This window comes from Streptomyces sp. NPDC047130 (assembly GCF_040643475.1).
Taxonomy (GTDB): Bacteria; Actinomycetota; Actinomycetes; order Streptomycetales; family Streptomycetaceae; genus Streptomyces.
Genome location: NZ_JBEYUK010000030.1, coordinates 1 through 56762 on the forward strand (window position 1 = coordinate 1; position 56762 = coordinate 56762).

Below are 56762 nucleotides of genomic sequence, written 5' to 3' on the forward strand. Positions count from 1 at the left end.
GTCCAGGTCGTTCGTACAGTGGCGCGCTCCACCTGGACGCCAGGCACCGCGCCTGCTCCACGGAGTGTGGGTCGACGGCACACGGGATGGGAGCTGGGGGAAGTGGTGGGTTGAGGAGGATGCTCCGCCTCGATCGAAGGGGAATCGGGTCAGAAGTCTGGCTACATTTGGCCTGTGAACCACAGCCGCTCCAACGGCGGGGCGTCGCCCCACGCCCCCGACGTGCCGCCTTACCAGGTAGTCCTGGCGGAAACTGATTGGGATTCGCTCCAGACGGCTTTCGGGGGCGGTGCGGACCTTCCCAGGGTTCTGGCACGGCTGTTGGAGCCCGATCCCAAGGTTCAGGTCTCCGCCTTGTCGGAGCTGGGTGAGCTGGTCGGCCACCAGAACACCATCTACGAAGCCACCGCCCCTGTCGCCATGTATGTCGCCGGCATCCTCACCCATCCGGCGGCCATGACCCTTCGGCCCTACCGCAACATCCCCATCCGCGCGACGCTGTTGAACTGGTTGGTTTCCACGGCCTACGACGCCTCCGACGAGATCGTTGGCCGCATGCAGCAGTACGTCCCTGGTTTCCTCACCCGCGGCGGTCCTTTGGCGGCCTTCCGGGACCTGCGCCCGATGCTTTACCGGGCCGTCGCACCCTTCCTCCAGGACAGCCACGAGGACGTGCGCGAAGCCGCCGTCATCGCCGCGCTCATCCTCGCCGAACACCCCGCGCTCGCCGAGCACCGCGATCACCTCGCCGTGCACGCGCGCACCATCCTGGACACCAGCAGCGACGACCCAAACCGACGCGTTGCCTGGAAGGCACTCGAAGCATGGGGCCACGACGTCCCCGACTCTGAACCTTTCCGGGAGGAACGCTGGGATTGGGGGCCACACAGCGACGGTTGTAGCGATCTTGAACCTCCCTTCTGACCGGTACGCGCACGTCCCGCCGGCGGACCACTGCGGCAGGTGAGAGGTGTAGGAGGCGGCTAGCGAGGGTGTCCGTACGGATGTGGCCAGCGCTATCGATGTCCTGAGTTAGTTCCCGCCGGAGCACGGCTGCACAGCAGAGAAGTACAGCAACCCCGGCAACCGGCAGCGCCCCCCGCTGTCCCCCATGGGCTTCCCGACAGCCTGTATGACCTTCGATGACCGATCTCTACAGAGCTACGGATCAGAAGGTTGCAGGTTCGGATCCTGCCGAGTGCACACAGACGAGAGGCCCCGGACGAGAGTCCGGGGCCTCTCGCGTTACGCCCGGTCGGGGGCAGGGCCGGGGCAGGTGATTTCCGGCAGCCAGTTCGGGCGGTGGCAGGGTGCGAAGGACCATGTGCCGTCGGAGTACCGGTCCTCCGTGCTGTCGGTGTAGACCTCGAGAGTGCCGCGGGGGGTCAGGCGGTAGTGGTCGCGGATCGGGTCGCCCTCGACGGTGCGGTACCGCACCTCCAGTTCGGCTCCTCCGGCCCGGTCGAGGGCGCGGCGGAGGCAGCGGATCTCGGCCGTGGCGTGGGTGCGCATCTCGTCGCCGTGGGACAGGTGCACCTCGCCGCAACTGGCGTAGGCGGTCCGGGACTCCCAGCTGTTCCTGGCCGGGTCGTCGGTGAGCAGCAGCCCGGCGGTACCGCCGAGGGCGAGGAGGGTTCCCGCGATCAGCGCGGGGAGGGCGAGGGCACGTGGCGGCCGGGGCGCCGGGGCGCCGGCTGCCCGGGGGCGTAGTGCGAGGGCGCCGGAGGCGGCGAGGACCAGGCCGGCTGCCAGGAGGAGGGCGGCGAGGTACGTCGGCGGTCCGGTGACGGAGATCATCGGGTGATCGTCGCGGGCGTCCTCCGCGAGGTCAACGGTTCTCGCGCGGCCGGCCGGGGCGGGGGCCGGGCCCGCGTCATAGTGGGGAGCGGTACCGACGCAGGATTCACCGCACAGGAGGCCGAGGGGATGACCGGGACGCTGACCGTGGCCGTGCTGGGCACCGGGATCATGGGGGCCGCGATGGCCCGCAACATCGCCGGGGCCGGGCACGGGCTGACGGTGTGGAACCGCAGCCGGGAGAAGGCGGAGCCGCTGGCCGCCGCGGGGGCGCGCGTCGCCTCCACGCCGGCCGAGGCGGTGGAGGGCGCCGACGTGGTCCTCACGATGCTGTACGACGGGCCCGCCGCGCTGGAGGTGATGCGGCAGGCCGTGCCGGGGCTGCGTCCGGGCACGGTGTGGGCGCAGTGCACGACGGCCGGGCTGGAGGCGCTGCCGGAGCTGGCGGACTTCGCCGGGCAGCACGGGCTGGTGTTCTACGACGCGCCGGTGCTCGGCACCCGGCAGCCCGCGGAGGCCGGGCAGCTCACCGTGCTGGCCGCGGGACCGGCCGCCGGGCGGGAGCTGGTGGCGCCGGTGTTCGACGCCGTCGGCGCGCGCACGGTGTGGGCCGGTGAGGACGGTGCGCGGGGCGGGGCCACCCGGCTGAAGCTGGTGGCCAACAGCTGGGTGCTGGCGGTGACCGGCGCCGCCGGGGAGACGCTGGCGCTGGCGAAGGGGCTGGGCGTCGAGGCGGAGGCGTTCCTGGACGTGATCGGCGGCGGCCCGCTCGACATGGGTTACCTGCGGGCCAAGGCCGAGCTGATCCTGGAGGACCGGCTGACGCCCGCCGCGTTCGCCGTGGAGACCGCGGGCAAGGACGCGCGGCTGATCGTGGACGCGGGCCGGCGGAACGGAGTGCGGATGGACGTGGCGGCGGCGACCGCCGAGCGGTTCCGGCGGGCCGAGGAGCAGGGGCGCGGCCGGGAGGACATGGCCGCGGCGTACTGGGCGAGTTTCGACGAGGAGCGGGGGACCGGCTCCGGGGGCGGGGCGTCCTGACCGCGCGCGGCTGGCACGGCGAAGGGCTGCGCTGGACGGCGGACGGACCGCTGCTGCGGTGGCGAGGCGGCCGGGAGAGCGCGCTGCCTCCCGGGAAACGGGTGGTGCTCGCGGTGCCGGGCGACGCGGTGCGCCGCTGTGTCGGGGCGCGCGGCAACCCGTGCCCGCTGCGGGCGGAGGTGCCGGGGCGGTCGGCGTCGGCGCGGTGCGAGGAGTGCGCGCGGCTGGAGCGCGCGCACTCGGTGGCCGCCGACACGCTGGCCGACGACCCGCGGCCGTACCACGTCTACCTGGCCTGGTTCGGGCCCGGGATGACGAAGGTGGGCATCACCGCGGTGCGGCGCGGGTCCGCCCGGCTGCTGGAGCAGGGCGCGGTGGCGTTCACCTGGCTGGGGCGCGGGCCGCTGATGGCGGCGCGGCGGGCCGAGGAGGTGCTGCGGGCGGCGCTCGGGGTCCCGGACCGGATCCCGTACGACGCCAAACGGGCCGTGCGGTCCGAGCTGCCGGGGGACGCGGGGGAGCGGGGCGCGGAGGTGGCCGCGCTGCACGCGCGGGCGGCGGCGCTGCCGGGGTGGCCGGAGGCGCTGGAGCGGATGCCGCTGGAGGTGGTGGACCACGCCGGGGTGTTCGGGCTGGAAGGGCTGCCGCCGGCCGCCGGGACGGTGCGGGAACTGGTGCCCGGCGGCCTGGTCGAGGGGCGGCTGCTGGCCGCCGCGGGGCCCGACCTGCACCTGCGGACCGGCCAGGGGGTGGTGGTGCTGGACACGCGGCTGCTGCCGGGATGGCCGCTCACCGCCGCGCCGGAGGGCGGCGGGGGCCTCGCGCTGCCGCTGCGGCCGCCGGCGCGGCGGGCCTCCGACCAGCCGGGGCTGTTCTGAACGCCGTCGAAGACGACCACCGGGCTGCGGGCATCCACCCTGCCCGGCCCCGGGACCGGGCGCGGGCCGAGAGCGACCCGTCCCACGCCGGGCTCCGGGGCCGGGCGCCGACCGAGAGCGTCCCGCCTCATGCCGGGCTCCGGGAGCGGGCGCGGGCCGAGAGCGTTGCGCCTCACGCCGGGCTCCGGGAGCGGGCGCGGGCCGAGAGCGTTGCGCCTCACGCCGGGCTCCGGGAGCGGGCGCGGGCCGAGAGCGTCCCGTCCCACGCCCGGGCTCCGGGAGCGGGCGCGGGCCGAGAGCGTCCCGTCCCACGCCCGGGCTCCGGGAGCGGGCGCGGGCCGAGAGCGTTGCGCCTCACGCCCGGGCTCCGGGGCCGGGCGCGGGCCGAGAGCGTCCCGTCCCACGCCCGGGCTCCGGAACCCGGCGCCGGCTGACGACGTCCCGCCCCACGCCGGGCTCCGGAACCCGGCGCCGGCCGGCGGCGTCCCGCCCGCCCCGCCCGGGCGGGACGGAAGCGGAGGTCAGTCCTCGTCCGCCAGGCGGGCGGGGAAGCCCCCCGTGGCGACCGGCCCCCAGGTCACGGGGGTGACGCGGATCAGGGACTTGCCCTGCTCGACCATGGCGGCCCGGTACTCGTCCCAGTCGGGGTGCTCCCCGGCGATGTTCCGGTAGTACTCCACCAGCGGTTCCACCGAGTCGGGGGCGTGGACGACCTCCGCGGTGCCGTTGACCTGGACCCAGGGGCCGTTCCAGTCGTCGCTGAGGACGAGGACCGAGACCCGCTCGTCCCGCTGGGCGTTGCGGGTCTTGGCACGCTCCGGGTAGGTCGAGATCACGATGCGCCCCGCGTCGTCGACGCCGCAGGTCAGCGGCGAGGCCTGGGGGCTTCCGTCGGAGCGGCGGGTGATCAGGAGCGCGCGGTGACGGGGGCGGACGAAGTCCAGCAGCTCCTCGCGCGAGACGGCGGTGTTGGTCGCGATCTTCTTCGGTGCCATGGTCCGCAGCCTAGGGGCCGCCCCGGCCGGGCTCCAGGCGCCGCGGGGACCGCCCCCGACCGGGCTGCTCCGTGCGCCGCGTGGGGCGGCGCGGCCGGTGTGCCGTGCCGCCCACCCGAGGCGGAGGGCCGTCAGGCGGCCGGGAGTTCCGTGCCCCGGACCGCCTGGACGTCCAGCTCCACCCGGAGCGTGGTGCCGATGGCGGCGATCCCCGCCTGCACGATCTGGTTGTAGTTCATCGCGAAGTCCTCCCGCCGCAGCTCGGCGGTGGCACGGAACGCGGCACGGGTGCCGCCCCAGGGGTCGGCGCCGGTACCGAGGTAGCTGAGGAAGAGGTCCACGGGGCGGACCAGGCCCCGCATGGTCAGCTCGCCGTGCACGGTCCACCGGTCGGTTCCGGACGGCGTCAGGGCGTGCGACCGGTAGGTGATCTCCGGGTACTTGTCGACGAACAGGAAGTCCTCGGAGCGCAGGTGCTCGTCCCGGGTGCGGTTGCCGGTGTCGATCGAGTCGGCGCGGATCACCGCGTCCACCCGCGAGTGGACGACGTCGTCGGGGGCGACCTCGATGACGGCGGCGAAGTCGGTGAACCGTCCGCGCACGCTGGAGATGCCCAGGTGCTGGGCGACCGCCCCGACCGTGGAGTGCGCCGGGTCGACGGTCCAGGGGCCGGGCGGCGGAAGCTCCTCCCCGCCCTGGCGGGCCAGGGTGACGACGCCGACCTCGGCGTGCCCGGAGGCGGTGACGATGGCGCTGGCGGCCACCGGGGCGTAGCCGACGGCGGTGACGATCACCGTGTAGGCACCGGGCGCGAGGCCGGTCAGGTCACGGACCTGGCCCTCCTCGTCGGCTTCGGCGCGCAGCACCTGGACGCCGTGGGCGTCGGTCAGCGTGACGACCGCGTGCGACACGGCCCATCCGTCCCGTGTCCGGACTCGTGCGGTCAAGGCCATCCGATGTCTCCCTCGAAGGCATGGCTGGAAAAGCGGGGGAAAGAGAAAAGGGGCAAAAGGGAAAGGGGCAAAAGGGTGCGGCCCATGACGGGCTCCCGGAGGAGCCCTGCCACGGGCCGCGGCCGTCTATGCGCCGGGGTGGGCGAGTTCGACGGTGTGGTCCTCGACGTCCTGGCGGACGGTCAGGGTGGTGGCCACCGGCGGGTAGCCCGTCGCGATGACCGTGTAGTCGCCGCTGTCCAGGTCGGCGAAGGCGTACACGCCGTCCTCGCCGGTGGTGGCGGTGCCGATCACGTTGCCCGCCGCGTCCAGGAGGGTGACCCGGGCGTCCGGCAGCGGGCCGTACGGCGAGCGCACGACGCCCTTGAGCTGCGAGCCCGCCTCCAGCGCGGCCTCCACGCGGGTGACCCCGGTGGTGCCGACCCGGACCGGCAGGGCGCTCGGCCGGAAGCCGGCCGCGTTGACCGCTACGGTGACGTCGCCCGGGACCACCGCGTCGAAGGCGAACTCGCCCTGCGCGTCGGTGGCGCCGGTGGCGACCAGGTCGCCGCGCACGTCCGTGACGATCACCATGGCGCCCGCCACCGGCTCGCCGGTGGCCGCCGACCGGACCTGGCCGGTCAGGCCGCTGGTGCCGCTCAGCAGGATGTCGTACGACAGGGACCCGCCGTCGACCGTGATGGTGGAGGCCTGCGGCTGGAAGCCGTCGGCGGAGGCGATCAGCACGTACGACCCGACGCCGGGGGCGTCGACCGCGTAGGCGCCGTCGGCCTGGGCGATGGCCCGGCCGAGCTGGCGGCCCTCCAGCGAGATCAGCGTGACCGCCGCGTGCGCCAGCGGGGCGTTCTCGGCGTTCCGCACGAACCCGTGCACCGGGAGGCCGGTGCGCTCCGGGGCGGCCGTGGCGGCCACCGCGTTGGCGGCGGTCGCGGCGGTCGCGGCGACGTCGCCGGCGGACGGGGCGGCGTGCTTCGGGCCGGCCGGGGCGATGGGGGCCGTGGCCTCGCCGTCGGCGGGGACCGGGCCGGCCGCCTCCTGCAGCGCGGAGTGCGTCTTCAGCGGGACTTCCTTGATGAAGATCGTCAGGACGAACGCCATCAGGGCGATCGGCGCCGAGATCAGGAAGATGTCGGCGATGCCGTGGCCGTAGGCGCTCTCCATCAGCTGGCGCAGCGGGCCGGGCAGCGCGGAGACGTCCGGGATGCTGTCGCTGGCGTTGCCGGAGCCGAGTGCCTGCGCGTACTTCGGCGGGAGGTCGGCCGCGCCCTCCTTGACGTACTCGCTGACCCGGTTGGCCAGCACCGCGCCGAAGGCGGAGACGCCGACCGCACCGCCCAGGGAGCGGAAGAAGTTGGCCACCGAGCTGGCCGCGCCGAGGTCGCTGGGGGCGACCTGGTTCTGCGCCGCCAGCAGCAGGTTCTGCATCATCATGCCGACGCCGACGCCCATCACGGCCATGAAGACCGCGACGTGCCAGTACGGGGTGTCGTAGCGGATGGTGCCCAGCAGGCCCAGGCCCGCGGCGAGCAGGAAGCCGCCGGCCACCAGCCAGGCCTTCCACTTGCCGGTGCGGGTGATCAGGTTGCCGGAGACGGTGGAGGAGACGAACAGGCCGCCGATCATCGGGATGGTCAGCACGCCGGACATGGTCGGCGACTCACCGCGCGCCAGCTGGAAGTACTGGGCGAAGAAGATGGTGCCGGCGAACATGCCGATGCCCACGAAGAGCGAGGCGAACGCGGAGAGCGTGACGGTGCGGTTGCGGAACAGCCGCAGCGGGATGATCGGCTCCGACGCCTTGGTCTCGACCAGCAGGAAGAGCAGGGTCAGCGCGATCGAGCCGCCGACCATGGCGTAGGTCTGCCAGGACACCCACTCGTACTTGTCACCGGCGAAGGTGACCCAGAGCAGGATCAGGCAGGTCGCGGCGGCGACCAGGGTGGCGCCCAGCCAGTCGACCTTGACCTTGCGCCGGACCACGGGCAGGTGCAGCGTCTTCTGCAGCACGATCAGGGCGATCACGGCGAACGGGATGCCCACGTAGAAGCACCAGCGCCAGCCGAGCGACTCGGTGTCGGTGATGACGCCGCCCAGCAGCGGACCGCCCACGGTTGCGACCGCGAACACCGCGCCGAGGTAGCCGGCGTACTTCCCCCGCTCCCGCGGGGAGATGATCGAGGCCAGGATGACCTGTGACAGGGCGGCGAGACCGCCGCCGCCGATGCCCTGGAAGACGCGGAAGGCGATCAGCGTCTCGGGGTTCTGGGAGAAGCCCGCGCCGGCCGAGGCCACGACGAAGAGCACCAGGGCTATCTGGATCAGCAGCTTCTTGCTGTACAGGTCGGCCAGCTTGCCCCACAGCGGGGTGGAGGCCGTCATCGCCAGCAGCGAGGAGGTCACCACCCAGGTGTAGGCGGACTGGCCGCCTCCCAGGTCGGCGATGATCCGCGGCATCGCGTTGCCCACGATGGTGGACGAGATCATCGCCACGAACATGCCGAGCATCAGGCCCGACAGGGCCTCCAGGATCTGCCGGTGCGTCATCCGGACGCCGCCGGAGGTCCCTCCCCCGCTTTCGGCGTCGGCCCGCACACCGGCCGGTGTGGTGGTTGCCATGCGTTTCCTCTGTCTGGTGTGTCTGCCGGGTGGATCCGACTATTGGGTGGTCGTGGTGCGACGGCAGTCGCCGAAGCTCTGCCGGAAGCGCTTCATCAGCAGCGAGAACCGGGCGACGTCCTCGTCGCTCCAGTCGCCGAGCCGCTCGGAGAGCAGCGCGGTCGAGCGCCGGGACAGCTCCTCGAGCTGCTCCAGGCCGGTGTCGCTGAGCCGCAGGATCCGCGAGCGCCGGTCGTCCGGGTCGGGGAGGCGCTCGACCCAGCCCCGGTCCGCGACGTGCGAGACGTGCCGGCTGCACACGGACATGTCCACCGCGAGCAGCTCGGCGAGCCGGCTCAGGCGCATCTCCCCGTGCCGGTGCAGCACGGTCAGGACGGCGGCGGAGCCGGCGGGGCACTCGGGGGGCAGCTGCCGCCCCAGTTCCCGCTTGACGGCGCCGACGCCACTGAGCTGCCTCAGCAGCTCCTCGAGCTGCGCCTGCCTGGCCATCCGGCCCTCCTGGGGCTCCACGGTTCGTTGCTTAAAGCAACCGTAGGAAAAGTTGGTTGCAGTAGGCAAATGAAAACGATGTAGGGCACACCAAAACTTGGCAAAGGCAAGTATTGCGAAAGTGAAGGTTCGGTAAGAGCGCAGGTCAGCGCGGTGCGAGCCGCCGTCGCTCGGGTGGGGCGGTCCTCGCGGGCCCGGCCTTCCGCCGGGGCCCGCCCCGCGCCCCGGTGACGGACCGCACTTGGGCCGGGTCGCCAAGGTTCGCTAGGGTCCTGCCATGGCTAACACCCAGGGCCCCCAGGGCAATTACGACCCGGCCGGCAGCACCCAGATGTTCCGCGCGTTCGTCGACGAGTCGCCGCAGGCGCGTCAGCCGCAGACGGCTTCCGCGGGACCCCGGATCGGCGTGATCCTCGGCATCGTCGCCGCCGTGGTGGTCGTCGCCGCGGTGGCGTGGCTGGCGCTCGCCTAGACCCGCGCGACCCGACGAGCACGACGCCGCCCGGGGCCCCGCCCCGGAACGCATCCGGAACGCATCCGGAAACGCCAGGCCGCCGGACCCCCTGCTCGGGGGCCGGCGGCCTGGCGTTTCGCCGGCCCGGCGTGGGTGGCGTGGGCGGCGCGGGCGGACCGGTCCGGGGCCGGTCGGTCCGCGGTCGGTGCTGGACCGTTCCGCGACCGTTCCGCGATCAGTCCGCGATCAGTCCCTCCCGCAGCTGCGCCAGCGTGCGGGTGAGCAGCCGGGAGACGTGCATCTGGGAGATGCCGACCTCCTCGCCGATCTGCGACTGGGTCATGTTGGCGAAGAACCGCAGCGTGATGATCCGGCGCTCCCGCGGGGGCAGCTTGGCCAGCAGCGGCTTCAGCGACTCCCGGTACTCCACGCCCTCCAGCGCGGTGTCCTCGTAGCCGAGGCGGTCGGCCAGCGAGCCCTCGCCGCCGTCGTCCTCGGGGGCGGGGGAGTCCAGCGAGGACGCGGTGTACGCGTTGCCCACCGCGAGGCCGTCGACCACGTCCTCCTCGGAGACGCCGAGCACCGCGGCGAGCTCCGAGACGGTGGGCGAGCGGTCCAGCTTCTGGGAGAGCTCGTCACTGGCCTTGGTGAGGGCCAGCCGAAGCTCCTGGAGGCGGCGCGGGACCCGCACCGACCACGAGGTGTCGCGGAAGAAGCGCTTGATCTCGCCCACGACCGTCGGCATCGCGAAGGTCGGGAACTCCACCCCGCGCTCGCAGTCGAACCGGTCGATCGCCTTGATCAGGCCGATGGTGCCGACCTGGACGATGTCCTCCATCGGCTCGTTGCGGCTGCGGAAGCGGGCCGCCGCGTACCGGACGAGGGGGAGGTTGAGCTCGATCAGGGTGTCCCGGACGTAGGCGCGCTCCGGGCTGTTCTCGTCGAGCGAGGCGAGCCGCAGGAACAGGGAGCGGGACAGCGTGCGGGTGTCGATGGCCGCCGGGGCGGCGGGCGCCGGAACCGGCGCTTCGTCGAGGCCCGGGACATGGTCGAGCGCGTCGGGCGCGGACGCGCTCTTCGTGAGCGTGAGCACCTTCGAGCTGCCCTGGTCTGCGGACATGCCACCCCCTTTTGGGTCGCGGACGGTCGCGGCCGGCGCTCCGTCGGGGAGCGCAGCCTTCACCTGAATACCGGAGCCTGAGTCCCGGCAAACACGCTTCCCGAAGAATGTCACAAGTCGGCAACGCGCTGTAGTGACTTGTCGACATGTGACCGGTGAATAGGCGCAGCACAGAGGCCGTATGACGGCACGTCACGGCTCAACGGGGCACAGGGGGGCGCACCGTGGATTCCCTCGTGGGGATTATGCCTCGATCCTGTTTGCGGACCTCAGCCGCTGGAAGGAACGGGCGAGCAGCCGCGACACGTGCATCTGGGAGACGCCCAGTTCCGCGCTGATCTGCGACTGCGTGAGGTTGTTGTAGTAGCGGAGCAGCAGGATGCGCTGCTCGCGCTCGGGGAGCTGGACCAGCAGGTGGCGGACCAGGTCGCGGTGTTCGACGCCGTCCAGCGCGGGGTCCTCGTAGCCCAGCCGGTCCAGCAGGCCGGGCATCCCGTCGCCCTCCTGCGCGGCCTCCAGCGAGGTCGCGTGGTACGAGCGGCCGGCCTCGATGCAGGTCAGGACCTCCTCCTCGGAGATCCGCAGCCGCTCGGCGATCTCGGCGGTGGTCGGGGAGCGGCCGAAGGCGGTGGTGAGGTCCTCGGTGGCGGCGTTCACCTGCACCCACAGCTCGTGCAGGCGGCGCGGCACGTGCACGGTGCGGACGTTGTCCCGGAAGTAGCGCTTGATCTCGCCGACGACGGTGGGCATGGCGAAGGTGGGGAACTGCACGCCGCGGTCGGGGTCGAAGCGGTCGATGGCGTTGATCAGGCCGATGGTGCCGACCTGGACCACGTCCTCCATCGGCTCGTTGCGGCTGCGGAAGCGGGCGGCGGCGTAGCGGACCAGGGGGAGGTTGGCCTCGATCAGGGCGCCGCGGACGCGGTCGTGCTCGGGTGTCCCCGGCTGGAGGTGCTTGAGCCGGCCGAAGAGCATCTGGGTCAGGGCCCTGGTGTCCGCGCCGCGGGTGGTGCGGGTGCGCTCGGGGCGGTCGGGCTGCTCCGTGACGGCGGCACGGTCCGCGACGGCGGTGCGGTCCGCGGCGGGGGTCCGTTCCGCGGCGGGGGCGCGGTCGGTGTGCGTGGTCCGGTCCGTGTGCGTGGTCCGTTCCGTGAGCGCCGTGAGCTCGGGCCGTTCCCGTTCCCGTTCCCCGCGCCCGGTGCTCTCGGCGCGGGGCGCGGGCTCCTGCGAGGGCACGGGAGGCGCAGTACTGGCCGGCACGGTCAACTCCACCTCGTCATCCATCAACACATCCGTCAAAAGCGGTCATAGCATCACAAGACGGAACAGAGGGCGCAAGCACCTGCCCCCTGACGTGTTGGTCCCGCGGCGGGCGCCACCGGCTCCGCCGAGCCCTCCCGATCCCTGTCCCCGGCGCGCGAAGGAGCCCCTCGCCGTGATCGGCGAGGGGCTCCGAAAGCGATCCGGAACGGTCAGAATTCGTAGTCGGCGATCACCCAGGTGGCGAACTCGCGCCAGAGGGCGACGCCCGCCTGGTGCTCCGGGTGCTCGATGTAGGCGCGGAGCGCCTCGGCGTCCTCGACGGCGGAGTTGATGGCGAAGTCGTGGGCGATGGGGCGGTCGCTGATGTTCCAGCCGCACTCCCAGAAGCGCAGCTCCGGGATCTTCCCGCCGAGCGAGGCGAAGAGCCGCGCCCCCTCGACGACGCGCGGGTCGTCCCGTTCGACACCGTCGTTGAGCTTGAAGAGGACCAGGTGGCGGATCACGGGAACTCCCGGGTGCGCGGGGGCCGCGGGGCTGCTGCCGTCAGGCGCTGCCGCCGCCCCGGGCGACCCAGGTCATGAAGTCGCCGATGGCGGAGGCGCCCGCGGAGATGCCCTCGAAGCCCATTTCGACATAGCCGGCAGCGGTGTGGGGGTCGGTGATGATCACGTAGAGCGCGAACACCACGACGATGCCCAGTCCTATCGACTTCGCGTTCGCCGCCACCGCGGTCCCTCCCCCGTGCCGCCCGCCCACCTGCTGCCGCCGGGGAGTCTATCCGTGAGCTCCCGTGCCGACGCAACGTGTGCGCGCCCCCTCCCGGGGCCCGCCACCGCCCACGTGTCCGGGCGATCACTTTCGGCCACCGGGCGGTAACTCGACGTCACGTTCGTTGTACGGTGCGCGAGAGGATCGCGCGGCGGGGGCGCCGTGCGTGTCGAGTGCGCGTTACGAAGGGTGGAGCGTCGTGGACCAGTCCGCCGGGATGCGCCTGAACCAGCTTCCGGCCGAGCCGGGCGGGGCACCGGGTGGTCCGGATCTGGCCTCCTCGCCCGCGGAGAAGCAGGCCGCCGCGCGGGGGATCGAACAGCACATCGAGCCCGGGACGCGGAAGGCGGGGAGCCGGGCCGACGAGGACACCGAGGGCGCGGTCACGGCGTTCGGCGCCAAGGACGGCGATGGCTGGGTGACCGCGAAGGGGCTGAAGACGGCCGTGACCACCTGGGACACGCAGGTGAAGAACCTGATGGACCGGCTCGCCTCCGAGAAGGCCGCGCTGCGGGCCGGCGACAACGTCCTCACCGGCACCGACCTCTCCCGGCGACGGTGAAGACGCTGGACTGCCGCTGAGGTAGCCGGGCAAGGGCCGGCCACGCACCCCGGTCGCGGTTCGCCCGCGGCGCTCGGACCCGGGCCTCACGCCTCGATGAACAGCGCGGCCAGGCGGGGGAGCCGACGGGCCATCTCCTGGTCGTCGTCGAAGTCGAAGTCCTCCCCCATGTCCGGCTCCCCCCTATCCGTGTCCGGCCGTGCCGCCGCCTCGAAGTCGCGCCACGCGTCGTAGAAGGCGTCCTCGTCTCCGGTGATCCGCTCGTAGGCCTTGGCGGCGACGTAATGCACGGCCTCGTAAAACAGATCTTCCGGACGCTCCGGGCCACGGGGAGCCGACGCCACCAGGGGGTGCGAGGCCAGGCAGTCGGGAGCTTCGGCCACCCGTTCGTACCAGTGCCGGCCCTGGGCGATCACGCCCGCCCGGAAGTCCATGAAGCTGTCGTCCGAACAGCCGCCCCCGATAAGGTAGGCGGCCGCCCACACGTCCCAGCGGTACAGGGCGTCGTGCCACTCGTCGAACCGTTCCTGGAATTCCAGGATCTCCCGCAGCGGCTTCCCTGCCAGGTGCCGCACGAGGATGCCGTCAAGGGCTTCGCCGGTGCTCGCGGCCTCGGTCCGTGCGGCTTCGACGGTGTCCCAGAACGTGTCGGTGTCCATGGGAGCGGACTGTTCCATGCGCCTACGACAGTGCCGCGGCGGCCTGTTCGCGCACGTACGGATCACGGTCGTGGGCGAGCCGGCCGAGGACCCGTGGGCGCGACTCGGTCGACGACGCGTGACGTCAGAAGGGAGGTTCGAGATCGCCGCGACCGTCGCTGTGCGGCCCCCCGTCCCAGGCTTCTTCCTGGAGGGGTTCAGGACCGGGGTCGCAGTGGCCCCACGCTTCGAGGGCCTTCCAGGCGACGCGCCGGTCGGCATCGCGGCTGCCGGTGTCCAGGACGGCGCGCGCGTGCACGGCGAGGTGGTCGCGGTGTTCGGCGAGTGCGGGGTGCTCGGCGAGGATGAGCGCGGCGACGACGGCGGCTTCGCGCACGTCCTCGTGAGGGTCCTGGAGGAAGGGCGCGACGGCCCGGTAAAGCACCGGGCGCAGGTCTCGGAAGGCGGCCAAGGGACCGTCGGCGAGGAAGCCGGGGACGTACTGCTGGATGCGGCCGACCGTCTCGTCGGAGGCGCCGTAGGCCGTGGAAGCCAACCAGCTCAACAGCGCTGCCCGGACCGGGATCGCGCGATAGGGCCGGAGCGTCATGGCCGCCGGGTGGGCGAGGATGCCCGCCACATACACGGCGACGGGGGCGGTGGCTCCGTAGACGGTGTTCTGGTGGCCGACCAGCTCACCCAACTCCGACAAGGCGCTGACCTGCACCTCGGGGTCAAGCTCCAACAGCAGTGCCAGAACCCGGGGGAGGTCCTCACCGCTCCCGCATGCGGTCTCGAGCGAACGCCAGTCGGTCTCCGCCAGAACTGCCTGGTAGGGCGGCACGTCACACCATCGGAGCGCCCGGGCGTCGAAACGGCTGTGGTTCACAGGGCAAACGTAGACCGGACCCTTGTCCAGCACGGGCACGACGAAGGGCCCGGTCCATCGGACCGGGCCCTTCGTCTGTCAGCGGTAGCGGAGGGATTTGAACCCTCGGTGACTTGCGCCACACTCGCTTTCGAGGCGAGCTCCTTCGGCCGCTCGGACACGCTACCGAGGGAGACTTTACAGCACGGTGGGCGCTGCGAAGAAATCCGTACCCGGGACCGGTTCCGCGCCCGGTCAGCGGGCGCGGAAGAAGTCCGTGAGCAGCGCCGCGCACTCGTCGGCGAGGACCCCCTCGATCACCTCGGGCCGGTGGTTGAGGCGGCGGTCGCGGACCAGGTCCCACAGGGAGCCGGCGGCGCCCGCCTTGTCGTCGCGGGCGCCGTAGACGACCCGGTCGACGCGCGACTGGACCAGGGCCCCGGCGCACATCACGCACGGTTCCAGGGTCACCACCAGCGTGCAGCCGGGCAGCCGCCACTCCCCCCGCGCGGCGGCGGCCCGGCGCAGGGCCAGCACCTCGGCGTGGGCGGTGGGGTCGCCGGTGGCCTCGCGCTCGTTGTGGGCGGCGGAGAGCACGGTGACGCCGTCTGGGGCGAGCACGACGGCGCCCACCGGGACGTCGCCCCCGGGCAGCGCGGCCCGCGCCTGTTCCAGCGCGAGGCCCATGACGGACCGCCAGGGGTCGCGCACCGGGTCGTGCACGGCACCGGAGGGGGAGTCGGTACGGTTCCGCCCCGCGCCCGGGAGGGGGCGCGGGGCGGTCGGGTCGTTGGTCACACGGGGACGTTAGCGGACCGTCTCCAGGACCTCGGAGGCGCCGAGCGTCTCGGCGATGGCGTTGAGCGCGTCGTCCGCCTCCAGCGAGCGCAGCTCCTTCTCGGTGACGCCGAGGTCCTCGAGGATCTCGCCGTCGCCGACCGGGCCGTGCGGCACGGGGCCGCCACCGGTCACGCCGCCGTCGTCGTCATCGGATTCGTCGGCCAGGTCCTGGGGTTCTCCGTCCTCGGTGCCGTCCAGGTCCAGCGCGTCCAGGTCGGTGCTGTCGTCCTCCTCCGGCTCGCGGCCGAGCACATCGTCGGTGAGCAGGATCTCGCCGTACGAGCTGCGGCGGGCGGCCGCGGCGTTGGACACGTAGATGCGAGGGTCGTCCTCACCGTCCACGCGGACGACGCCGAACCAGGCGTCCTCCTGCTCGATCAGCACCAGCACCGTGTCGTCGTCGGGCGAGGCTTCGCGGGCCAGGTCGGCCAGGTCCGCCAGGGTCTCCACATCGTCGAGCTCCGTGTCGCTCGCTTCCCACCCGTCTTCGGTGCGCGCGAGCAGTGCGGCGAAGTACACCGTGACTCTCCCACTGGTCATAGGCGTGCCGGTTGGGGGTCCCCCCGGCGGGGTCGCGGGCGGGGAACCGATGTGTACGAGGACCCGCCCACTCGGAATCGTGGCAGAAACCTCGCGCCCAGGGGATGTCTTCGACCGGCTGTGTCTGGCTCTTTTGATCGTGACCGGCCGCGGACCCCCTTTCCGCGCCGGGCGCGTCGCGCTGCGCCTACCAGCGGAAGGTGCTCATGCGCAGGGCGTGGCGCAGGCGTGCCGCCTTGGCGCGGCGGGGCTGCACGCGGTCGCGCAGCTCGCGCGCCTCGGCCAGGTCGCGCAGGAACTGGGCCCGACGGCGGCGCCGTTCCTCGTCCGTCTCGGGGGGCCGGACCGGGCGGGGCGGGGGCAGCGGTTCCTCGCCCGCGCGGCGCGTGCCGGCCGGCGCGGTGCCGGCGCGGGGGCGGGACGGGGTGTCCGCCGGTGAGCGTGAGGCGGTGTCGGCGCGGGCCCGCGAGCGGGAGGACGACGACGACTCCGCGGCGCGCGGCTTCGGCTGCTTCGGTTCCGCGCCCCTGGCCTTGGCCTTGGCCCTGGCTTCGGTCCCGGTCCCGGGCCCGGTTCCTGCCCCGGTCCCGGTTCCTGCCCTGGTCCCGGTTCCTGCCCCGGTTCCGGCTTCGGTCCCGGTTGCGGGCTCCGGCGTCACGTCCCAGGCTTCCTGCCCCTGCCCTCCCTGCCCTTGCCCCTGCCCCTGCTTCTGCCCAGGTGCCGCTGACGGGGCCGCCTGAGCCGCCGCCGCCCCCCGGGCCGTCCGTGCGGGCGCCGACTGCCGTCGGGCCGCCTGCCGCCGGGGTTCCTGCTCTCGGGAACTGCGGTCGGGCACAGTGTCACCACCCCGGTCCGTTACGTCCGTGTTCCTTCCACCTTCCCTCGGACGGCGTATTCGATGCCGCCCCGCCCGCGGCGGGCGCCTCCCCGCGGAGGACCGGACGGGCTGGTGGGTGGGCTCCTCGTGCCCGGTTACTGTGGAGCAATGCGTCTCCACGTCGTCGACCACCCGCTGGTCGCCCACAAGCTCTCGACCCTGCGCGACCGGCGCACCGATTCCGCGACCTTCCGTCGGCTCGCCGACGAGCTCGTCACCCTGCTGGCCTACGAGGCCACCCGTGACGTGCGTACCGAGCAGGTCGAGATCGAGACCCCGGTGGCCACCACCACCGGTACCCGCCTGTCCCACCCGCGTCCCCTGGTGGTGCCGATCCTCCGGGCCGGCCTGGGCATGCTGGACGGCATGGTCCGGCTGCTGCCGACCGCCGAGGTGGGCTTCCTGGGCATGGTGCGCAACGAGGAGACGCTGACCGCCTCCACCTACGCCACCCGCATGCCGGAGGACCTCTCCGGGCGCCAGGTGTACGTCCTGGACCCGATGCTGGCCACCGGCGGCACGCTGGTCGCGGCGATCCGCGAGCTGATCGACCGCGGTGCCGACGACGTGACGGCCGTGGTGCTGCTGGCCGCGCCGGAGGGCGTGGAGGTCATGGAACGGGACCTGGCGGACGTGCCGGTCACCGTGGTCACCGCCTCCATCGACGAGCGGCTCAACGAGAACGGCTACATCGTGCCGGGCCTCGGCGACGCGGGCGACCGCATGTACGGCGCGGCCGAGTAACCCACGCCACCCGGCACAGCCCCGTCCCGCCGAGCACGGGGCCCCACCCGGCACAGCCCCGTCCCCGCCAGGCACGGCCCGCACGGCCCTGCTGCGCCCCGCACGGCCCTGCTCCGCCCCGCCGGCCCGGCACAGCCCCGTCCCCGCCAGGCACGGCCCCGCCCGCCCGGCTCCCGGCGGGACCGCCCGGACGACACCGCCCTCCCGGCGGAACACCGGCCCGACGCCGGTTCCGTCGGGAGGGCGCGCGCATGTCCTCCCGCAGTCGCCGCACGTCAGGCGGCTCCGGCGGCCCCACACCCGCCGGTGCCCGCCAGTGCCTGCCGGTGGCTCCCGGTGCCCCGCCGGTGCCCGCCGCGACGGGCTCCGACTCAGCAGGCCTGCCGGGACGCCTTCGCCTTCGCCTTCGCCTTCGGCTCCGGCTCCGGCGCGGTCAACGCGGCCAGCGCCTTCTCGGCCGCGGCGGGCGCGGCCAGGTCCTTGAACCCGTCGCCGATGATCAGATCGACCACCGGGGTCTTCGCCTTCTCGTCCGGCTCACGCGCCGCGTCCGGCTGGAGCTCCGCGCCGGCGAGCTGCGTGCCGAGCACCGGCAGCACCGTGTCGGCCGTCTCCGGGCCGCCCCGCAGCAGCCCCGCGCTCTTGACCTTCTTGTCGTACTCCTTGGGCGCGTTGCCCACCTCGCCGATCTGGAAGCCGCGCTTCTTCAGCTCGTCGGCGGTCTTCTTGGCCAGCCCGCCACGGGTGGTCGCGTTCAGCACGTTGACGGTGATGCCGTCGGGCCGGGGGTAGACCTTCGCCGGCGTGGGCGAGGGGCTCGGGCGGGTGGCGCACTGGGCCCGCGCACCGGCCGCCGACGCCTCGCCGCCTCCGGTGAAGACGTCGATCAGTTGCAGCGTGCCCCAGCCGAGCAGCCCGAGCAGGGCGACGGGGAGCGCGGTCAGCGCGACGACTCTGCGGCGCTTCTTGGGCCGACGCATACGGGGGTAGGTCTTCCCCGTCACGCGGTACCGGCCGCCCATGCCGGGTGGGGTCAGCATGCTCATGAGCGCAGCGTAGTGCGCCCGGCCGGGGATGCCTACAAGACGATCATCATCCTGGCGGGAGTCAACCCGAAAGGGGCAACAGCTGCCGCCGGTCAGTCCAGTTCGAGCACGCGGGCGTGCAGGACCTGACGCTGCTGGAGCGCGGCGCGGACCGCGCGGTGCAGGCCGTCCTCCAGGTAGAGGTCGCCCCGCCACTTCACGACGTGCGCGAAGAGGTCGCCGTAGAAGGTGGAGTCCTCGGCGAGGAGGGTCTCGAGGTCGAGCTGGCCCTTGGTCGTCACGAGCTGATCGAGGCGGACCGGGCGCGGCGCGACGTCCGCCCACTGCCGGGTGCTCTCCCGGCCGTGATCGGGGTACGGCCGGCCGTTTCCGATGCGCTTGAAGATCACACGGAAAGCCTACCGGGGATGGTGTGCTCGGCGCAGCCACTGGGGGTGAACCGTGCGCTTACGGGCGCGGGCGGCCCGATCCCGCGGGACCGGACCGCCCTGGACCCTCCGTCATGTGGCCTTGGCCGCCTTCGCGGCCTTGGCGGCGGCCTTCATCTCCTGCTTGTGGGCGCGGACCTTCGTCAGCGAGTCGGGGCCGGTGATGTCCGCCACCGAGCGGTAGGAGCCCTCCTCGCCGTACGCGCCGGCCGCTTCGCGCCAGCCTTCGGGGCGGACGCCGAGCTGCTTACCGAGCAGGGCGAGGAAGATCTGCGCCTTCTGCGCGCCGAACCCCGGCAGCTCCTTCAGCCGCTTCAGCAGGTCCTTGCCGCTCGCGACGTCCCGCCACACGCCCTCGGCGTCGCCGTCGTAGTGCTCCACCAGGTACTGGCAGAGCTGCTGGATGCGCCCGGCCATCGAGCCGGGGTAGCGGTGCACGGCCGGCTTCTCGGAGAGCAGCGCGGCGAAGGCCTCCGGGTCGTGGGCGGCGATGTCGTGGGCGTCCAGGTCGTCCGCGCCCATCCGGTCGGCGATGGTGCGCGGCCCCTTGAACGCCCACTCCATCGGGACCTGCTGGTCGAGCAGCATGCCGACCAGCGCGGCGAGGGGGCTGCGGCCGAGCAGCTCGTCGGCCGGGGGGTCCTGGGCGAGGTGGAGAGTGACGTCCATGCCCCGATGATCCCGCGCCCCACCCCGTCCCGCTCCCCGGCCCCCGCCTCCGCCGCCGTCAGACGCCGTGGGGAGCAAGGACCGGGAGGGACCTGCAGGCACCGGAAGGCGCCGGGAGGCACCGGGAGCACCGGGAGCACCGGGACGCACCGGGAGGGGCCCGGAGACCCGGCTCCCGAGACAGAGCCCCGCGGCGGCCGACGGATCAGGGACCAGGGATCAGGGCCGCTCGACGCGGTCCCCCTCGATCCGCTCCGCCTCCGGCACGTCCGCCCGCTGCTCCGGCACCGCCGCGTCCGCGGCGGCGGACCCTTCGCGGCGCCGGGCCGCGGCCCGGGACAGCGCCAGCGCCACCGGCTGGGTGTAGCGCGCGGTGAGGGGGCCGACGATCACCAGGATCAGGACGTACGCCGTGGCCAGCGGACCGAGCCGGGGCTCGATGCCGGAGGTCACCGCGAGCCCGGCGATCACGATGGAGAACTCGCCGCGCGCCACCAGCGTGCCGCCGGCCCGCCAGCGGCCGTTGACCGAGATCCCCGCGCGCCGGGCCGCCCAGTAACCGGTGGCGATCTTGGTGAGGGCGGTGACCACGGCCAGCGCCAGCGCCGGCAGCAGCACCGGCGGGATCGCGGCCGGGTCGGTGTGCAGGCCGAAGAAGACGAAGAACACCGCGGCGAACAGGTCCCGCAGCGGCGAGAGCAGGTGGTGCGCGCCCTCCGCCGCCTCGCCGGAGAGGGCGATGCCGACCAGGAACGCGCCGACCGCCGCCGACACCTGGAGCTGCTGGGCGATGCCGGCCACCAGCAGGGTCAGGCCCAGCACGACCAGCAGCAGCTTCTCCGGGTCCTGGTGCGAGACGAAGCGGGATATGTGCCGCCCGAACCGGACCGCCAGGAAGAGCACCAGTCCGGCGACGCCCAGGGCGATCGCCAGGGTCACGCTGCCCGCGGCGAGGCCGGTGCCGGCCAGCAGGGCGGTGATGATCGGCAGGTAGACGGCCATCGACAGGTCCTCGAGGACCAGGATGCTCAGGATCACCGGGGTCTCCCGGTTGCCGACCCGCCCGAGGTCGTTCAGCACCTTGGCGATGACGCCGGAGGACGAGATCCAGGTGACGCCCGCGAGCACCACCGCCGCCACCGGGCCCCAGCCCAGCAGCAGCGCCATCGCGGCGCCCGGCAGCGCGTTGAGCGCCATGTCGACCAGACCGGCCGGGTACTGCGTCTTGAGGTTGGTGACCAGGTCGGTCGCGGTGTACTCCAGGCCCAGCATCAGCAGGAGCAGGATCACCCCGATCTCCGCGCCGATCGCCACGAACTCCTCGCTCGCGCCGAGCGGCAGCAGCCCGCCCTCGCCGAAGGCGAGGCCCGCCAGAAGATAAAGGGGAATGGGGGAGAACTGGAACCGGCCGGCGAACCGGCCGAGGAGGCCCAGCCCGAGGATGATGGCGCCGAACTCGATCAGGAAGGTCGCGGTCGAGTGCACTCGATCACTCCTGCCCGAGAATCGCGGCGGCGGCTTCGACGCCCTCGCGGGTGCCGATCACGATCAGGATGTCTCCGCCCGCCAGACGGAAGTCCGGCGCCGGCGAGGGGTACGCCTGGGTGCTGCGCATCACCGCGACGATCGACGCCCCGGTGCGCGTCCGCATCTGCGTCTCGCCCAGGCACCGGCCGTTCCAGCGGGCGGTGCCGGAGAGCTCGATGCGCTCGGCGACCAGGCCGAGGTCGTTGGCGGAGAGCAGGCTGGGGCTGTGGTGGGTCGGCATGAGCGCGTCGACCAGCGCCGTGGACTCGCCCGCGGTGAGGTGGAGCGACACCTCGGCGGCGTCCGGGTCGTCCTTGCGGTAGGCGGTGAGCGTGCGGCTGCCGTCGCGCTGCGCCACGACCGAGATGCAGCGGTGCTCCCGTGTGGTCAGGTCGTACCGCACCCCGATTCCTGGGAGGGGCGTGCTGCTGAGGCGTGGAATACCCACGGCAGTCCCTTTCGCGTACGTTCGTCCGGATTCGTACCGGACGGTATGTGTAATAGGCAGGTAAAGCCTGCCCAGCAACCTTAGGTGACCGCACGCGAAAGCCCGGCTCGCGTCCGAACCGCGGCCGACCTGCCGCCTCCCCGCGGCCGGAAACCGTGGCCGGACTGCCGCCTCCCCGGCGGCCGGAACCACGCCGCCCGCGGCTGAGCCGCTCCCGCCCCGCGAACCCGGCCGCGGGGCGGGAATGCATTCCGGTCAGGCGGGTTCGACCGGCATCCACAGCTCGCAGGTCGCTGTGGAAAAGTCGTCCGCCCGATCCAGTACGGCGACGATCGACGGCCCCGGCCGCAGCCGCCACGGGTTGGAGGGGAACCACTCGGTCGCGGTCGCCGCCCAGGTGTCCTGCAGCGCCTGCGGGTGCGGGCCGGAGCTGCGGAACACCGCCCAGGTGCCGGCCGGGACGTCGATCACGTCGAGGTCGTCCGGGACGGAGGCGCCCTCGGGCACGGCGACCCCGTGCAGGTAGGTCAGCTCGCTGCCCTCCGCCGCGTCCGGGGCGATGTCGGCGGTGACCTGCAGCAGGCCCTCCGGCTCCGTGGCCCCGAGGGCCTTGAGCCGCCCGTGCTCCTCCACGGGCAACGAGGTGATGTGGCGCTGGATGTGCGGATTGACGCCCTGGTGGATCAGCGGGACCCGGGCCGCGTGGCCGATCAGGCGGAACGCGGGGCGGTCGGTGAGGCGGGTGTCCATGGGGGTGCTCCCTTCGACGGTCAGGCGGAACCTGAGGTGGGGTTGTGTCCGAAGGGGGCCTCCGTCGCGGCGGACCTCACCGGGACCGGCGCCGTGCACCGCCCGGAACGCCCTGCCGAACGCCTCGGCGGAGCCGTAGCCGTGCCGGACGGCGATGCTCAGCAGGTCGCCCTCGCCCCGGATCACGTCCGCGGCGGCGACCGTCATGCGGCGGCGCCTGACGTACTCCGACAGCGGCATGCCGGCCAGCGACGAGAACATCCGGCGCAGGTGGTACTCCGTCGTCCCGAGCTCACGGGCCGTGGCGTGCACGTCGAGGTCGTCCTCGGTGAGGTGTTCCTCGACCAGGTCGACCAGCTTGTTGAGTGCCGAGATCACGAGGCCTCCTTCCGACAGCCACCCTGCCGGTGCGCGCCCGGCCACCGCCCGATCGTTGCGGTCCGGTCCGATCAGCCTGCCGGTCCCACGCCGCCGCCGGGCGGGGAACGCCGAAGGGCCCCCTGTTTCCAGGGGGCCCTTCGACATCGTGCCCGGTGAGGCACTGGCGGAGGATACGAGATTCGAACTCGTGAGGGGTTGCCCCCAACACGCTTTCCAAGCGTGCGCCCTAGGCCTCTAGGCGAATCCTCCGGGAAGAACATTACATGACTCCCGACGGTGGTCGCGAACTCGTTCTCACCGCCCGGATCAGGTACCCTGTGTGGAGCCCCTCACGTGGCGCTATCTGACTGAACTCCCCCAGGGCCGGAAGGCAGCAAGGGTAGGTCGGCTCTGGCGGGTGCGTGGGGGGCGCTTGCGTTCGCGGGGCTCGGCGCGCGTCCCTGTGGGGCTGTCCACAGGCACTCCGGTATGTCGGTCCACGCCTATAACCTCGTAGGCGTGTCGTCTCTCGCGCTGTACCGCCGCTACCGCCCCGAGTCCTTCGCCGAGGTCATCGGGCAGGAGCATGTCACCGACCCGCTGCAGCAGGCGCTGCGGAACAACCGGGTCAATCACGCGTACCTGTTCAGCGGTCCGCGCGGCTGCGGCAAGACGACCAGCGCCCGCATCCTGGCCCGCTGCCTGAACTGCGAACAGGGCCCGACACCGACGCCGTGCGGCGAGTGCCAGTCCTGCCGCGACCTGGCGCGCAACGGCCCGGGCTCCATCGACGTCATCGAGATCGACGCCGCCTCGCACGGTGGTGTGGACGACGCCCGCGAGCTGCGCGAGAAGGCCTTCTTCGGCCCCGCGTCCAGCCGCTACAAGATCTACATCATCGACGAGGCGCACATGGTCACCCCGCAGGGCTTCAACGCCCTGCTGAAGGTGGTCGAGGAGCCCCCGGAGCACCTCAAGTTCATCTTCGCGACCACGGAGCCCGAGAAGGTCATCGGCACCATCCGCTCCCGGACGCACCACTACCCCTTCCGCCTGGTCCCGCCCGGCACGCTGCGCGAGTACCTGGGCGAGGTGTGCGGCAGGGAGGAGATCCCGGTCGAGGAGGGCGTGCTCCCGCTGGTCGTGCGCGCGGGCGCCGGTTCCGTCCGTGACTCCATGTCCGTGATGGACCAGCTGCTCGCGGGCGCCGGCGAGGACGGCGTGACGTACGCCATGGCCACCGCGCTCCTCGGGTACACCGACGGCTCGCTGCTGGACTCCGTGGTCGAGGCCTTCGCCACCGGGGACGGGGCGGCGGCCTTCGAGGTCGTCGACCGGGTCATCGAGGGCGGCAACGACCCGCGGCGCTTCGTCGCGGACCTGCTGGAGCGGCTGCGCGACCTGGTGATCCTGGCCGCGGTGCCGGACGCGGCGGACAAGGGGCTGATCGACGCCCCGGCCGACGTGCTGGAGCGGATGCAGGCCCAGGCGTCCGTCTTCGGCCCGGCCGAGCTGAGCCGTGCGGCGGACATCGTCAACGAGGGCCTCTCCGAGATGCGCGGCGCCGCCTCGCCGAGGCTGCAGCTCGAGCTGATCTGCGCGCGGGTGCTGCTGCCGGGCGCGTACGGGGACGAGCGGTCGCTGATGGCCCGCCTCGACCGGATCGAGCGCGGGGTCAACTTCTCGGCCGGAGCGGGAGCCCCGGCCATGGGGTACGCCCCGGGGCCGGACGCCCACGGGCCCGTCGCGGCCCGGGCCGCGGTCCGCCCCGGCGGTGCCGTGCCGCCGCCCGGGCAGCCGTCGGCGCCGGTCGCCGCACCGACGCCTCCGCCCGCCGCGCCCGCCCCGGCGGCTCCGGCGGCGCAGCAGCCTCCCGCCGCGGCTCCCGGCCCCGCTTCGACTCCCGCTCCGACTCCCGCTCCGGCACCGGAGCAGGCCCCGGCGGGCCCGGCCCCCGCCGCGCCCGGCGCGTGGCCGACCACGGCCCCGGCCGGAGGCGGACGCCGCCCCGGCGGCTGGCCCACGGCCGCGCCCACGGGCGGCGGCGCCCCCGCGGCGCGCCCGGCCGCCCCCTCCCCGGCGCCGGCCCACCCGCAGGCACCTGCCCAGGCCCCGGCCGCAGCCCAGGCTCCGGCCGCTCCCGCGCCGGTCCAGGCAGCTCCCTCGGGCGGGCTGGACCCGCGGAACCTGTGGCCCAACATCCTCGAGGCGGTGAAGAACCGCCGCCGGTTCACCTGGATCCTCCTCAGCCAGAACGCGCACGTGGCGGGCTTCGACGGCACCACCCTGCAGATCGGCTTCGTCAACGTCGGCGCCCGCGACAACTTCGCGAGCAGCGGCAGCGAGGACGTGCTCCGCGCGGCGCTGGCCGAGGAGTTCAACGTCCAGTGGAAGATCGACGCCGTGGTCGACCCGAGCGGCGGCTCCGCGCCCCCGTCCGGAGGCGGCGGCTTCGGCGGCGGCGGTCACAGCGGCGGCCCCGGTGGTGGCTTCGGCGGTGGCCCCAACGGCGGCGCGGGCAGCGGGGCGACGGCGTACCAGCGCCCGGCCCCCCCGCAGCAGGCGCCCGCGACGGCACCTCCGCAGCAGCAGGTCCCGGCGCCCGCCCAGCGTCAGGACCGCCCCTCCGCGCCCCCGCAGCAGCAGGCCCCGGCGCCCGCCCCGGAACCGCGGAAAATCGTGGCGCCGGAGGACGACATGCCGGCTCCGGACGACCCCGACCTCGACGAGTCGGCCCTCTCGGGGCACGAGCTCATCGTCCGGGAGCTCGGTGCGACGGTGGTCGAAGAGGTCGTCCACGACTAGGACGCAGGCCAGGGCCGAGCCTGCCAGGTGCACGCCGGGTGCACGCCGGGTCCGGTCGGGTGCACGCCGGGTCCGGTCGGGTCCGGTCGGGGTGTGCGCCGGTCCGGCCCAGGGGGCTGGAGGAAGCTCCAACGCCATGCCCCGCGTCCGCTGGGCGGGGCCTACAAGGGGCGGCCGGTTCGCCCGTTAGGCTGAGCACGTGAAGGTCCTCGTCATCGGCAGCGGTGCCCGCGAACACGCCCTGTGCCGCTCCCTGTCCCTCGATCCCGCCGTCACCGCGCTGCACTGCGCCCCCGGCAACGCAGGAATCGCCGAGGTGGCGGAGCTGCACCCGGTCGACGCCACCGACGGCGACGCCGTCACCGGGCTCGCCCGTGAGCTGGAGGCCGATCTGGTCGTCGTCGGCCAGGAGGCCCCGCTGGTCGCGGGCGTCGCCGACGCCGTGCGCGCGGCGGGCATCCCCGTCTTCGGCCCCTCCGGTGAGGCCGCCCAGCTCGAGGGCTCCAAGGCCTTCGCCAAGGACGTGATGGCCGCCGCCGGCGTGCCCACCGCCCGGTCCTACGTGTGCACCACCGCGGAGGAGGCCGCCACGGCGCTGGACGCGTTCGGCGCCCCCTACGTCGTCAAGGACGACGGCCTGGCCGCCGGCAAGGGCGTCGTCGTGACCGACGACAGGGAGGCCGCCAAGGAGCACGCCGCCGCCTGCGAGCGCGTGGTGATCGAGGAGTACCTGGACGGCCCCGAGGTCTCCCTCTTCGCCGTCACCGACGGCACCACGGTCGTCCCGCTCCAGCCCGCCCAGGACTTCAAGCGCGCGCTCAACAACGACGAGGGCCCCAACACCGGTGGCATGGGCGCCTACTCGCCGCTGCCCTGGGCCGACCCGGCGCTGGTGGACGAGGTCATGGCCTCCGTCCTGCAGCCCACCGTGGACGAGATGCGCCGCCGCGGCACCCCGTTCTCCGGCCTGCTGTACGCCGGTCTGGCGATCACCTCGCGCGGGGTGCGGGTGATCGAGTTCAACGCCCGCTTCGGCGACCCCGAGACCCAGGTGGTCCTGGCCCGCCTGCGGACCCCGCTGGCCGGCCTCCTGATGGCCGCCGCCACGGAGAACCTGGGCGACCTGGAGCCGCTGCGCTGGAGCGACGAGGCCGCGGTCACCGTGGTCGTCGCCTCGCACAACTACCCCGGCTCCCCCCGTACCGGTGACCCCGTCACCGGTCTGGACGAGGTCGCCGAGAAGGACGCCCCGCACGCCTACGTGCTGCACGCCGGCACCCGCCGCGAGGGCGACGCGGTGGTCAGCGCGGGCGGCCGGGTGCTGTCGGTCACCGCGACCGGCTCCGACCTCACCGAGGCCCGCGACCGCGCCTACACCGCGGTGGCCCGCATCAACCTCGACGGCTCCCAGCACCGTACGGACATCGCCCTGAAGGCCGCCATGGGCGCCTGACCGGCCACCTGGCGCCTCACCGGCCACCGGCACATCACCGGCCACCGGCACCTGACCCAGCACCACCGCGGTCCGCCGCCGCCCGCCGCGGCACACGACAGGCCCCGGATCTCCCGCCCCCCGAGGGCCGGAAATCCGGGGCCTGATCTTTGCGCTGCGTCATCCACCTTTCCCCAAAGCCATTCCATCGAGTGAGCGATGGCCGGTATGGCTGACTGGGGTCCGGAGCCCAACTAGTGTGCCCCGCGAGCGTTCCGGCACTTGGCCCACAGGCATTGCGATGTCCGGGCCCGGTGCCACAGTGGGGGCATGGGAAGCGGACAGACGACGGACGGACGACGGACGCGGAGGGGGTGAGGTCCGGTCGTGACCGGTACGGGCATGGAGGCCGGAGCTCTCGGCGCGCGGTCCAGGGCGCTCGCGGTGCTGCGGGTCCGGGGCTGGGCCCTGGCGGCCGCGCTGCTGCCCGCCGGGCTGGCCGTGGTGCTGCTCACGGGCGGTGCCACCGGGCGGCTGACCGGGCAGTTCTGGGACTACGCCCGTCTGGTGACCGGCGTCGTGGCCGTGCTGGTCCTGTCGGTGGCCGCGGCGGTCTCGCTGGTCGTCGCCCGCTCCCGTCCGGCCACCAGCCCCACGGTGCCGATCCCCGAGCGTTCCGCTCCCGATCTCTACCGGCTGGTCCGGGACCTCGCCGACCGGCTGGGCGTCCCGGCGCCGTCGTCCATAGAGCTGACCCCGGACTGCGACAGCTGGCTGGAGGACCGCTCGCATCCGTCCCACGGGACCGGGGCCGGCCGCCCGACGTCCCTGCTGCGGCGTCTGGCCGATCCGCACCGGCGTGACCGGACGGCTCCGGTGCTGGTGATCGGCTCCCCGTTCCTGTGGTGGATGCGGGTGGGCGAACTGCGCGCCGTGCTCGCCCCGGTGGTGGCCGGCACGGGTCCTTCCGCCCACCCGGACATAGCCGCGGCCCGGCGGTTCGTGCGCGGTCTGGACGCGGCGATGGCCGTGGCCGCCGACCCGCAGCGGCGCGGGGTGGTCCGGCTGGTGCTGGCCGGGGTGGCCAGGGTGGTGCGGCTGATGCTGCGCGGCTGCGCGCCGCACGCGGCGGAGATGGAGCGCGGGGTGGCCGCGGCGGCCGCCGAGCGCGCACAGGCTGTGGACCACGGGCTGCGGATCGTCGCCCAGGAGCAGGTCGGGCTCGCCTACGCGGGCTGGGACCGGCTGCTGACCCGGGTGGCGCTGCCCGCCTGGCGGATGCGGCGGTGGCCGTCCCGGCTGGACGTCGGCGTGGTCGCCGCGCTCACCGAGCTGTCGCGCCGCGACCGGCTGGCCGAGGGATTCGCCTCCCGGCTCGGCGAACGCCCGGCCTGCGACCTGCTGGAGGAACCGGGAGCCGTCGACGAGGCCGCCTCGCTGCTCGCCGCCCGGCTCTTCCACGGGACTCCCGCCGGGCCCGGCGGGCAGTGGGCCCCGGTGGAGTGGCAGGAGTACCCGGAGGAGGTGGTGGACCGCACCTGGCGTACCGAGGCGGACCGCCTGCACCGGGTCCTGGACGGGCTGGGCCCGCACCAGGCCCCCGGCGACCGGACCCTCGCCCGGGTCCTGGACCACCTGGCCCCCGCCGCCGACGACACGGAGGACGGCGCGGAACCCCCCTCGGCCGAGCCCCGCCCGCAGCCCACCGCACCCCACCAGGCCCCCGCCCCGAACAACCACGCGTCGGCGACCCCGGACCACCCGTCCCCGGGCCCGGACGATGCTGCCCCGAGCCCGCACCACGCCCCGGCGCCCCCGCACCACGCCCCGGCGACCCCGCACCACGCCCCGGCGACCCCGCACCACGCGTCGGCGCCCCCGGACCTCCCGTCAGCAGGCGCGGACCACGCAGCCCCGGGCCCGGACCCGGACCCGCAGAGCGACACACCACCCGCCTCCTACGACGATGCCGGCACCGAAGCCGTCACCGACCCGGCCGCCGTCACCGGCCTCGGCCCGGACCCCGTCACCGACACAGCCCTGGACCCCGACCCCGACCCGGACCCCGACCCCGACCCGGACGACGACGACCCCGACCCCGACCCCCTCCGCGACAACGCCCTCGCCGCCGCCCTCGCCGCGGGGATCACCGCCGAGCTGGCCCGCGAGGAGGCCGCGGCTGCGCGGGGGACGGACCGCGGGCCGGTCGCGGCGGCCGGGGGCCCCGGCGCCGGCTCGACCTGGTGGGACGACGGACGCCTCCCGCTGCTCCCGCCCCCGCCGCCCCGCTCCGGCCGCGACCTGCTCGCCGACCACGTCACCGCGATGGTCTGCTGCGCGGCCGTCGACACGGCGGGCGCGTCCCCGGGCCTGGACTGGCTGGACGGCCCCGCCCTCCTGGTGCGCGGCCGTCGGGTCGGCGACCTGGGCCCGAGAGTGCTGAGCCTGGTCGAGGACGGGGACCCCGTGCCCCTGCGCGCCTGGCTGCGCGACCTGGGCGTACGCGCGGAGAAACCGGTACGGCTGGGGTGACCCGGCGGGTCCGACCGTGCCGCCCCCGCCCGGGGGGACGGCCCACGCGAGGAACGGCGCCACCGGCAGGGGAACGGATGCCGGGCCACGAACAACTCGAGGGAGGGGAGCGGTACATGGGCCCTGAGCGGATCCGCCGCTGGGAGTCGGGAGCGTTGGCGCACGGCGTGTCGGATCCGTTCGGCCAGGGGCCCTTACCGTGGCTGCGCGGCGGCGAGACGTACTTCGACGACACGGGGCAGGTCGTGCCCTGGTACGTGGACGAGCCGGGACCGAGCTCCGGCGGCCCCCGCGCCGCCGACGACGTGCACCGGCAGATCAAGGGCTTCGCCTCGCCCGGCGCCGTCGCGCCCGGCGAGTCGATCGACTTCCGGATCACCGTCGAGCCGCCCCAGGAGTTCGGCGTCGACGTCTACCGGATCGGGCACTACGACGGTCACGGCGCCGCCAAGGTGACGAGCAGCCCCCGGCTGCCGGGGCTGGTCCAACTGCCGCCGCTGGTCGCCGACCGCACGGTCTCCTGCCACCACTGGTGGCTCTCCTGGCGGCTGGCCGTGCCCGCCGACTGGCAGCTCGGCGCCTACGTCGCGGTGCTCACCACCGCCGACGGCCACCGCTCGCACATCCCGTTCACCGTCCGCGACAACCGTCCCGCGGACCTGCTGCTCCTGCTGCCGGACATCACCTGGCAGGCCTACAACCTGTACCCGGAGGACGGCCGGACCGGCGCCAGCCTCTACCACGCCTGGGACGACGAGGGCCGCCTGCTCGGCGAGTCCGACGCCGCCACCACGGTCTCCTTCGACCGCCCCTACGCGGGGGCGGGACTGCCCCTGCACGTGGGCCACGCCTACGACTTCGTCCGCTGGGCCGAGCGCTACGGCTACGACCTCTCCTACGCCGACGCCCGCGACCTGCACGCCGGCCGGGTCGACCCGGGCCGCTACCGGGGCCTGGTCTTCCCCGGACACGACGAGTACTGGTCGAAGCCGATGCGCCGCACCGTGGAACTCGCCCGCGACCAGGGCACCTCGCTGGTCTTCCTCTCGGCCAACACCCTGTACTGGCAGGTGGAGCTCGGCCCCTCCGCCTCCGGTGACCCGGACCGGCTGCTGACCTGCCGGAAGCGCCAGGGGCCGGGCCGGGCCGTGCTCTGGCGGGAGGTCGACCGCCCGGAGCAGGAACTGCTCGGCATCCAGTACGGCGGGCGGGTGCCCGAACCGGGGCCGATGATCGTCCGCAACGCCGGGCACTGGCTCTGGGACGGCACCGGGGCCGTGGACGGCGAGGAGATCCCCGGCCTGGTCGCCGGCGAGGCCGACCGGTACTTTCCGCGCACCCCCCTGCCCGACCACGACGAACGGGTCCTGCTGGCCCACTCGCCGTACCGGGACTCCGCGGGCGTCAAGCGTCACCAGGAGACGTCGCTGTACCGGGCGCCGTCCGGCGCACTGGTCTTCGCCTCCGGCACGTTCGCCTGGTCCCCGGCCCTCGACCGGCCCGGCCACGTCGACCCGCGGATCCAGAAGGCGACCGCCAACCTCCTCGACCGCATCTGCAAACGCGACTGAGCGGCCCCCAGCGCCCCGGCCCGCGGTTCCCTCGACCCTTGCGGTTCCCTCGGCCCTCTGCGGATCCCTCGACCTCCCGCGGGCCCCTCGGCCCCCTGCGGATCCCTCGGCCCCCTGCGGATCCTCCGACCTCCCGCGGCCCCCTCGGCCCCCGCGCCGTCCGACCCTCCGCCCCCCCGCGAACCCCCCAACCTCCCGCGGACCCGCGCCGGTCCGCCCTGCGGACTGCGCGCCCTCGCGGTCCCCCACCGGACCTCTGCGACAATCCACCAGCTTGCCGCGACGGCCCCCGGCTTCCCGCGACGGCCCGCTGCGCGCCCTCCGCGCTCCCCCACCGGACCTCCGCGACAATCCACCGGCTTCCCACGACGGCCCCCGGCTTCCCGCGACGGCCCGCGGCTTCCCGCGACGGCAGGCGGCGGCCCGGAGCGTCCCGCGACGCCCCGCAGCGTCCCGCGATGCCCCCACGCACCCCCGGCGCCCCGAGGCGCCCCCGCACCCCCGGCCTGCCTCGGTTCTCCCGGTACGGGAGAATCGGGGCATTGGACCAACCCACGGGGAGGAACCGTGTCCGGATTCGTCGAAAAGCCCGAGCCCGTCCAGGTGCCGGGCCTGGTGCATCTGCACACCGGCAAGGTGCGCGATCTGTACCGCAACGAGGCGGGCGACCTCGTGATGGTCGCCAGCGACCGCATCTCCGCCTACGACTGGGTGCTCCCCACCGAGATCCCGGACAAGGGCCGGGTGCTCACCCAGCTCTCCCTGTGGTGGTTCGACCAGCTCGCCGACCTGGTGCCCAACCACGTCCTCGGCACCGACCTGCCCGCCGGCGCCCCCGAGGACTGGCGCGGCCGCACCCTGGTCTGCAGGAACCTCGAGATGGTCCCGGTCGAGTGCGTGGCGCGCGGCTACCTGACCGGCTCCGGCCTGGCCGAGTACCGCGAGTCCCGCACGGTCTGCGGACTCGCCCTCCCCGAGGGCCTGGTGGACGGCTCCGAACTGCCCGCCCCGATCTTCACCCCCGCCACCAAGGCCGAGGTCGGCGAGCACGACGAGAACGTCTCCTACGAGGAGGTCGCCCGCAAGGTCGGCGCCGAGGTGGCCGCCCGGCTGCGGCAGACCACCCTGGCCGTCTACGGCCGCGCCCGGGACGTCGCCCGCGACCGCGGCATCGTCCTGGCCGACACCAAGTTCGAGTTCGGCTTCGACGGCGACGATCTGATCATCGCGGACGAGGTCCTGACCCCCGACTCCTCGCGCTTTTGGCCGGCCGACGTCTGGCACCCCGGGCAGGCCCAGCCGTCGTTCGACAAGCAGTTCGTCCGCGACTGGCTGACCTCGGACGCCTCCGGCTGGGACCGCGCGAGCGAGCAGCCGCCGCCGGCCCTCCCGCAGGAGATCGTCGACGCCACCCGCGCCAAGTACGTCGAGGCCTACGAGCGTCTGACCGGCCTCGCCTGGAGCTGAGGCGGGGCGGACACGCCGAAGGCCCCGGTCGTACGACCGGGGCCTTCGGAACTGGAGCGGACGACGAGGCTCGAACTCGCGACCTCAACCTTGGCAAGGTTGCGCTCTACCAACTGAGCTACGTCCGCCTTGCGCCGTGGCGCGAGAGCAACTATACCCAACCTCGCTCGCGAGCGGTACGCGCCGCCGTATGACGGTTCTCGGCGCCCAGCTTGGAGACCGCCGAGGACAGGTAGTTCCGGACCGTCCCGGGGGAGAGCCCGGCCCGCTCCGCGATCTCCGCGACCGGGGCGCCGTCCGACGCCAGGTCCAGCACCTCGGCCTCCCGCGCGGTCAGCGGCGAGTCCCCCGCGCTGATCGCGTCGGCCGCCAACTCCGGGTCCACGTAACGGTTGCCGGCGTGCACGGTGCGGATGATCTCGGCCATGCGCCGCGCGCTGACCGTCTTGGGCACGAACCCGCGCACCCCCGCCGCCAGCGCCCGCTTGAGGTGACCGGGCTGCCCGTGGCTGGTCACCACCAGCACCCTGCACTCCGGCAGTTCGGTCCGCAGGGCTGTGGCGACCTTCACACCGTCCGCGCCCGGCATCCGCAGGTCCAGGACGGCCACGTCCGGCCGGTGCGCCCGCGCCATGGCCAGCGCCTCCGGCCCGGTGGCGGCCTCGGCGACGACCACCAGGTCGTCCTCCAGGGCGAGCAGCGCGGCCAGCGCGCCGCGGATCAGGTGCTCGTCGTCCGCGAGCAGCAGCCGTACCGGCGCGTTCACGACGTTCACGAGGCGTCCTCCGGGTAGTCCGTGCCGTCCGTGCCGTCCGGGGAGGCCAGGAAGGCGCGGGAGCCCGGCGAGCCCGGCGAGCCCGGCGGGACCGTCGCCACCAGGCGGAACGTCGCGCCGTCGCTCCCCGCGGTCAGCGTCCCGTCCACCGCGGCCAGCCTCTCCCGCAGCCCGGCCAGGCCCGAGCCACCCGTGTCCCGGACGTCCTCGACGCCGTCGTTCTCCACCACCAGCACCACCTTTCCGCCGTCCGTCCCGGCGGTCACCGCACACCACTGGGCGTTCCCGTGCCGCAGCACGTTGGTCGTCGCCTCCCGTACCACCCACGCCAGCGCCGACTGGGTCTCGTCGGGCAGGTCCATGTCCTCCACGGACACCTCGCAGTGGATGCCCGCCGCCTCCAGCACCCCGCGGGCGCCGGTGATCTCGGTGCCCAGGTCCGCCCGGCGGTAGCCGCGCACCACCGCGCGCACCTCGCGCTGCGACTCCTGCGCGATCCGTTCCACCTCGGTCATCTGGTCCACCGCCTCCGGCCGCCCGCGCCGCGCCAGCTCCACGGCCAGCTCCGCCTTGAGCGCGATCACCGCCAGGTTGCGCCCCAGCACGTCGTGCAGGTCCCGTCCGAACCGCAGCCGCTCCTCGGCGACGGCCAGCCGGGCACGGTTCTCCCGCGCCTCGTCCAGCTCGTAGACGGTCTCGAGCAGCCAGACGGTGAGGGCGGTGACGAAGCACATGAAGCCGGTGACCAGCACGGTGATCACGGCGGCCACCAGCGCGGCGGGCGGACCGGCCCCGGCGACCAGCGCCAGCGCGCCCACCGCCACACCGGCCCCGCCGACGGCCACCGGGTAGACGGTGGTGTTGCGGACGCCCAGCGCGAGGATGCCGCTCCCCACGGCCAGCACCATCGCGTACACCGAGCCGGCCGCCTGCTGGACCTGCCCGTCGGCCGACCGGTCCGCCACCAGCAGCGCCGCCGCCGCGACACCCGCGGTGAGGAGGCCGAGGGCGTACAGCAGCACCCGCGGCCGGCCACGGTTCCCCCGGGCCCAGTCCAGGGCGCGGGAGGCGGTCAGCGCGCACAGGGCCGCGTGGGCGAGGACGGCCAGGACCACCGGCACCGCCTCGGGGAACCCCAACGGCGCCAGCAGCGGCACGGTGGCCACGGCCTCGGCCACCGCGAAGCTGTGGAACGACCACCGGGTGTAGGTCTCCACCTTCGCCGTGGTGCTCTTGCGCCTCCACCACTGCCGCACGCCGCCGCCCTCCTCCGTCACCCGCCACGCCCCCGGCCGTCCGGGGCCCGTCGACCGCTTCCGCCGGTCAGTGCCGCGGCTCCCAGCGGAACCACCGTCGCACAGCGAACGCCCCGAGCACGATCCACACCAGCAGGGTGCCGACGGCGGTCAGCGTCTCACCGGCCGACAGGGTGCCGAGCCAGCCCTCGCGGATCAGGCGGATCGCCGGCGACAGCGGCAGCACGTCGAAGACCGCGGCCATCGTGTCGGGCAGCATCCCGGTCGGGAAGGCCATGCCGGACGTGATCATGGTGAGGAACAGGAACGGCAGCGAGGTGACCTGGCTGCTCTCCACCGTCCGGGTGAGCCCCGCCGTGGCCGCGCCCAGCACCGCGCACAGCAGGATGCCCAGCACCACGCCCAGCACCAGCAGGTGCGGCGAGCGCGGCATCCCGACGTCCAGCAGCACGGCACAGGCCACGCCCAGCAGCAGCGACTGGACCACGCTGACGGTCAGCACGGGGACCGCGGCGCCGCCGAGGATCTCCGTGTCGGAGGCCTCGCCGGTCCGCAGCCGCTTGAGCACCAGCTCCTCGCGGCGCGCGACGTAGGCGGAGACCAGGGTGGCGTAGACCGCGAAGAGCATCGAGAAGCCGATGCCGGCGGTCACCATCATCACGCCCACGCTGAGTCCGTAGGACGCGAGATCGATCTCCCGCATGCCCTGCTGGACGCTGACCGGCAGCAGCAGCGGAAGCACCAGGCCCGTGATCACGGCGCTGCGGTTGCGGAGCAGCAGGGTGAACTCGGCCCGGGTCAGCGACCACAGGCGGCCCGAGGGCGTGGTCGCCCCCCGGCGCGGGACACGGGTGGCGGTCGTGGGAGTGCTCATGCGGTCTTCTCCGTCTCGCGGGCGCCGCCTCGTCCGACGGCGCCCTCTCCGTTGCCGTGCCGGCCGCCCGCCTCGCGGGCGATGTCGAGGAACGCCTCCTCCAGGGAGGCGGACCGCACGTCGAGCCGGCGCATTTCCACGCCCTCCCGGGCGGCCCAGGTCAGCAGCTCGGTCGCGGTCCGCTGCAGCTCGCGGGTGTGCATCCGCAGCAGCCCGCCCTCGACGCCGTGGTCCACGACGCCCATGGGGGCCAGCGGCGGCAGGTCGGCCGGCAGGAGCCCCGGCGGAAGCTCGAAGGAGATCAGGGAGGGCCGGGCGGCGGTGACCTCGGCGGGCGTCCCGGAGGCGGCGATGACGCCGTCGTGCAGGATGGCCAGCCGGTCGGCGAGGTCCTCGGCCTCCTCGAGGTAGTGCGTCGTCAGCAGCACGGTGGTGCCCCGGTCGCGCAGCGCGCGGACCAGTTCCCAGGTCTCCCGGCGGCCCTCGGCGTCGAGGCCGGTGGTGGGCTCGTCGAGGAAGAGCACCTCGGGGTCGCCCAGCAGCGCCAGCGCCAGGTCCAGGCGCCGCCGCTCGCCCCCGGAGAGCTGCTTGACCTTCACGTCGGTCCGCCCCCGCAGGCCGACCAGCCCCAGCACCTCGGACTCCGGCCGGGCGCCGCTGGTGCAGCCGGCCCACATCCTGGCCGTCTCCGCCACGGTCAGCTCCGACGGGAACCCGCCCTCCTGGAGCATCACCCCGGTCCGCGGCCGCACCAGGGCGCGTTCGGTGTACGGGTCGTGCCCGAGGATCCGCACCCGTCCGCCGGCCGGGCGGTCCATGCCCTCCAGCAGCTCCACCGTCGAGGTCTTGCCCGCCCCGTTGGTGCCGAGCAGCGCGAAGATCTCGCCGCGGCCCACCGAGAAGGAGATCCCGCGCACCGCCTCGTAGCCGCCCCGGTAGACGCGGCGGAGGCCGGTGACCTCGATCACCTGCTCCTGCTTGCTGATGTCCATGGATTCAGCCTGTCGGCGGGCGAGGCCTTGCGGCAGTGCGCGCTGTCATCGGCTCGCATGACAAATGTCAGCCGCGGCGCGGCGCCCCCGTCGCGTTCCTTTCCGGGAAACGCCGAAGGCCCCGATCGGATGACCGGGGCCTTCGAAACTGGAGCGGACGACGAGGCTCGAACTCGCGACCTCAACCTTGGCAAGGTTGCGCTCTACCAACTGAGCTACGTCCGCATTGCCTCCGACCGGCTTTCACCGATCGGCGCGTGTCCCAGCCTACCGGATACGGAGGGATGCTCCGTACCCAGCGGACCGGTGAGAGCGGGTGACAGGGATCGCACACTGCGCCTCCCCCCTGGAAGGGGGGTGTTCTACTACTGAACTACACCCGCACGGTTCGGGGTTCCGGCCTTCCGGCCTCGCCCCTCGGCGTGCTCAGACTCTAACTGATCACCTGGGGTGCAGCGCAAGTCGGCTCCCGCCGCGGGTGCGGCGGGACGCACGGACCGTCAGGAACGGGCGGCGGCGAAGGCCTCGTAGACCCGCTTGGGGATCCGCCCGCGCGCCGGCACCTCCATGCTGTGCGCCTGGGCCCAGGCGCGGACGGCCGCCGGGTCGGGCGCGACCTCGGTCTGCCGGTAGACCTTCCCGGACCGGGCCCGCTTGCGGCCCGCCTCCACGAAGGGGGCCAGCGCGGCGCGCAGCTTCCCGGCGTTGGATTCGTTCAGGTCGATCTCGTACGTCCGGCCGTCGAGGCCGAAAGCGATCGTTTCCGCCGCCTCGGTGCCGTCGATGTCGTCGGAGAGGGTGACCAGGACACGCTGCGCCATGAATATCGGTCCTTTCCTGCGGGCCCCGTCGGGTTCCCGGATGCCGCCCGAACGGTATGACGTGCCGGAACGTCCTCCGGGACGCGAAGTGGATCATCGGGGCCGTCCGGGCCGTCGCGGCCGGCGTTTTTCCGGCCGGCAATTACTTGTACAGGGTTTCTCGGCTAAAGGGGAAGGGCGGAGAAATCCTTTCACGCACCGCTGCCCGGTATCCAGGAGATTCTTCCCGGGATTTTTCCGTGGCTTGACCATCGCTGCCGCAAAACCCGGAAGAAACCCGGAAGATCGGGGAAGAAGCGGCCCGCGAAGTGACCCGTAACACGTAGTTTCCTACTAATCTACTCGCGTAGAAATTTTGTCCGGGTAGTCTGAAGGAACCTGCTCAGCACCACACATCGGGAGTGCCAGTGGCACGCGTCGTAGTCGACGTCATGCTCAAGCCGGAGATCCTCGACCCCCAGGGCCAGGCGGTCCAGCGCGCACTGCCGCGCCTCGGTTTCGAGGGCATCTCCGACGTCCGTCAGGGAAAGCGTTTCGAGCTCGAGGTCGACGGCCCCGTCGACGACGCGGTCCTCGCCCGTATCCACGAGCTCGCCGAATCCTTCCTCGCCAACACGGTGATCGAGGACTTCACCGTCAAGGTGGAGGAAGTCGCGGAGGCGGCGAAGTGACCACCCGTATCGGCGTCGTCACTTTCCCCGGAAGCCTCGACGACCGTGACGCGCAGCGCGCGATCCGGATCGCCGGGGCCGAGCCCGTCGCCCTGTGGCACAAGGACAAGGACCTCAAGCAGGTCGACGCGGTCGTCCTGCCGGGCGGCTTCTCCTACGGCGACTACCTGCGGGCCGGCGCCATCTCCCGCTTCTCGCCGGTGATGGAGACGCTCATCGAGCAGGCCAAGGCCGGTCTCCCGGTCCTCGGCATCTGCAACGGCTTCCAGATCCTCGCCGAGACGCACCTGCTCCCCGGCGCGATGCTGCGCAACAACCACCTGCACTTCATCTGCCGTGACCAGAAGCTGCGCGTGGAGAACGCGGACACCGCCTGGACCTCGGACTACGAGGCGGGCCAGGAGATCCTGATCCCGCTGAAGAACGCCGACGGCCGCTACACCGCGGACGAGTACACGCTCGACAAGCTGGAGGCCGAGGGCCGGGTCGCGTTCCGCTACCTGACCGACGGCCCCGCCGCGGACGGCTACGGCAACCCCAACGGCTCGCTGCGGAACATCGCCGGCATCACCAACGAGGCCGGCAACGTCGTCGGCCTGATGCCGCACCCGGAGCACGCCGTCGAGTCCCTCACCGGCGGCGGCACCGACGGTCTGCCGTTCTTCACCTCGATCATCAAGAAGCTGGTCAGCGCATGAGCCGCACCCCTCTGGACACGGTCGAGCACGCGGCCGAGACCCCCGACGTGGAGCAGCCCTGGGCCGAACTCGGCCTGAGCAAGGACGAGTACGCCCGGATCCGCGAGATCCTCGGCCGCCGCCCGACCGGCGCCGAGCTCGCCATGTACTCGGTGATGTGGTCCGAGCACTGCTCCTACAAGTCCTCCAAGGTCCACCTGCGCCAGTTCGGCGAGAAGGCCCCCGAGTCCGAGGCGATGCTGGTCGGCATCGGCGAGAACGCCGGCGTCGTCGACGTCGGCCAGGGCTACGCGGTCACCTTCAAGGTCGAGTCGCACAACCACCCGTCGTACGTGGAGCCCTACCAGGGCGCCGCGACCGGCGTCGGCGGCATCGTGCGCGACATCATCGCGATGGGCGCCCGCCCGGTCGCCGTGGTCGACCCGCTGCGCTTCGGCGCCGCCGACCACCCCGACACCCGGCGCGTGCTGCCCGGCGTGGTCGCGGGCATCAGCGGCTACGGCAACTGCCTGGGCCTGCCCAACATCGGCGGCGAGGTCGTCTTCGACTCCTGCTACCAGGGCAACCCGCTGGTCAACGCCGGCGCCATCGGCGTGATGCGCCACGAGGACATCCACCTGGCCAAGGCGTCCGGCGCCGGCAACAAGGTCATCCTCTACGGCGCCCGCACCGGCGGCGACGGCATCGGCGGCGCGTCGATCCTGGCCTCCGAGACCTTCGACGACGCCAAGCCGTCGAAGCGTCCCGCCGTCCAGGTCGGCGACCCCTTCCAGGAGAAGCTCCTCATCGAGTGCACCCTGGAGGCCTTCCAGGAGAAGCTGGTCGTCGGCATCCAGGACCTCGGCGCGGCCGGTCTGTCCTGCGCCACCTCCGAGCTCGCCTCCAACGGCTCCGGCGGCATGCGCGTCGAGCTCGACGACGTGCCGCTGCGCGACTCCACGCTCTCGCCCGAGGAGATCCTCATGAGCGAGTCGCAGGAGCGCATGTGCGCGGTGGTGGAGCCGGACAAGGTCGACCGCTTCCTCGAGATCTGCGAGAAGTGGGACGTCATCGCCACCGTCATCGGTGAGGTCACCGACGGCGACCGGCTGGAGATCTACTGGCACGGCGGCAAGATCGTCGACGTCGACCCGCGGACCGTCGCCCACGAGGGCCCGGTCTACAACCGCCCCTTCGCGCGCCCCGACTGGCAGGACGCGCTGCAGGCGGACGACGCCGGCAAGCTGCCCCGCCCGGAGAGCTCCGACGAGCTGCGCGCCCAGGTCCTGCGGCTGGTCGGCTCCCCGAACCAGGCCTCCAAGGCGTGGATCACCGACCAGTACGACCACCTGGTGCAGGGCAACACGGTCCTCGCCCGCACCCAGGGCGACTCCGGCATGATCCGCGTCGACGAGGAGACCGGCCTCGGCGTCGCCATCGCCACGGACGGCAACGGCCGTTACGCCAAGCTGGACCCGTACACGGGCGCGCAGTTGGCGCTGGCCGAGGCCTACCGCAACGTGGCCGCCTCCGGCGCCAAGCCGCTGGCCGTCTCGGACTGCCTCAACTTCGGTTCCCCCGAGGACCCGGCGGTGATGTGGCAGTTCGCGGAGGCGGTGCGCGGTCTGGCGGACGGCTGCCTCCAGCTCGGCACCCCGGTCACCGGCGGCAACGTCTCGCTCTACAACCAGACGGGCACCGCCGCGATCCACCCGACGCCGGTCGTCGCCGTGCTCGGCGTGATCGACGACGTGGCCCGCCGCACCCCGGTCGCCTTCCGCGAGGAGGGCCAGCTGCTCTACCTGCTCGGCGACACGGAGCAGGAGTTCGGCGGCTCGGCCTGGTCCCAGGTCGTCCACGACCACCTCGGCGGCCTGCCGCCCAAGGTGGACCTCGAGCGGGAGCGGCTGCTGGGCGAGATCCTGATCTCCGGCTCGCGGGACGGCATGATCGACGCCGCCCACGACCTGTCCGACGGCGGCCTGATCCAGGCCGTGGTCGAGTCCTGCCTGGAGGGCGGGACCGGCGCGCGTCTGATCGTTCCGGACGGACTGGACGCCTTCACCTTCCTCTTCTCCGAGTCCGCGGGCCGCGCCGTCGTGTCCGTGCCGCGGTCGGAGGAGCTCCGCTTCACGGACATGTGCGGGGCGCGGGGGCTGCCGGCGACGCGGATCGGTGTCGTCGACGGCGACGCGGTCGAGCTCCAGGGCGAGTTCACGCTGCCGCTGGCCGAACTCCGGTCCGCGCACCAGGGCGTGATCGAGGCCCTGCTCGCCTGACCTCCACGCACCACCCGCAGGCTCCGCCCCCCCACCACCAGGGCGGAGCCTGCGGCGTTCCCCGGCCCCCGCCGCGCGCCCGGGGCGAGCGGCAGCCTCCTTGCGGCCGCACGTTGCCGTAGGCCTGCGGCGGTGCCCCTTCCCGGCCGGGGGCGGTGGTGATCGTGCGGCGCGGTCTCTCGCGGGGCGCGCGACACCGCGGGTGCGTCGCCTCCGCCTCGCCGGCCCTCACGGGCGGGTGCGGCGCCTCCGCCTCCCCGGCCCTCACGGTCCGGTCCGTGCCTGGGCCGGGCGGGTGGGCCAGCGGTCTCTCTCGGTCACACGTTGCCGTTGGCCTGCGGTGGTGCCCCGGTCGGCGTCCGGGGCGGTGGTGGTCGGCGGCAGGGGCCGGCCGGCCGGTCTCTCGTGGGTGCACGTCGTCGTTGGCCCGCCGCGGGTCCCTTCCCGGCCCGGTCCGCGTGCGAGGCGGGTGGTGGCCGGCGGCAGGTCCCTCGCGAACGCGCGACGCCCTCGGCTGCGGCGCCTCCTCCTCGCCGGCCCTGGCAGTCCGGTCCGCGTCTGGGCCGGGCGGGTCGGCCAGCGGTCTTACGCTCGGGCGCACGTTGCCGTGCCCCGGTCGGCGTCCGTGGCGGTGGTGGTCGGCGGCGGGCTTCTCGCGGGTGCGCGCCGCCGCACGTCGCCCGGGTTTCCCCGGTGCCGCCTCGCCGTGGCCCCGCCCCGCGTCCGGGGCAGCGAGAGGCGGGGCGGCAAGGGCTGCCGCCGGGGCACGGCACCGTGGGCCGGCCGGGGGAGGCATAGGCTCGGCCCATGCCTACGGAACGGAAGCGCGCGCGCAGTTACGACCCCCTCCGCACCCGCACCGCGGTCCTGGCCCAGTTCGGGAACGTCCGCCGCACGGTGGCCGACCTGACGCCGGAACAGCTCGCCGCGCCCACCCGCCTGGGCGACTGGACGGTCCGTGACCTCGCCGCCCACATCGCGTTCGCCGTCGGCAGCACCAGCCGCCTGCTCGGCCTCCCCGAGCCGCCGAAGGCCGAGTTGGTCCCCGCCACCTGGACCGGCACCGCCGCCCAGCACGCCGGGAGCGTCGCCGCGTCCGCCCGGGAGCTCGCCGAGGCCCACCCCGACCTGAACGCCCTCTACGCCGAGACCGAGGACCGCCTCGCCGAGGACCTGCGGGCCCACCCCGGGCGCCGCATCGTCGCCGGCCGGACCGGCGCCCTCTCGCTCACCGACCACCTGGTCACCCGCTGCGTCGAACTCGCCGTCCACACCGACGACCTGAACGCCGCCCTGGCCGCCGTGGACGGCCCGCAGACGCCGCAGGACCGCCAGGCCCTCGCGGCGGCCACCCGTGTCCTCGCGGACTCCCTCGCGCACGTCGCCCCGGGAGGCTCCACCGAGCTGCGCGTCCCGCCGTTCGCCGTGGTGCAGTGCGTCGAGGGCCCGCGGCACACCCGGGGAACGCCGCCCAACGTGGTGGAGACCGACCCGCTGACCTGGCTCCGACTGGCCACCGGCCGGCTCACCTGGCAGCGGGCGCGGGAGACCGCCTCGGTCACCGCCAGTGGCGAGCGCGCGGACCTCTCCGCGTGGCTCCCCGTCCTGCGCTGACCGGCCACCGAGGCGCCCGCCGGGGCCACCCCGCGTCACCGGCCGCGGACCCGCTGTCCGGTCCGTGGGACCGCCGGGTGTGCGACGCCTCACTCGCACCGTCACCGAAAAAGCCGCACCGAGCGCCGCGAGCGCCCTGCCCGGCCCACCGTCCGCCCGGCGCACAACCCCACTGACCTGGGCAAACAGCGACACAGCCACTGCCCCGTCGGTACCGTCGACGACATTCGTCCCACCACCGCCCCATTCGGCGCAACGGCGGCTCTCCCCTACACTCGGAGACGTGCCACGTGGTGACGGTCGACTCAATCACGACCTGCTTCCCGGTGAGAAGGGCCCCCAGGACGCTTGCGGCGTCTTCGGTGTCTGGGCTCCGGGTGAAGAGGTCGCAAAGCTCACGTACTTCGGGCTCTACGCCCTCCAGCATCGGGGCCAGGAATCCGCGGGTATCGCGGTCAGCAACGGCTCCCAGATCCTCGTCTTCAAGGACATGGGCCTCGTGTCCCAGGTCTTCGACGAGGGCTCCCTCAGCTCCCTCCAGGGTCACATCGCGGTCGGACACGCCCGCTACTCGACCACCGGCGCCTCCGTCTGGGAGAACGCCCAGCCGACGTTCCGGGCGACCGCACAGGGCTCCATCGCCCTCGGTCACAACGGCAACCTGGTGAACACCGCCGAGCTCGCCGAGCTCGTCGCCCGCATGCCGGAACGGAACAACGGCTCGGCGCCCGCGGCCACCAGCGACACCGACCTGGTCACGGCCCTCCTGGCCGGCCAGACGGACGACGACGGCAAGCCGCTCTCCATCGAGGCTGCCGCCGCGCGGATCCTGCCGCAGGTCCGCGGCGCCTTCTCCCTCGTCTTCATGGACGAGCACACGCTCTACGCCGCCCGCGACCCGCAGGGCATCCGCCCGCTGGTCCTGGGCCGCCTGGAGCGCGGCTGGGTGGTCGCCTCGGAGTCCGCCGCCCTGGACATCTGCGGCGCCAGCTTCGTGCGCGAGATCGAGCCGGGCGAGTTCGTCGCGATAGACGAGAACGGCCTGCGCTCCTCCCGGTTCGCCGACGCCCGCCCCAAGGGCTGCGTCTTCGAGTACGTGTACCTGGCCCGCCCGGACACCGACATCGCCGGCCGGAACGTGTACCTGTCCCGCGTGGAGATGGGCCGCCGCCTCGCCGAGGAGGCGCCCGCCGAGGCCGACCTGGTGATAGCGACGCCGGAGTCCGGCACGCCCGCCGCGATCGGCTACGCCGAGGCGTCGGGCATCCCCTTCGGCGCCGGCCTGGTCAAGAACGCCTACGTCGGCCGGACCTTCATCCAGCCCTCGCAGACCATCCGCCAGCTCGGCATCCGCCTGAAGCTGAACCCGCTCAAGGAAGTCATCAAGGGCAAGCGCCTGGTGGTGGTGGACGACTCGATCGTCCGCGGCAACACCCAGCGCGCCCTGGTCCGGATGCTCCGCGAGGCCGGCGCCGCCGAGGTCCACATCCGGATCTCCTCGCCCCCGGTGAAGTGGCCCTGCTTCTTCGGCATCGACTTCGCCACCCGCGCGGAGCTGATCGCCAACGGCATGACCATCGAGGAGATCGGCACCTCGCTGGGCGCCGACTCCCTGGCCTACATCTCCATCGACGGCATGATCGAGGCGACCACCATCGCCAAGCCGAACCTCTGCCGCGCCTGCTTCGACGGCGAGTACCCGATGGACCTGCCGGACCCCGAGCTGCTCGGCAAGCAGCTGCTCGAGACGGAGCTGGCCGCGCCGGTGGAGACCGCCGCCAGCGCCGCCATCCGGCGCCCGTAGCCCGACGACGCGCGACGCCGGGTCCTCCCGCCCCCTGCGGGCCCCGAGGACCCGGCGCCCGCCGCCCCCTCGAAGATCCCTCGCAGCGCTCCAGCTGTACCCGACAGAAAGCTCCCAGTCATGTCCACTGAGACAGGTGCCAGCTACGCGGCTGCCGGCGTCGACATCGAGGCGGGCGACCGCGCAGTCGAGCTGATGAAGGAATGGGTCAGGAAGACCCAGCGTCCCGAGGTGCTCGGCGGGCTCGGCGGCTTCGCCGGCCTCTTCGACGTCTCGGCCCTCAAGAACTACGAGCGTCCGCTGCTCGCCTCGGCCACCGACGGCGTCGGCACCAAGGTCGACATCGCCCGGCGGATGGGCGTCTACGACACCATCGGCCACGACCTGGTCGCGATGGTCATGGACGACATCGTGGTCTGCGGCGCCGAGCCGCTGTTCATGACCGACTACATCTGCGTGGGCAAGGTCCACCCGGAGCGGGTCGCCGCCATCGTCAAGGGCATCGCCGAGGGCTGCGTGCTGGCCGGCTGCGCGCTCGTCGGCGGCGAGACGGCCGAGCACCCGGGCCTGCTCGGAGCCGAGGACTTCGACGTGGCCGGCGCCGGCACCGGCGTGGTGGAGGCCGACGCGCTGCTCGGTTCGCACCTGATCCGGGAGGGCGACGCGGTGATCGCGATGGCCTCCTCCGGTCTGCACTCCAACGGGTACTCGCTGGTCCGCCACGTGCTGCTGGACCGGGCCGGCATGGCCCTGGACGCGCATGTCGAGGAGCTGGGCCGGACCCTCGGCGAGGAGCTGCTGGAGCCGACCAAGATCTATTCGCTGGACTGCCTCGCGCTGACCCGCACCTGCGAGGTGCACGCCTTCAGCCACATCACCGGTGGCGGGCTCGCCGCCAACCTGGCCCGGGTCATCCCGGACGAGCTGCACGCGGTGGTCGACCGGTCCACCTGGACCCCCGACCCGATCTTCTCCCTCGTCGGCCGCACCGGTTCGGTGGAGCGGCTGGAACTGGAGAAGACGCTCAACATGGGCGTCGGCATGATGGCCGTCGTCCCCCAGGAGTCGGTCGAGGTGGCCCTGGTCACGCTCGCCGACCGCGGTGTCGACTCCTGGGTGGCCGGCGAGATCGTCGCCCGCGGCGACCACGCCACGGGCGCGGAACTGGTCGGCGACTACGCGAACTGAACGACGGACCCCGGCGGGCGGCGTGTCCGCCGGGGACCCGGACCGACCGGAGCCGCGAGGCTGGGCAGGGAACGCCAGGTCCAGCGCGGAGCGCGCCGAAACGGCCCAGGGCCGGCAACCGGTCCAGGGCAATACGGAACCCGGTTCGGGGCCGAAGCCCCGAACCGGGTCCAGATCAGTATGAGCGGTGAACGCTGTCAGGCACCGCGACGGTGCGAGGGTTCCTCGTCCTCGTCCTCGTCGTCGGCCCCATAGAGCTCGGCGTACCGCGAATACAGGTCGTCGTCCTGCTCATCGTCCTCGAACCGCTCGCCGTTAGGCGTCGGATTCGACGTCGATGCGCCCAGCTCCTCGGCCAGGCGTGAGAGATCCGTCCCGCCGCTGTTGTACTTCAGCTGGCGGGCGACCTTCGTCTGCTTGGCCTTGGCCCGGCCGCGCCCCATGGCTCGACCCCCTCAACGACGGGGCTCGACGGCCCCAGAGTCTTGACGCGTTCATGATCCAGAACGGACTCTCCACAGAGAGACCGGTCCGTAGGGCTTCCACGGTACCTGAGCCCGCGCCCATACGGTACGTCGCCCGCACCAAGCGTGTGTGCCCAGCACCCGCGAGGTGCCCCTTCCTCGCTGGTCAATGCCGATTTTAACCACATCTGCCCGGAAGACCCGCCCGAAGAAGTGACAGTTGTCTCCCCCTGTCCGGACCTTCCACCCCCGGAACAGCGGGGCCGCAGCGCCCCACCCGAGGCGATCATTCCCCCGGAACCGGCGCGTCGCCGTCCCGTCACCGACACGTTTCTTCCCTCTGAAGGGTGAACGATCGGGTGGAACGTTGACGCGCCGGCCCTCTCCCGCGTCAGGGACCGCGTCGGGGACCGCGGCATTGGTCGCGGCAGGTGACACGCGGCAGCTGTCGCGTCAGGCCGCGGTGGTCACCGCACGGGTGCGACGGGATTCGGCCATCCTCTGCTCGGCGATCCGGTCGGCCGCCGCGGCCGGCGGGATGCCGTCCGCCTTCGCGCGCGCGAAGAGCTCCAGGGTGGTGTCGAAGATCTTCGTCGCCTTGGCCTTGGCCCGGTCGAAGTCGAAGCCCAGGAGCTCGTCGGCCACCTGGATCACGCCGCCGGCGTTCACCACGTAGTCGGGCGCGTAGAGGATGCCCCGGTCCGCCAGGTCCTTCTCGATGCCGGGGTGGGCGAGCTGGTTGTTGGCCGCGCCGCACACCACCGTCGCCGTGAGCGCCGCCACCGTGGCGTCGTCGAGCGCGCCGCCCAGGGCGCACGGGGCGTAGACGTCCAGGCCCGGCGTGCGCACCAGCTCATCGGTGTCGGCCGCGACCCGCACCGACGGGTGCTCGGCGACCAGCGCCCGCACCGCCTCCTCCCGCACGTCGGTGACGACCACCTCGGCGCCGTCCGCCAGCAGGTGCTCCACCAGGTGGCGCCCGACCTTGCCGACGCCGGCGATGCCGACCGTGCGGCCGCGCAGGGTGGGGTCGCCCCACAGGTGCTGGGCGGACGCCCGCATGCCCTGGAAGACGCCGAAGGAGGTGAGCACCGAGGAGTCGCCGGCGCCGCCGTTCTCCGGGGACCGTCCGGTGGTCCACCGGCACTCGCGGGCGACCACGTCCATGTCGGCGACGTAGGTGCCGACGTCGCAGGCGGTCACGTACCGGCCGCCCAGCGAGGCCACGAACCGGCCGTAGGCGAGCAGGAGTTCCTCGGACTTGAGCTGCCCCGGGTCGCCTATGATCACGGCCTTGCCGCCCCCGTGTTCGAGGCCGGCCATGGCGTTCTTGTACGACATCCCGCGGGCCAGGTTGAGGGCGTCGGCGACGGCCTCGGCCTCCGTGGCGTAGGGGTGGAAGCGCGTCCCGCCGAGGGCGGGGCCCAGGGCGGTGGAGTGGATGGCGATCACGGCCTTCAGTCCGCTGGCGCGGTCCTGGCAGAGCACGACCTGCTCATGCCCCCCTTGCTCCGAGTGGAACAGGGTGTGCAGGACGCCGTCGGTCACTTCGGTCACGGTGGTGACTCCTGGATGAGTAGCGGCGGTTACGGCGGTTTCCCGTACGGGTGGCGGGAAACCGTGGCACGAGAGTAGAGCCTGGGAGGCCGCCCCGGCGGCCTCCACACAGGATCATCCTCGCGAGGAGTAACCGGGGGTCCGGGCCGGCCCGTTTTCCCCTGTTTTCCGCCCGCTTCGGATACGAGTGGGACGGGTTTCGGACGGAATCCGCCGGGGAGGGTGGAGAGGTGCCCAAGGTGACCTCGGTGATCGTGCCCTACCCCGCCTATCTGCGGGTCTACGAGCCTCTGGCCGCCTTCCCCCGTGAGGAGCGCGCCCACTGGGAGCGGTACGCCCGCCGTACCGACCGGCCCACCACCTGTCAGGACGAGGTGCGGCGGGCGCTGACCGACCTGCTGGCCACTCCGCCGGCGCCCGTTCCCGTGCACGAGAGCGGGGACGCGTTCGTCACGGAGGTGGACGGCGTCGTCTGCGTGTGTCCGTGGCGCACACGGTTGCGGGGCTGGCAGGCGCTGCGGGACTTCGGGGGCGATTTTCCGCCAATCGTGCTCGACGCCGTCCTGCCGCCCGTGGTGCGGGAGGAGGCGGCCCGGGACTACGAGCACTGGCTGACCCGCAACCCGGACGCCCGGCCCTGGATCCGCAGCGCGACCTGGCACGTTCCCGGCCACTGGTTCGTGCTGGTGGCGGACGAGGAGCGCGAATGGCGGGCCGGGACGGAGGGCGAGCCGCCGGTGCTCCGCTACCGGACCCGGATGGTCGAGGCGCGGCGGCGCCTGGCCCGCGGACTGCGCACGGTCCGGGAGTCCGTGGGCGAGGGCGCGCTGACCGAGGCGCTGGTCGGGGTGGGCCGGTGGCTGGAGGAGTTCCACCCGCGCTCGCTGGTGGAGCTGGACTACGGCGGCCTGGTCCACGCCCTGCCCGCCGACGACCTCGAGGGCGATCACTCGGCGGCGGACGCGGCCGAGGCGCTCGAGGCGCTGCGCGAGGGCGACGGCGAGACGGCCGGCGAGGCGTACGAACGTCTGGTGGTCCGGTGGCGGGCGGTCCGGCAACGAGGGCTCGCGAGCTGACACCGGCGCGTACGGTGGTGCGGAGCCGGAGCGCGACCGAGCGCGTTCACGCCTGACGCGAAACGGACAGTCGGCCCTTAGCGTGACGGAGTGCACGTACCCGGCTCTTGCGTATCTTGCCACCCCTCATGCCAAAATAGGACAAGGAGCCCGGGGAGGGCTCCCGCTGTCCGTTCGGGCGGGCATCGGCGCTGAACCTTTGGGGGGTCTGATGGCCTCTGTGGAGTCTGTGACTGATCGTCACAGGTGAGTGACTGTCCGCTATGGCACGGTCCATCGGCTTCCGTCGCTGATGAACACCTGGGAGGGCAATTCCATCGGTTTGGCCGACGCGGCTGGACAGATGGTGTAGTTGTAGTGCCGAGGACAAGCCGTTCGTCCTATAACCGACTCGACTCGCGTCCGCCATTTCGGGCAACGCGGGTCAAGGTGCAGAATTTAGAGGAAAGAACCGAGAACGTCGGTTCTCCCGAGGAGGCCGCTCATGACCGCTCGCACCCCTGATGCCGAGCCGCTGCTGACCCCGGCTGAGGTCGCCACCATGTTCCGCGTCGACCCCAAGACGGTGACGCGGTGGGCGAAGGCCGGCAAGCTCACGTCGATCCGCACGCTCGGCGGGCACCGGCGCTACCGCGAGGCTGAGGTCCGCGCTCTGCTGGCGGGCATCCCCCAGCAGCGCAGCGAGGCCTGACAGCCTTTGATTTGAAGGCCCGTAACCAGATCGGTGCCCACAATTGAATAGCCGGACGGGTCAGGCGGTCCCCCAGCCGCCCGAGACGTCCGTCACACAGCTCCACACGACGCAGGTCCTGCCCCAACAGGACCTGGTCCCGGACCGCAGGGTCCGCAGGACTTCCCTTGCACGTTGACGCGTCGTCGGTCGCGCTGGACTCCGCCGGGTCCAGCGCGATCTTTTTTTGCCCCGGGACAGGGCCTGGAGGGGCCTGCGGGGCCCCTTCGCCGGACCTTCGGCGGATCTCCACCCCCGGCCGTCCCCGCAGATCAGGGTGGCGGTCCAGACCTTCGCGAAGCGCCCCGAACGGGGCCTCCTGGCAGTGCAATTGCACATATAAAATTGACATGGTGTGAACGGCGGTTAAGTGCCCCCGATCGAAAAACTGATTCGGTGACACCTTTCACACCGACTGTGGGTTGTTGTCCCTGTGGCCCGTGCGCTATGAGCGGTCCCGGCATATGCGGTGTGCCGATGCCGCGCCCCCGGTGACGGCGCGGCCGGGCGGGCGGGGGCGGCTCCTGGGCGCCTTGAGGGGCCCGTGGAGGCGTGCACGGGGCGCGGGTGGGGTGCGGGGCCCCCAGCGGCCCTGCGGCGGTTTCTGACGGTCTTTCGGACGCCGGCCGTCCGGGCGCCGCTCGCCCCGGCCCGGCCCCCGCACACGGCGAAGCCCGCACCGACGGGTGCGGGCCTGCGAACCGGCGTTCCGGCGAACGACGGCGGGCACGACGAAGGCCCGCCGCCTCAAGGGCGACGGGCCTTCTGCACTGCGGTCCTGACGGGATTTGAACCCGCGGCCTCCACCTTGACAGGGTGGCGAGCACTCCAAACTGCTCCACAGGACCAGGTGCTTCACACCGCCGGTTCCCGCTTCGGGTTCCTGCGTTGCGCTGCGAGAAGGACTGTACAGGAGTGCGGCCCTCCTGGTCGAACTCACGGTGAGTGAGGGGGCGGTCACCCTGGCGGCAGCCCTGATCGTCACCCGGTGCGCGCCCCCGTGCGCGTCCCGATGCGCGCCCCCGTGCGCGTCACGGTGCGAGCTGGTCCACGGTCTTCACGATCCGCTTGTCCGACACCGGGTAGGCCGTCCCCAGGGCGTGCGCGAAGTAGCTGACCCGCAGCTCCTCGATCATCCACCGGACCTCCCGGACCTCCGCCGGGACCGGCCGGCCCTTGGGCATCTGCTCCAGCAGCCAGGCGTACTCGTCCTGCATCTCGTGGACCTTCTCCATGCGGGTGGTGTCCCGCTGGACGTTGGCCGCCATCTGCTGGAGCCGGCGGTCCGCCGCCACCAGGTACCGCATCAGGTGCGGCAGCCGCGCCAGTCCGGCCTCCGTCACGAAGCCCGGCTTCACCAGGCGGTCCAGCTGGGCCCGGACGTCGGTGAGGTTGGGCAGCAGCGCCGGGCTCCGCACCGATTTCAGGCGCCGCTCGCAGGCCTGCCAGGCGGCCAGCACCTGCTGCACCTGGCCGACCGCGCGCACCGTGGTGTCCACGATCTCGGCCCGCACCTTGTCGTAGAGCTTGCGGTACGACTCCTCGTCCCAGACCGGGCCCCCGAAGTCGGCGATCAGCTTGTCCGCCGCGGCGAGCGCGCAGTCGTCGAAGAGCGCCTGCACCGAGCCGTGCGGGTTGGCCGAGAGCGCCAGCTTCTGCGCGTTGGTCAGCCGGTCCAGGGCGAACTTCGCCGGATTCACCGGGATGTTGCGCACGACGAGCCGCCGGGTGCCCCGCCACATCGCCTCGGCCTGTTCCGCCTCGCTGTCGAACAGCCGCACCGAGACGGTGTCGCCGTCGTCCACCAGCGCCGGATAGGCCTTCACCGGCTGGCCGGCCCGCTTGGTCTCGAAGACCCGGACGAGCGTGCCGATCGTCCAGTCGGTCAGCCCCGACCGTTCGAGCGAGGGGCCGCCCGAACGCTCCGCGGTGGCCGCGGCGGCCTTGGAGATGGCCTGGCGGGCCTTCGGGCGCAGCTTCAGCTTCAGCGCCTCGAGGTCCTTGTCCTCGGCCAGCTTCCGCCGCCGCTCGTCGACAATCCGGAACGTGATCGTGAGGTGGTCCGGCACCTTCGACCAGTCGAAGTCACCGGGTTCCAGCCGGACGCCCACCATCCGGTTCAGCTCCCGTGCCATCGCCACGTCCAGCGGCTCCGGGCCGGGCGTCGCCACGCCGAGGAAGCGCTGCGCGAAGTTCGGCGCCGGCACGTAGTTGCGCCGGATCGGCTTGGGCAGCGAACGGATCAGCTCGGTGACCAGTTCCTCGCGCAGGCCGGGGATCTGCCAGTCGAAGCCCTCGTCGGTGACCTGGTTGAGGACCTGCAGCGGGATGTGCACGGTCACGCCGTCCGCGTCCGCGCCGGGCTCGAACTGATAGGTGACGCGGAACTTCAGCGGGCCCTGCCGCCAGGAGTCCGGGTAGTCGTCCTTGGTGACCGTCCCGGCCTTCTCGTTGATGAGCATGGACCGCTCGAAGTCGAGCAGGTCCGGCTCCTCGTGGCGCTTGTGCTTCCACCACGAGTCGAAGTGGGCGCCCGAGACGACGTGGTCGGGGATCCGCCGGTCGTAGAAGTCGAAGAGGGTCTCGTCGTCGACCAGGATGTCCCGGCGACGGGCCCGGTGCTCTAGCTCCTCGACCTCGGTGAGCAGCTTGCGGTTGTCCGCGTAGAACTTGTGGTGGGTGCGCCAGTCGCCCTCCACCAGGGCGTGACGGATGAACAGCTCGCGGGATGCCTCCGGATCGATCCGCCCGTAGTTCACCTTCCGCTGGGCGACGATCGGGACGCCGTAGAGCGTCACCTTCTCGTACGCCATCACCGCGGCCTGGTCCTTCTCCCAGTGCGGCTCGCTGTAGGTGCGCTTCAGCAGGTGACCGGCCAGCGGCTCCACCCACTCGGGCTCGATCCGGGCGTTGACCCGCGCCCAGAGCCGGGAGGTCTCCACCAGCTCGGCGGACATCACGAACCGCGGCGGCTTCTTGAAGAGCGCGGAGCCGGGGAAGATCGCGAACTTGGCGTTGCGGGCGCCCAGGTACTCGTTCCGGGGGGAGCCCTTGCCGCTTTCCCTGCCGGTGCTCTTCGCGGCGTCCTTGACGTCCTTCATGCCGACGTGGCTCAGGAGGCCGGCCAGCAGGGAGACGTGGACGGACTGTTCGGAGGCGTCCTGCTCGTTGAGGCGTATGCCCATCTGCTGGGCCACCGACCGGAGCTGGCTGTAGATGTCCTGCCACTCGCGGATCCGCAGGAAGTTCAGGTACTCCTGCTTGCACATGCGGCGGAACGTCGAGGAGCCGCGCTCCTTCTGCTGCTCGCGGATGTACCGCCACAGGTTGAGGAAGGCCAGGAAGTCGCTGGTCTCGTCCTTGAACCGGGCGTGCATCTGGTCGGCCTGCGCCTGCTTCTCGGAGGGCCGTTCGCGCGGGTCCTGGATGGAGAGCGCGGAGGCGATCACCATCACCTCGCGCACGCAGCCGTTCCGGTCCGCCTCCAGCACCATCCGGGCGAGCCGGGGGTCCACCGGGAGCTGCGCCAGCTTCCGCCCCAGCTGCGTGAGGCGCTTGCGCGGGTCCTTCTCGGTCGGGTCGAGCGCGCCGAGTTCGTGGAGGAGCTGGACGCCGTCACGGATGTTGCGGTGGTCCGGCGGGTCGATGAAGGGGAACTTCTCGATGTCGCCGAGGCCCGCCGCCGTCATCTGGAGGATGACCGAGGCCAGGTTGGTGCGCAGGATCTCCGCGTCGGTGAACTCCGGGCGCGACACGAAGTCGTCCTCGGAGTACAGCCGGATGCAGATGCCGTCGCTGGTACGGCCGCAGCGGCCCTTGCGCTGGTTGGCGCTGGCCTGGGAGACCGGCTCGATCGGCAGCCGCTGCACCTTGGTGCGGTGGCTGTAGCGCGAGATCCGGGCGAATCCGGGGTCGATCACGTACTTGATGCCCGGCACGGTCAGCGAGGTCTCGGCCACGTTGGTGGCGAGCACGATCCGGCGGCCGGAGTGCTGCTGGAAGACGCGGTGCTGCTCCGCGTGGGAGAGCCGGGCGTAGAGCGGCAGGATCTCGGTCGACCGGTACTGCTTCTTGGAGAGCGCGTCCGCCGTGTCGCGGATCTCCCGCTCGCCGGAGAGGAAGACCAGGATGTCGCCCGGTCCCTCCGCCATCAGCTCCTCGCAGGCGTCCGTGATCGCGGTGATCTGGTCCCGGTCCGCGTCCTCGGAATCCTCTTCCAGCAGCGGCCGGTAGCGCACCTCCACCGGGTACGTCCGCCCGCTGACCTCGATGATCGGGGCGTCGCCGAAGTGCCGGGAGAAGCGTTCCGGGTCGATCGTCGCCGAGGTGATGACGACCTTCAGGTCAGGGCGGCGGGGCAGCAGCTGGGCCAGGTACCCCAGCAGGAAGTCGATGTTGAGGGACCGCTCGTGCGCCTCGTCGATGATGATGGTGTCGTAGGCGCGGAGGTCGCGGTCGGTCTGGATCTCGGCCAGCAGGATGCCGTCCGTCATCAGCTTGACGAAGGTGTCCTGGCCCACCTGGTCGGTGAACCGCACCTTCCAGCCGACGGCCTCGCCCAGCGGGGTGTCCAGCTCCTCCGCCACGCGCTCGGCGACCGTACGGGCCGCGATCCGGCGGGGCTGGGTGTGGCCGATCATCCCGCGCACGCCGCGGCCGAGCTCGAGGCAGATCTTGGGGATCTGGGTCGTCTTGCCGGAGCCGGTCTCACCGGCGACGATCACGACCTGGTGGTCGCGGATCGCCTCGGCGATGGCGTCCTTCTTCTGGCTGACCGGAAGGTTCTGCGGATAGGTGACGGCCGGCACCCGGGAGGCGCGCTCGGCCATCCGGGCCTCGGCCTTGTCGACCTCGGCCGCGATCTCGGCCAGCACGGCGGCCCGGGCCTCGGGCTTGCGGATCTTCCGGGCGCCCTCGAGTCGCCGCCCCAGCCGGTTCGCCTCCCGCAGGGAGAGCTGGGCCAGGCGGTTGGCGATGTCGCCGAAGGCGGGCGCGGCGGTGGCGGAGGCAGGCTGCGTAGACATACGCGTTCCAGGATCGCACCTTCCCGAACGGGGTGGCGAGCGCATTACCCGGCGGACGGCCCGTGAGGCGGGGGAGTGCCGGACGCGAAAGACCCCCTTCGGATACCGAAGGGGGTCTTTCTGGTGGTGGCTGGGCCCGGGGTCGAACCGGGGACCTTCCGCTTTTCAGGCGGACGCTCGTACCAGCTGAGCTACCCAGCCACGAGGTTTCACGTGAAACCTCAGCGGTCCTGACGGGATTTGAACCCGCGGCCTCCACCTTGACAGGGTGGCGAGCACTCCAAACTGCTCCACAGGACCAAGCGTTGTGCGCGTCTTGCGTTAACAGTGTCGCACACGATCTTGCGTGCCCCCAACGGGATTCGAACCCGTGCTACCGCCTTGAAAGGGCGGCGTCCTAGGCCGCTAGACGATGAGGGCTATACGGCCCGCCTGGGCGCTTCTCAGCGCGTCGGGGACGTGAGAAGCATAGGTGATGCCGAGGGGTATCGCCAAAACGTTTACGACCCGCCCTCCGACCGCCGTGGCGAGGGCTGCGTGGACGGCGTGCCGCCGGGGCTCCCGGAGGGCGAGTCCGACGGCGGTCCGGCCGACGGACCGGACGGGGAGCCGGACGGAGACGGGGAGCCGCCGCCCGGCTGGTTCTCCTCCACCAGGTGGCGGCTGACCTCGGCCGTGGTGAGGCCCAGACCGCCCAGGCGTATCTCGTCCCAGGCCTGCAGCCGGCGGCTGTCCCGGTCCAGGTAGAGGACGGACGCCTCGATGGGATCGGGTTCCTCGCCCTCCAGCGCCCGCAGGCCGCCGCCTCCGGTCGAGCCCTCGATCCGCAGCCGCGTGCCCAGCTTCAGCAGCTTGGTCTTCTGCTGGTGGACGTGACCGGAGAGCACCAGCGGCACCACCCCGTCCACCTTCCGCGCGGCCTGCGGGTCGTGGACCACGGCGACGTCCACCGGCTCGCCCGCCCGCCGGTGGTCGCGGATCTCCGCGGCGAGCTGCACCCCGGCCCGCTCGGCCGCGGCCTTGCCGCCCCGCGGCCTGCTGCGGTCCGGCGTGAACTGCGGGTCGCCGATGCCCGCGAACCGCAGCCCGGCGACGTCCACGGCCCGGCCCTCGTCCAGGACGTGCACGTCCTCCAGGTCGGAGAGGTAGGCCTGGGTGTCGCGGGAGTCGTGGTTGCCGCGCACCCATATGTAGGGGGCGCCCAGGTCGGGGATGGGGTCCAGGAAGCGGTTCTCGGCCTGGGTGCCGTGGTCCATGGTGTCGCCCGAGTCCACGATCACGTCGATCTCGTACTGCTCGACCAAGGAGGAGATGATCTCCCAGCTCGCCGGGTTGAGGTGGATGTCGGAGACGTGCAGGACCCGGATGGTGGTGGGGTCGGGCTGGTAGGCCGGCAGGGTGCTGGTGGCGTCGTAGAGCTTGGTGACGTTGGTGACCAGACGGGCCAGCTCCTGCTGGTAGACGTCGAAGTCGGAGACGATGCTGCGCGCGTTGCCGACGACCGAGGGGGCCGAGGAGAGCAGGCCGGAGAAGCGGGGCTCCAGAACCGAGTTGGGGTTCCAGGTGGCCCAGGCGGTGCCTCCGGAGACGCCCAGCAGGGCCAGCGCCAGGCCGCCGGTGGCCAGGGCGCGGCGCGGACGCCGGTAGACGACCAGCCCCAGTGCCGTGGCCCCCACGACCACCGCGATGCCGGACCGGAGGGCCAGGGTGAGGATGCCGCTGCCCACGTCCTGGGTGATGGCTTCCTGGAGGCCGGAGATGCGCTCGGGGTGGTCGACCAGGTCGCGGGAGCGCTCGGGGTCGAGCTGGTCGACGTCGACCTGGAGCCGGAAGGGGGCGGTGTGGCTGTCCAGGGTGAGCGCGCCCAGCGGCGGGATCCGGATCTCGGTCCTGCCCTCGAGGGACGGCCGCAGGGCCATGGTGGTGTTCACCGGGCCGACGGGCGCGCGCACCGCGCCGACGGTCAGCAGGCCGAGCCAGGCGCCGGCCAGCACCACCGCGACCAGCCCCGCGGCCCGGGCCACGGGGTGCGCGCGACGGCCGAGCTCGGGCCGGGCGCCGGTGGCGGACCTCCGTTCCAGCAGGGCGCGTATCCGGCGCGGCAGGTCGTGGAGTCGGACGCTGATGCGGGGCATTGGGTCCGTATGCCCAGGCCCGCGAGCGGATACGCGGCGCGCGGGAAGTGGTGCGGCGGGCTCCGGACGGGTGTGTGACGGGGCGTTGTGGCACAGAATGGCGGTGTGCTGGAGATGACGCGCGAGGAGTTCGAGGAAACGGTGGCGGAGGCCCTCGACCGGATCCCGCCGGAGCTGACGCGGTTGATGGACAACGTCGCCGTGTTCGTCGAGGACGAGCCGCCCGCCGAGGATCCCGACCTGCTCGGGCTCTACGAGGGGACGCCGCTGACCGAGCGGGGCGAGTGGTACGCGGGGGTGCTGCCGGACCGGATCACCATCTACCGCAACCCGACCCTGCGGATCTG

Annotated in this window: 49 protein-coding genes, 9 tRNA genes and 1 other RNA gene (1 of these 59 running past the window's edge); 21 read left to right on the plus strand and 38 right to left on the minus strand. The window is 72.9% G+C overall.

The window, feature by feature from the left end:
* Positions 1–174 precede the first annotated feature (174 nt).
* Positions 175–924: a hypothetical protein gene (locus ABZ836_RS26480; RefSeq protein ID WP_361146180.1), complete on the plus strand. Its 750-nt coding sequence runs from the start codon at positions 175–177 to the stop codon at positions 922–924.
* A gap of 321 nt (positions 925–1245) precedes the next feature.
* Here ABZ836_RS26480 and ABZ836_RS26485 read toward each other — a convergent pair whose 3' ends face one another.
* Complete coding sequence (locus ABZ836_RS26485) at positions 1246–1797, minus strand: hypothetical protein (RefSeq protein WP_356132435.1); 552 nt, start codon at positions 1795–1797, stop codon at positions 1246–1248.
* Between the two features lie 129 nt (positions 1798–1926).
* Between ABZ836_RS26485 and ABZ836_RS26490 the strand changes: the two genes are divergently transcribed.
* Together ABZ836_RS26490 and ABZ836_RS26495 are read left to right on the plus strand one after the other, a co-directional pair.
* Positions 1927–2838 (plus strand): NAD(P)-dependent oxidoreductase, encoded by a 912-nt coding sequence (locus tag ABZ836_RS26490; RefSeq protein WP_356132432.1) that lies wholly within the window; start codon positions 1927–1929, stop codon positions 2836–2838.
* Complete coding sequence (locus ABZ836_RS26495) at positions 2835–3716, plus strand: DUF2797 domain-containing protein (RefSeq protein ID WP_356132631.1); 882 nt, start codon at positions 2835–2837, stop codon at positions 3714–3716. Before ABZ836_RS26490 ends, ABZ836_RS26495 begins: the two co-directional genes overlap by 4 nt.
* Positions 3717–4237: 521 nt before the next feature.
* On the opposite strand, the gene ABZ836_RS26500 is transcribed toward ABZ836_RS26495, so the two are convergent.
* The 4 genes from ABZ836_RS26500 to ABZ836_RS26515 all read right to left on the minus strand — a co-directional run bounded on the left by ABZ836_RS26500 (position 4238) and on the right by ABZ836_RS26515 (position 8769).
* Positions 4238–4711 carry a PPOX class F420-dependent oxidoreductase gene (locus ABZ836_RS26500; RefSeq protein ID WP_356132429.1) on the minus strand — a complete coding sequence of 158 codons (474 nt, stop codon included), beginning with the start codon at positions 4709–4711 and terminating at the stop codon, positions 4238–4240.
* A 131-nt stretch (positions 4712–4842) separates the two neighbouring features.
* Entirely contained in the window at positions 4843–5664 is an 822-nt protein-coding gene (locus ABZ836_RS26505; RefSeq protein ID WP_361146185.1) for a YceI family protein, read from the minus strand.
* Positions 5665–5790: 126 nt separating this feature from the next.
* Positions 5791–8280, minus strand: coding sequence for a DHA2 family efflux MFS transporter permease subunit (locus ABZ836_RS26510; RefSeq protein WP_356132423.1), 2490 nt, complete (start codon positions 8278–8280; stop codon positions 5791–5793).
* A 39-nt stretch (positions 8281–8319) separates the two neighbouring features.
* Positions 8320–8769, minus strand: coding sequence for a MarR family transcriptional regulator (locus tag ABZ836_RS26515; protein ID WP_356132421.1), 450 nt, complete (start codon positions 8767–8769; stop codon positions 8320–8322).
* 277 nt (positions 8770–9046) lie between these two features.
* Here ABZ836_RS26515 and ABZ836_RS26520 point away from each other — a divergent pair, with 277 nt between their 5' ends.
* Complete coding sequence (locus ABZ836_RS26520) at positions 9047–9241, plus strand: hypothetical protein (protein ID WP_356132418.1); 195 nt, start codon at positions 9047–9049, stop codon at positions 9239–9241.
* A 217-nt stretch (positions 9242–9458) separates the two neighbouring features.
* On the opposite strand, the gene ABZ836_RS26525 is transcribed toward ABZ836_RS26520, so the two are convergent.
* The 4 genes from ABZ836_RS26525 to ABZ836_RS26540 all read right to left on the minus strand — a co-directional run bounded on the left by ABZ836_RS26525 (position 9459) and on the right by ABZ836_RS26540 (position 12332).
* On the minus strand, positions 9459–10343 hold the full coding sequence (locus tag ABZ836_RS26525) for an RNA polymerase sigma factor SigF (RefSeq protein WP_356132415.1): 885 nt from the start codon (positions 10341–10343) through the stop codon (positions 9459–9461).
* 243 nt (positions 10344–10586) lie between these two features.
* The gene (locus ABZ836_RS26530) at positions 10587–11627 is read right to left on the minus strand and encodes an RNA polymerase sigma factor SigF (protein ID WP_361146190.1); all 1041 of its coding nucleotides are present in this window, start codon (positions 11625–11627) and stop codon (positions 10587–10589) included.
* A 188-nt stretch (positions 11628–11815) separates the two neighbouring features.
* Positions 11816–12109, minus strand: coding sequence for a Dabb family protein (locus tag ABZ836_RS26535; protein WP_356132409.1), 294 nt, complete (start codon positions 12107–12109; stop codon positions 11816–11818).
* A 40-nt stretch (positions 12110–12149) separates the two neighbouring features.
* Positions 12150–12332: a hypothetical protein gene (locus tag ABZ836_RS26540; RefSeq protein WP_356132407.1), complete on the minus strand. Its 183-nt coding sequence runs from the start codon at positions 12330–12332 to the stop codon at positions 12150–12152.
* A 241-nt stretch (positions 12333–12573) separates the two neighbouring features.
* Here ABZ836_RS26540 and ABZ836_RS26545 point away from each other — a divergent pair, with 241 nt between their 5' ends.
* Complete coding sequence (locus tag ABZ836_RS26545) at positions 12574–12936, plus strand: hypothetical protein (RefSeq protein ID WP_356132405.1); 363 nt, start codon at positions 12574–12576, stop codon at positions 12934–12936.
* Positions 12937–13022: 86 nt separating this feature from the next.
* Here ABZ836_RS26545 and ABZ836_RS26550 read toward each other — a convergent pair whose 3' ends face one another.
* From ABZ836_RS26550 to ABZ836_RS26575, 6 genes are all read right to left on the minus strand, one after another.
* Positions 13023–13613 (minus strand): DUF4240 domain-containing protein, encoded by a 591-nt coding sequence (locus ABZ836_RS26550; RefSeq protein ID WP_361146195.1) that lies wholly within the window; start codon positions 13611–13613, stop codon positions 13023–13025.
* A 106-nt stretch (positions 13614–13719) separates the two neighbouring features.
* Positions 13720–14463, minus strand: a complete 744-nt coding sequence (locus ABZ836_RS26555; RefSeq protein ID WP_361146198.1) for a hypothetical protein — start codon at positions 14461–14463, stop codon at positions 13720–13722.
* An 82-nt stretch (positions 14464–14545) separates the two neighbouring features.
* Positions 14546–14630: transfer RNA gene (locus tag ABZ836_RS26560), tRNA-Ser, on the minus strand.
* Positions 14631–14697: 67 nt separating this feature from the next.
* On the minus strand, positions 14698–15129 hold the full coding sequence (gene tadA / locus ABZ836_RS26565; protein ID WP_356132629.1) for a tRNA adenosine(34) deaminase TadA: 432 nt from the start codon (positions 15127–15129) through the stop codon (positions 14698–14700).
* A gap of 120 nt (positions 15130–15249) precedes the next feature.
* Positions 15250–15801, minus strand: a complete 552-nt coding sequence (locus ABZ836_RS26570) for a hypothetical protein (RefSeq protein WP_356132627.1) — start codon at positions 15799–15801, stop codon at positions 15250–15252.
* Positions 15802–16009: 208 nt separating this feature from the next.
* Positions 16010–16480 carry a response regulator gene (locus tag ABZ836_RS26575; protein WP_361146281.1) on the minus strand — a complete coding sequence of 157 codons (471 nt, stop codon included), beginning with the start codon at positions 16478–16480 and terminating at the stop codon, positions 16010–16012.
* A 327-nt stretch (positions 16481–16807) separates the two neighbouring features.
* On the opposite strand from ABZ836_RS26575, the gene upp reads away from it, so the two are divergent.
* Positions 16808–17443, plus strand: a complete 636-nt coding sequence (gene upp / locus ABZ836_RS26580; RefSeq protein ID WP_356132399.1) for a uracil phosphoribosyltransferase — start codon at positions 16808–16810, stop codon at positions 17441–17443.
* Positions 17444–17814: 371 nt separating this feature from the next.
* On the opposite strand, the gene ABZ836_RS26585 is transcribed toward upp, so the two are convergent.
* From ABZ836_RS26585 to ABZ836_RS26615, 7 genes are all read right to left on the minus strand, one after another.
* A complete protein-coding gene (locus ABZ836_RS26585) occupies positions 17815–18465 on the minus strand; it encodes a LytR C-terminal domain-containing protein (protein WP_361146275.1) in 651 nt (216 codons plus the stop codon).
* A 116-nt stretch (positions 18466–18581) separates the two neighbouring features.
* The gene (locus ABZ836_RS26590; RefSeq protein WP_003949502.1) at positions 18582–18878 is read right to left on the minus strand and encodes a type II toxin-antitoxin system VapB family antitoxin; all 297 of its coding nucleotides are present in this window, start codon (positions 18876–18878) and stop codon (positions 18582–18584) included.
* A gap of 111 nt (positions 18879–18989) precedes the next feature.
* Complete coding sequence (locus ABZ836_RS26595) at positions 18990–19586, minus strand: HhH-GPD-type base excision DNA repair protein (protein ID WP_356132393.1); 597 nt, start codon at positions 19584–19586, stop codon at positions 18990–18992.
* A gap of 219 nt (positions 19587–19805) precedes the next feature.
* Positions 19806–21071, minus strand: a complete 1266-nt coding sequence (locus tag ABZ836_RS26600; protein WP_356132390.1) for a cation:proton antiporter — start codon at positions 21069–21071, stop codon at positions 19806–19808.
* A 4-nt stretch (positions 21072–21075) separates the two neighbouring features.
* A complete protein-coding gene (locus tag ABZ836_RS26605) occupies positions 21076–21561 on the minus strand; it encodes a TrkA C-terminal domain-containing protein (protein WP_356132388.1) in 486 nt (161 codons plus the stop codon).
* A gap of 255 nt (positions 21562–21816) precedes the next feature.
* Complete coding sequence (locus ABZ836_RS26610) at positions 21817–22689, minus strand: AraC family transcriptional regulator (protein WP_361146203.1); 873 nt, start codon at positions 22687–22689, stop codon at positions 21817–21819.
* A gap of 164 nt (positions 22690–22853) precedes the next feature.
* Positions 22854–22941, minus strand: a tRNA-Ser gene (locus ABZ836_RS26615).
* 71 nt (positions 22942–23012) lie between these two features.
* Between ABZ836_RS26615 and ffs the strand changes: the two genes are divergently transcribed.
* The 6 genes from ffs (at position 23013) to ABZ836_RS26645 (ending at position 32478) form a co-directional block, all read left to right on the plus strand.
* Positions 23013–23111: signal recognition particle sRNA small type (ffs, locus tag ABZ836_RS26620), an RNA gene on the plus strand.
* A gap of 79 nt (positions 23112–23190) precedes the next feature.
* On the plus strand, positions 23191–25476 hold the full coding sequence (locus ABZ836_RS26625) for a DNA polymerase III subunit gamma and tau (protein ID WP_361146206.1): 2286 nt from the start codon (positions 23191–23193) through the stop codon (positions 25474–25476).
* Positions 25477–25675: 199 nt separating this feature from the next.
* Positions 25676–26929: a phosphoribosylamine--glycine ligase gene (purD, locus tag ABZ836_RS26630; RefSeq protein ID WP_361146209.1), complete on the plus strand. Its 1254-nt coding sequence runs from the start codon at positions 25676–25678 to the stop codon at positions 26927–26929.
* 366 nt (positions 26930–27295) lie between these two features.
* Positions 27296–29440 (plus strand): hypothetical protein, encoded by a 2145-nt coding sequence (locus ABZ836_RS26635; RefSeq protein ID WP_361146211.1) that lies wholly within the window; start codon positions 27296–27298, stop codon positions 29438–29440.
* A 116-nt stretch (positions 29441–29556) separates the two neighbouring features.
* Positions 29557–31011, plus strand: a complete 1455-nt coding sequence (locus ABZ836_RS26640) for a N,N-dimethylformamidase beta subunit family domain-containing protein (RefSeq protein WP_361146213.1) — start codon at positions 29557–29559, stop codon at positions 31009–31011.
* Positions 31012–31578: 567 nt separating this feature from the next.
* Positions 31579–32478: a phosphoribosylaminoimidazolesuccinocarboxamide synthase gene (locus ABZ836_RS26645; protein ID WP_361146215.1), complete on the plus strand. Its 900-nt coding sequence runs from the start codon at positions 31579–31581 to the stop codon at positions 32476–32478.
* 52 nt (positions 32479–32530) lie between these two features.
* Here ABZ836_RS26645 and ABZ836_RS26650 read toward each other — a convergent pair.
* From ABZ836_RS26650 to ABZ836_RS26685, 8 genes are all read right to left on the minus strand, one after another.
* A tRNA-Gly gene (locus tag ABZ836_RS26650) sits at positions 32531–32606 on the minus strand.
* Positions 32607–32629: 23 nt separating this feature from the next.
* A complete protein-coding gene (locus ABZ836_RS26655) occupies positions 32630–33244 on the minus strand; it encodes a response regulator transcription factor (RefSeq protein WP_361146278.1) in 615 nt (204 codons plus the stop codon).
* A 5-nt stretch (positions 33245–33249) separates the two neighbouring features.
* Complete coding sequence (locus ABZ836_RS26660; RefSeq protein ID WP_361146217.1) at positions 33250–34530, minus strand: sensor histidine kinase; 1281 nt, start codon at positions 34528–34530, stop codon at positions 33250–33252.
* Positions 34531–34576: 46 nt separating this feature from the next.
* Positions 34577–35383 (minus strand): ABC transporter permease, encoded by an 807-nt coding sequence (locus ABZ836_RS26665; protein WP_356132315.1) that lies wholly within the window; start codon positions 35381–35383, stop codon positions 34577–34579.
* Positions 35380–36375 carry an ABC transporter ATP-binding protein gene (locus ABZ836_RS26670; protein ID WP_361146220.1) on the minus strand — a complete coding sequence of 332 codons (996 nt, stop codon included), beginning with the start codon at positions 36373–36375 and terminating at the stop codon, positions 35380–35382. The genes ABZ836_RS26665 and ABZ836_RS26670 overlap by 4 nt, the downstream gene beginning before the upstream one ends.
* Positions 36376–36524: 149 nt before the next feature.
* Positions 36525–36600 (minus strand) — tRNA-Gly (locus ABZ836_RS26675).
* 86 nt (positions 36601–36686) lie between these two features.
* Positions 36687–36758: transfer RNA gene (locus ABZ836_RS26680), tRNA-Gly, on the minus strand.
* A 117-nt stretch (positions 36759–36875) separates the two neighbouring features.
* A complete protein-coding gene (locus ABZ836_RS26685) occupies positions 36876–37196 on the minus strand; it encodes an Lsr2 family protein (RefSeq protein WP_356132310.1) in 321 nt (106 codons plus the stop codon).
* A 407-nt stretch (positions 37197–37603) separates the two neighbouring features.
* On the opposite strand from ABZ836_RS26685, the gene purS reads away from it, so the two are divergent.
* From purS to purM, 6 genes are all read left to right on the plus strand, one after another.
* Positions 37604–37867, plus strand: coding sequence for a phosphoribosylformylglycinamidine synthase subunit PurS (gene purS, locus ABZ836_RS26690; protein WP_356132307.1), 264 nt, complete (start codon positions 37604–37606; stop codon positions 37865–37867).
* Positions 37864–38565 carry a phosphoribosylformylglycinamidine synthase subunit PurQ gene (gene purQ / locus ABZ836_RS26695; RefSeq protein WP_356132304.1) on the plus strand — a complete coding sequence of 234 codons (702 nt, stop codon included), beginning with the start codon at positions 37864–37866 and terminating at the stop codon, positions 38563–38565. The genes purS and purQ overlap by 4 nt, the downstream gene beginning before the upstream one ends.
* Positions 38562–40823: a phosphoribosylformylglycinamidine synthase subunit PurL gene (purL, locus tag ABZ836_RS26700; RefSeq protein ID WP_356132301.1), complete on the plus strand. Its 2262-nt coding sequence runs from the start codon at positions 38562–38564 to the stop codon at positions 40821–40823. Before purQ ends, purL begins: the two co-directional genes overlap by 4 nt.
* 807 nt (positions 40824–41630) lie before the next feature.
* Positions 41631–42437 (plus strand): sterol carrier family protein, encoded by an 807-nt coding sequence (locus ABZ836_RS26705; RefSeq protein ID WP_356132299.1) that lies wholly within the window; start codon positions 41631–41633, stop codon positions 42435–42437.
* 283 nt (positions 42438–42720) lie between these two features.
* Positions 42721–44241: an amidophosphoribosyltransferase gene (gene purF, locus ABZ836_RS26710; RefSeq protein ID WP_361146227.1), complete on the plus strand. Its 1521-nt coding sequence runs from the start codon at positions 42721–42723 to the stop codon at positions 44239–44241.
* Positions 44242–44361: 120 nt separating this feature from the next.
* Positions 44362–45429: a phosphoribosylformylglycinamidine cyclo-ligase gene (gene purM, locus ABZ836_RS26715; RefSeq protein ID WP_361146230.1), complete on the plus strand. Its 1068-nt coding sequence runs from the start codon at positions 44362–44364 to the stop codon at positions 45427–45429.
* Positions 45430–45626: 197 nt separating this feature from the next.
* Here the strand turns inward: purM and ABZ836_RS26720 are convergent, their stop codons facing one another.
* Positions 45627–45872: a DUF3073 domain-containing protein gene (locus ABZ836_RS26720; RefSeq protein ID WP_356132290.1), complete on the minus strand. Its 246-nt coding sequence runs from the start codon at positions 45870–45872 to the stop codon at positions 45627–45629.
* Between the two features lie 474 nt (positions 45873–46346).
* Positions 46347–47450, minus strand: a complete 1104-nt coding sequence (locus tag ABZ836_RS26725; RefSeq protein ID WP_356132287.1) for a Glu/Leu/Phe/Val dehydrogenase dimerization domain-containing protein — start codon at positions 47448–47450, stop codon at positions 46347–46349.
* 230 nt (positions 47451–47680) lie between these two features.
* Here ABZ836_RS26725 and ABZ836_RS26730 point away from each other — a divergent pair, with 230 nt between their 5' ends.
* Positions 47681–48526, plus strand: a complete 846-nt coding sequence (locus tag ABZ836_RS26730; protein WP_361146235.1) for a hypothetical protein — start codon at positions 47681–47683, stop codon at positions 48524–48526.
* 484 nt (positions 48527–49010) lie between these two features.
* Positions 49011–49217: a developmental transcriptional regulator BldC gene (bldC, locus tag ABZ836_RS26735; RefSeq protein WP_003949541.1), complete on the plus strand. Its 207-nt coding sequence runs from the start codon at positions 49011–49013 to the stop codon at positions 49215–49217.
* A gap of 812 nt (positions 49218–50029) precedes the next feature.
* Here bldC and ABZ836_RS26740 read toward each other — a convergent pair.
* From ABZ836_RS26740 to ABZ836_RS26765, 6 genes are all read right to left on the minus strand, one after another.
* Positions 50030–50104 (minus strand) — tRNA-Asp (locus ABZ836_RS26740).
* A gap of 183 nt (positions 50105–50287) precedes the next feature.
* Positions 50288–54280, minus strand: a complete 3993-nt coding sequence (hrpA, locus tag ABZ836_RS26745; protein ID WP_361146238.1) for an ATP-dependent RNA helicase HrpA — start codon at positions 54278–54280, stop codon at positions 50288–50290.
* Between the two features lie 124 nt (positions 54281–54404).
* Positions 54405–54481, minus strand: a tRNA-Phe gene (locus ABZ836_RS26750).
* 24 nt (positions 54482–54505) lie between these two features.
* A tRNA-Asp gene (locus ABZ836_RS26755) sits at positions 54506–54580 on the minus strand.
* 47 nt (positions 54581–54627) lie between these two features.
* Positions 54628–54700: transfer RNA gene (locus ABZ836_RS26760), tRNA-Glu, on the minus strand.
* Positions 54701–54780: 80 nt separating this feature from the next.
* Entirely contained in the window at positions 54781–56415 is a 1635-nt protein-coding gene (locus ABZ836_RS26765; RefSeq protein ID WP_361146241.1) for a metallophosphoesterase, read from the minus strand.
* A 105-nt stretch (positions 56416–56520) separates the two neighbouring features.
* On the opposite strand from ABZ836_RS26765, the gene ABZ836_RS26770 reads away from it, so the two are divergent.
* A protein-coding gene (locus ABZ836_RS26770) for a metallopeptidase family protein (protein WP_356132276.1) crosses the window boundary here: on the plus strand, positions 56521–56762 show its 5' portion. The gene runs 109 nt beyond the window's last position; only the first 242 of its 351 coding nucleotides appear in the window; it begins with the start codon at positions 56521–56523; the stop codon falls past the right edge of the window.

Bases quoted from the DNA above. Each gene is read 5' to 3' on its own strand.
- ABZ836_RS26485 (WP_356132435.1), bottom strand. From the start codon at position 1,797: ATGATCTCCGTCACCGGACCGCCGACGTACCTCGCCGCCCTCCTCCTG.
- ABZ836_RS26490 (WP_356132432.1), top strand. From the start codon at position 1,927: ATGACCGGGACGCTGACCGTGGCCGTGCTGGGCACCGGGATCATGGGG.
- ABZ836_RS26500 (WP_356132429.1), bottom strand. From the start codon at position 4,711: ATGGCACCGAAGAAGATCGCGACCAACACCGCCGTCTCGCGCGAGGAG.
- ABZ836_RS26505 (WP_361146185.1), bottom strand. From the start codon at position 5,664: ATGGCCTTGACCGCACGAGTCCGGACACGGGACGGATGGGCCGTGTCG.
- ABZ836_RS26510 (WP_356132423.1), bottom strand. From the start codon at position 8,280: ATGGCAACCACCACACCGGCCGGTGTGCGGGCCGACGCCGAAAGCGGG.
- ABZ836_RS26515 (WP_356132421.1), bottom strand. From the start codon at position 8,769: ATGGCCAGGCAGGCGCAGCTCGAGGAGCTGCTGAGGCAGCTCAGTGGC.
- ABZ836_RS26520 (WP_356132418.1), top strand. From the start codon at position 9,047: ATGGCTAACACCCAGGGCCCCCAGGGCAATTACGACCCGGCCGGCAGC.
- ABZ836_RS26525 (WP_356132415.1), bottom strand. From the start codon at position 10,343: ATGTCCGCAGACCAGGGCAGCTCGAAGGTGCTCACGCTCACGAAGAGC.
- ABZ836_RS26530 (WP_361146190.1), bottom strand. From the start codon at position 11,627: ATGGATGACGAGGTGGAGTTGACCGTGCCGGCCAGTACTGCGCCTCCC.
- ABZ836_RS26550 (WP_361146195.1), bottom strand. From the start codon at position 13,613: ATGGAACAGTCCGCTCCCATGGACACCGACACGTTCTGGGACACCGTC.
- tadA (WP_356132629.1), bottom strand. From the start codon at position 15,129: ATGGGCCTCGCGCTGGAACAGGCGCGGGCCGCGCTGCCCGGGGGCGAC.
- upp (WP_356132399.1), top strand. From the start codon at position 16,808: ATGCGTCTCCACGTCGTCGACCACCCGCTGGTCGCCCACAAGCTCTCG.
- ABZ836_RS26585 (WP_361146275.1), bottom strand. From the start codon at position 18,465: ATGGGCGGCCGGTACCGCGTGACGGGGAAGACCTACCCCCGTATGCGT.
- ABZ836_RS26595 (WP_356132393.1), bottom strand. From the start codon at position 19,586: ATGGACGTCACTCTCCACCTCGCCCAGGACCCCCCGGCCGACGAGCTG.
- ABZ836_RS26640 (WP_361146213.1), top strand. From the start codon at position 29,557: ATGGGCCCTGAGCGGATCCGCCGCTGGGAGTCGGGAGCGTTGGCGCAC.
- ABZ836_RS26665 (WP_356132315.1), bottom strand. From the start codon at position 35,383: ATGAGCACTCCCACGACCGCCACCCGTGTCCCGCGCCGGGGGGCGACC.
- ABZ836_RS26670 (WP_361146220.1), bottom strand. From the start codon at position 36,375: ATGGACATCAGCAAGCAGGAGCAGGTGATCGAGGTCACCGGCCTCCGC.
- ABZ836_RS26685 (WP_356132310.1), bottom strand. From the start codon at position 37,196: ATGGCGCAGCGTGTCCTGGTCACCCTCTCCGACGACATCGACGGCACC.
- purL (WP_356132301.1), top strand. From the start codon at position 38,562: ATGAGCCGCACCCCTCTGGACACGGTCGAGCACGCGGCCGAGACCCCC.
- ABZ836_RS26705 (WP_356132299.1), top strand. From the start codon at position 41,631: ATGCCTACGGAACGGAAGCGCGCGCGCAGTTACGACCCCCTCCGCACC.
- purM (WP_361146230.1), top strand. From the start codon at position 44,362: ATGTCCACTGAGACAGGTGCCAGCTACGCGGCTGCCGGCGTCGACATC.
- ABZ836_RS26720 (WP_356132290.1), bottom strand. From the start codon at position 45,872: ATGGGGCGCGGCCGGGCCAAGGCCAAGCAGACGAAGGTCGCCCGCCAG.
- bldC (WP_003949541.1), top strand. From the start codon at position 49,011: ATGACCGCTCGCACCCCTGATGCCGAGCCGCTGCTGACCCCGGCTGAG.
- hrpA (WP_361146238.1), bottom strand. From the start codon at position 54,280: ATGTCTACGCAGCCTGCCTCCGCCACCGCCGCGCCCGCCTTCGGCGAC.
- ABZ836_RS26765 (WP_361146241.1), bottom strand. From the start codon at position 56,415: ATGCCCCGCATCAGCGTCCGACTCCACGACCTGCCGCGCCGGATACGC.